General features: G+C 34.9%; 55 protein-coding genes, 1 tRNA gene and 1 pseudogene (2 of these 57 cut by a window edge). 22 read left to right on the forward strand and 35 right to left on the reverse strand.

Going from position 1 to position 57,671, the window contains the following annotated elements:
• Positions 1–1,128 carry the 5' portion of a phosphatidylserine decarboxylase family protein gene (locus tag IR010_RS01080; RefSeq protein WP_194566197.1) on the reverse strand. It extends 153 nt beyond the left edge of the window, so 1,128 of the gene's 1,281 nt are visible here — the first part of the coding sequence; its start codon is at positions 1,126–1,128; its stop codon lies off the left edge, out of view.
• Between the two features lie 367 nt (positions 1,129–1,495).
• Between IR010_RS01080 and recG the strand changes: the two genes are divergently transcribed.
• Positions 1,496–3,604 carry an ATP-dependent DNA helicase RecG gene (recG, locus tag IR010_RS01085; RefSeq protein ID WP_194600822.1) on the forward strand — a complete coding sequence of 703 codons (2,109 nt, stop codon included), beginning with the start codon at positions 1,496–1,498 and terminating at the stop codon, positions 3,602–3,604.
• 244 nt (positions 3,605–3,848) lie between these two features.
• On the opposite strand, the gene IR010_RS01090 is transcribed toward recG, so the two are convergent.
• The 3 genes from IR010_RS01090 to IR010_RS01100 all read right to left on the reverse strand — a co-directional run bounded on the left by IR010_RS01090 (position 3,849) and on the right by IR010_RS01100 (position 6,023).
• Positions 3,849–4,451: a PAS domain-containing protein gene (locus IR010_RS01090; RefSeq protein WP_029270120.1), complete on the reverse strand. Its 603-nt coding sequence runs from the start codon at positions 4,449–4,451 to the stop codon at positions 3,849–3,851.
• An 85-nt stretch (positions 4,452–4,536) separates the two neighbouring features.
• Complete coding sequence (locus IR010_RS01095; RefSeq protein WP_029270118.1) at positions 4,537–5,397, reverse strand: hypothetical protein; 861 nt, start codon at positions 5,395–5,397, stop codon at positions 4,537–4,539.
• 29 nt (positions 5,398–5,426) lie between these two features.
• Complete coding sequence (locus IR010_RS01100) at positions 5,427–6,023, reverse strand: TlpA family protein disulfide reductase (RefSeq protein ID WP_194566201.1); 597 nt, start codon at positions 6,021–6,023, stop codon at positions 5,427–5,429.
• A gap of 543 nt (positions 6,024–6,566) precedes the next feature.
• Between IR010_RS01100 and IR010_RS01105 the strand changes: the two genes are divergently transcribed.
• The 5 genes from IR010_RS01105 (at position 6,567) to pheT (ending at position 15,673) form a co-directional block, all read left to right on the forward strand.
• Positions 6,567–7,628, forward strand: a complete 1,062-nt coding sequence (locus tag IR010_RS01105) for an efflux RND transporter periplasmic adaptor subunit (protein ID WP_029270114.1) — start codon at positions 6,567–6,569, stop codon at positions 7,626–7,628.
• Positions 7,629–7,707: 79 nt separating this feature from the next.
• The gene (locus tag IR010_RS01110; RefSeq protein WP_029270112.1) at positions 7,708–10,803 is read left to right on the forward strand and encodes an efflux RND transporter permease subunit; all 3,096 of its coding nucleotides are present in this window, start codon (positions 7,708–7,710) and stop codon (positions 10,801–10,803) included.
• Between the two features lie 65 nt (positions 10,804–10,868).
• On the forward strand, positions 10,869–12,179 hold the full coding sequence (locus IR010_RS01115; RefSeq protein WP_194566203.1) for a TolC family protein: 1,311 nt from the start codon (positions 10,869–10,871) through the stop codon (positions 12,177–12,179).
• A gap of 28 nt (positions 12,180–12,207) precedes the next feature.
• Positions 12,208–13,071 carry a bestrophin family protein gene (locus IR010_RS01120; RefSeq protein ID WP_029270109.1) on the forward strand — a complete coding sequence of 288 codons (864 nt, stop codon included), beginning with the start codon at positions 12,208–12,210 and terminating at the stop codon, positions 13,069–13,071.
• Positions 13,072–13,252: 181 nt separating this feature from the next.
• Positions 13,253–15,673 carry a phenylalanine--tRNA ligase subunit beta gene (gene pheT / locus IR010_RS01125; protein ID WP_029270108.1) on the forward strand — a complete coding sequence of 807 codons (2,421 nt, stop codon included), beginning with the start codon at positions 13,253–13,255 and terminating at the stop codon, positions 15,671–15,673.
• 66 nt (positions 15,674–15,739) lie between these two features.
• Here the strand turns inward: pheT and IR010_RS01130 are convergent, their stop codons facing one another.
• From IR010_RS01130 to IR010_RS01165, 8 genes are all read right to left on the reverse strand, one after another.
• Positions 15,740–16,408, reverse strand: coding sequence for a hypothetical protein (locus IR010_RS01130; RefSeq protein ID WP_194600824.1), 669 nt, complete (start codon positions 16,406–16,408; stop codon positions 15,740–15,742).
• Between the two features lie 76 nt (positions 16,409–16,484).
• Positions 16,485–17,714, reverse strand: a complete 1,230-nt coding sequence (locus IR010_RS01135; RefSeq protein WP_194600827.1) for a peptidoglycan-binding domain-containing protein — start codon at positions 17,712–17,714, stop codon at positions 16,485–16,487.
• 5 nt (positions 17,715–17,719) lie between these two features.
• Positions 17,720–19,393, reverse strand: coding sequence for a S8 family serine peptidase (locus IR010_RS01140; protein ID WP_194600829.1), 1,674 nt, complete (start codon positions 19,391–19,393; stop codon positions 17,720–17,722).
• Between the two features lie 10 nt (positions 19,394–19,403).
• Positions 19,404–19,862 carry a hypothetical protein gene (locus IR010_RS01145; RefSeq protein ID WP_029270100.1) on the reverse strand — a complete coding sequence of 153 codons (459 nt, stop codon included), beginning with the start codon at positions 19,860–19,862 and terminating at the stop codon, positions 19,404–19,406.
• Positions 19,859–20,464: a hypothetical protein gene (locus IR010_RS01150; protein WP_194600833.1), complete on the reverse strand. Its 606-nt coding sequence runs from the start codon at positions 20,462–20,464 to the stop codon at positions 19,859–19,861. The genes IR010_RS01145 and IR010_RS01150 overlap by 4 nt, the downstream gene beginning before the upstream one ends.
• A gap of 65 nt (positions 20,465–20,529) precedes the next feature.
• On the reverse strand, positions 20,530–21,231 hold the full coding sequence (locus IR010_RS01155; RefSeq protein ID WP_029270096.1) for a hypothetical protein: 702 nt from the start codon (positions 21,229–21,231) through the stop codon (positions 20,530–20,532).
• Positions 21,232–21,249: 18 nt separating this feature from the next.
• The gene (locus IR010_RS01160; RefSeq protein ID WP_029270094.1) at positions 21,250–21,654 is read right to left on the reverse strand and encodes a hypothetical protein; all 405 of its coding nucleotides are present in this window, start codon (positions 21,652–21,654) and stop codon (positions 21,250–21,252) included.
• 18 nt (positions 21,655–21,672) lie between these two features.
• Complete coding sequence (locus IR010_RS01165; RefSeq protein WP_194600835.1) at positions 21,673–22,545, reverse strand: hypothetical protein; 873 nt, start codon at positions 22,543–22,545, stop codon at positions 21,673–21,675.
• Between the two features lie 270 nt (positions 22,546–22,815).
• Between IR010_RS01165 and IR010_RS01170 the strand changes: the two genes are divergently transcribed.
• The 4 genes from IR010_RS01170 (at position 22,816) to IR010_RS01185 (ending at position 25,301) form a co-directional block, all read left to right on the forward strand.
• A complete protein-coding gene (locus tag IR010_RS01170) occupies positions 22,816–23,250 on the forward strand; it encodes a hypothetical protein (protein ID WP_194566217.1) in 435 nt (144 codons plus the stop codon).
• Positions 23,251–23,255: 5 nt separating this feature from the next.
• A complete protein-coding gene (locus IR010_RS01175) occupies positions 23,256–23,903 on the forward strand; it encodes a hypothetical protein (RefSeq protein WP_194566219.1) in 648 nt (215 codons plus the stop codon).
• 98 nt (positions 23,904–24,001) lie between these two features.
• Positions 24,002–24,661, forward strand: coding sequence for a sensor histidine kinase (locus IR010_RS01180; protein ID WP_228515045.1), 660 nt, complete (start codon positions 24,002–24,004; stop codon positions 24,659–24,661).
• The gene (locus IR010_RS01185; protein WP_194600841.1) at positions 24,651–25,301 is read left to right on the forward strand and encodes a response regulator transcription factor; all 651 of its coding nucleotides are present in this window, start codon (positions 24,651–24,653) and stop codon (positions 25,299–25,301) included. Before IR010_RS01180 ends, IR010_RS01185 begins: the two co-directional genes overlap by 11 nt.
• Positions 25,302–25,339: 38 nt before the next feature.
• On the opposite strand, the gene IR010_RS01190 is transcribed toward IR010_RS01185, so the two are convergent.
• Together IR010_RS01190 and IR010_RS01195 are read right to left on the reverse strand one after the other, a co-directional pair.
• The gene (locus tag IR010_RS01190) at positions 25,340–26,113 is read right to left on the reverse strand and encodes a hypothetical protein (protein ID WP_194600844.1); all 774 of its coding nucleotides are present in this window, start codon (positions 26,111–26,113) and stop codon (positions 25,340–25,342) included.
• Positions 26,114–26,144: 31 nt separating this feature from the next.
• Positions 26,145–26,657 (reverse strand): adenine phosphoribosyltransferase, encoded by a 513-nt coding sequence (locus IR010_RS01195; protein ID WP_194600847.1) that lies wholly within the window; start codon positions 26,655–26,657, stop codon positions 26,145–26,147.
• A gap of 112 nt (positions 26,658–26,769) precedes the next feature.
• Here IR010_RS01195 and IR010_RS01200 point away from each other — a divergent pair.
• Positions 26,770–26,843: transfer RNA gene (locus tag IR010_RS01200), tRNA-Arg, on the forward strand.
• A gap of 128 nt (positions 26,844–26,971) precedes the next feature.
• Here IR010_RS01200 and IR010_RS01205 read toward each other — a convergent pair.
• Complete coding sequence (locus IR010_RS01205; protein WP_029270080.1) at positions 26,972–27,355, reverse strand: winged helix-turn-helix transcriptional regulator; 384 nt, start codon at positions 27,353–27,355, stop codon at positions 26,972–26,974.
• A gap of 76 nt (positions 27,356–27,431) precedes the next feature.
• Here IR010_RS01205 and IR010_RS01210 point away from each other — a divergent pair, with 76 nt between their 5' ends.
• Positions 27,432–28,058 carry an NAD(P)H-dependent oxidoreductase gene (locus tag IR010_RS01210; protein WP_194600850.1) on the forward strand — a complete coding sequence of 209 codons (627 nt, stop codon included), beginning with the start codon at positions 27,432–27,434 and terminating at the stop codon, positions 28,056–28,058.
• A 78-nt stretch (positions 28,059–28,136) separates the two neighbouring features.
• Here IR010_RS01210 and IR010_RS01215 read toward each other — a convergent pair whose 3' ends face one another.
• From IR010_RS01215 to IR010_RS01245, 7 genes are all read right to left on the reverse strand, one after another.
• Positions 28,137–28,616 carry a DUF1203 domain-containing protein gene (locus tag IR010_RS01215; protein WP_194600853.1) on the reverse strand — a complete coding sequence of 160 codons (480 nt, stop codon included), beginning with the start codon at positions 28,614–28,616 and terminating at the stop codon, positions 28,137–28,139.
• 260 nt (positions 28,617–28,876) lie between these two features.
• Positions 28,877–29,320, reverse strand: coding sequence for a nuclear transport factor 2 family protein (locus IR010_RS01220; protein WP_194566255.1), 444 nt, complete (start codon positions 29,318–29,320; stop codon positions 28,877–28,879).
• Between the two features lie 105 nt (positions 29,321–29,425).
• A complete protein-coding gene (locus IR010_RS01225) occupies positions 29,426–30,442 on the reverse strand; it encodes a VOC family protein (protein WP_194600856.1) in 1,017 nt (338 codons plus the stop codon).
• Between the two features lie 39 nt (positions 30,443–30,481).
• Complete coding sequence (locus IR010_RS01230; protein ID WP_194600859.1) at positions 30,482–31,339, reverse strand: SDR family oxidoreductase; 858 nt, start codon at positions 31,337–31,339, stop codon at positions 30,482–30,484.
• A 164-nt stretch (positions 31,340–31,503) separates the two neighbouring features.
• Positions 31,504–32,082, reverse strand: a complete 579-nt coding sequence (locus IR010_RS01235; protein WP_194566261.1) for a Crp/Fnr family transcriptional regulator — start codon at positions 32,080–32,082, stop codon at positions 31,504–31,506.
• Between the two features lie 305 nt (positions 32,083–32,387).
• The gene (locus IR010_RS01240; protein WP_228515046.1) at positions 32,388–32,810 is read right to left on the reverse strand and encodes a DUF2141 domain-containing protein; all 423 of its coding nucleotides are present in this window, start codon (positions 32,808–32,810) and stop codon (positions 32,388–32,390) included.
• A 19-nt stretch (positions 32,811–32,829) separates the two neighbouring features.
• Complete coding sequence (locus tag IR010_RS01245) at positions 32,830–33,861, reverse strand: NAD-dependent epimerase/dehydratase family protein (protein WP_194602419.1); 1,032 nt, start codon at positions 33,859–33,861, stop codon at positions 32,830–32,832.
• A 246-nt stretch (positions 33,862–34,107) separates the two neighbouring features.
• Between IR010_RS01245 and IR010_RS01250 the strand changes: the two genes are divergently transcribed.
• The 6 genes from IR010_RS01250 (at position 34,108) to IR010_RS20185 (ending at position 41,996) form a co-directional block, all read left to right on the forward strand.
• Positions 34,108–34,656 (forward strand): TetR/AcrR family transcriptional regulator, encoded by a 549-nt coding sequence (locus tag IR010_RS01250; protein WP_194600862.1) that lies wholly within the window; start codon positions 34,108–34,110, stop codon positions 34,654–34,656.
• 803 nt (positions 34,657–35,459) lie between these two features.
• Complete coding sequence (locus IR010_RS01255; RefSeq protein ID WP_194600865.1) at positions 35,460–37,208, forward strand: amidohydrolase; 1,749 nt, start codon at positions 35,460–35,462, stop codon at positions 37,206–37,208.
• Between the two features lie 73 nt (positions 37,209–37,281).
• Positions 37,282–38,403 (forward strand): DUF1214 domain-containing protein, encoded by a 1,122-nt coding sequence (locus IR010_RS01260; RefSeq protein WP_194600868.1) that lies wholly within the window; start codon positions 37,282–37,284, stop codon positions 38,401–38,403.
• Positions 38,404–38,441: 38 nt separating this feature from the next.
• Positions 38,442–40,181, forward strand: a complete 1,740-nt coding sequence (locus IR010_RS01265; RefSeq protein WP_228515047.1) for an amidohydrolase — start codon at positions 38,442–38,444, stop codon at positions 40,179–40,181.
• 13 nt (positions 40,182–40,194) lie between these two features.
• The gene (locus tag IR010_RS01270; RefSeq protein ID WP_194600871.1) at positions 40,195–41,103 is read left to right on the forward strand and encodes an alpha/beta fold hydrolase; all 909 of its coding nucleotides are present in this window, start codon (positions 40,195–40,197) and stop codon (positions 41,101–41,103) included.
• Between the two features lie 758 nt (positions 41,104–41,861).
• Complete coding sequence (locus IR010_RS20185; protein ID WP_255526276.1) at positions 41,862–41,996, forward strand: hypothetical protein; 135 nt, start codon at positions 41,862–41,864, stop codon at positions 41,994–41,996.
• A gap of 27 nt (positions 41,997–42,023) precedes the next feature.
• On the opposite strand, the gene IR010_RS01275 is transcribed toward IR010_RS20185, so the two are convergent.
• The 9 genes from IR010_RS01275 to IR010_RS01315 form a co-directional block, all read right to left on the reverse strand.
• Entirely contained in the window at positions 42,024–42,509 is a 486-nt protein-coding gene (locus tag IR010_RS01275; RefSeq protein ID WP_194600874.1) for a cupin domain-containing protein, read from the reverse strand.
• A 23-nt stretch (positions 42,510–42,532) separates the two neighbouring features.
• Positions 42,533–43,594: an alpha/beta hydrolase gene (locus IR010_RS01280; protein ID WP_194600877.1), complete on the reverse strand. Its 1,062-nt coding sequence runs from the start codon at positions 43,592–43,594 to the stop codon at positions 42,533–42,535.
• Between the two features lie 11 nt (positions 43,595–43,605).
• Complete coding sequence (locus IR010_RS01285) at positions 43,606–44,139, reverse strand: carboxymuconolactone decarboxylase family protein (RefSeq protein ID WP_228515048.1); 534 nt, start codon at positions 44,137–44,139, stop codon at positions 43,606–43,608.
• A 196-nt stretch (positions 44,140–44,335) separates the two neighbouring features.
• Positions 44,336–44,965, reverse strand: a complete 630-nt coding sequence (locus IR010_RS01290) for a flavodoxin family protein (RefSeq protein WP_194600880.1) — start codon at positions 44,963–44,965, stop codon at positions 44,336–44,338.
• Positions 44,966–44,984: 19 nt separating this feature from the next.
• Positions 44,985–46,070, reverse strand: a complete 1,086-nt coding sequence (locus tag IR010_RS01295) for an alpha/beta hydrolase (protein WP_194600883.1) — start codon at positions 46,068–46,070, stop codon at positions 44,985–44,987.
• Between the two features lie 21 nt (positions 46,071–46,091).
• The gene (locus tag IR010_RS01300) at positions 46,092–47,687 is read right to left on the reverse strand and encodes a carboxylesterase/lipase family protein (RefSeq protein WP_194600886.1); all 1,596 of its coding nucleotides are present in this window, start codon (positions 47,685–47,687) and stop codon (positions 46,092–46,094) included.
• 36 nt (positions 47,688–47,723) lie between these two features.
• The gene (locus tag IR010_RS01305; protein WP_194600890.1) at positions 47,724–48,707 is read right to left on the reverse strand and encodes an aldo/keto reductase; all 984 of its coding nucleotides are present in this window, start codon (positions 48,705–48,707) and stop codon (positions 47,724–47,726) included.
• A 21-nt stretch (positions 48,708–48,728) separates the two neighbouring features.
• Entirely contained in the window at positions 48,729–49,877 is a 1,149-nt protein-coding gene (locus IR010_RS01310) for an aldo/keto reductase (protein ID WP_194600893.1), read from the reverse strand.
• A gap of 22 nt (positions 49,878–49,899) precedes the next feature.
• Positions 49,900–50,751, reverse strand: coding sequence for an aldo/keto reductase (locus tag IR010_RS01315; RefSeq protein WP_194566273.1), 852 nt, complete (start codon positions 50,749–50,751; stop codon positions 49,900–49,902).
• A 164-nt stretch (positions 50,752–50,915) separates the two neighbouring features.
• Between IR010_RS01315 and IR010_RS01320 the strand changes: the two genes are divergently transcribed.
• Positions 50,916–51,812 (forward strand): helix-turn-helix domain-containing protein, encoded by an 897-nt coding sequence (locus tag IR010_RS01320; protein ID WP_194600896.1) that lies wholly within the window; start codon positions 50,916–50,918, stop codon positions 51,810–51,812.
• Positions 51,813–51,903: 91 nt separating this feature from the next.
• Here IR010_RS01320 and IR010_RS01325 read toward each other — a convergent pair whose 3' ends face one another.
• The 3 genes and pseudogenes from IR010_RS01325 to IR010_RS01335 form a co-directional block, all read right to left on the reverse strand.
• The gene (locus IR010_RS01325; RefSeq protein ID WP_194600899.1) at positions 51,904–53,406 is read right to left on the reverse strand and encodes a family 43 glycosylhydrolase; all 1,503 of its coding nucleotides are present in this window, start codon (positions 53,404–53,406) and stop codon (positions 51,904–51,906) included.
• A 95-nt stretch (positions 53,407–53,501) separates the two neighbouring features.
• Positions 53,502–53,664 (reverse strand): annotated as a pseudogene (locus tag IR010_RS01330) (thioredoxin-disulfide reductase); the annotation flags it as partial.
• Positions 53,665–53,995: 331 nt separating this feature from the next.
• The gene (locus IR010_RS01335; RefSeq protein WP_194566277.1) at positions 53,996–54,475 is read right to left on the reverse strand and encodes a YybH family protein; all 480 of its coding nucleotides are present in this window, start codon (positions 54,473–54,475) and stop codon (positions 53,996–53,998) included.
• 413 nt (positions 54,476–54,888) lie between these two features.
• Here IR010_RS01335 and IR010_RS01340 point away from each other — a divergent pair, with 413 nt between their 5' ends.
• Positions 54,889–55,176: a hypothetical protein gene (locus IR010_RS01340; protein ID WP_194566278.1), complete on the forward strand. Its 288-nt coding sequence runs from the start codon at positions 54,889–54,891 to the stop codon at positions 55,174–55,176.
• A 30-nt stretch (positions 55,177–55,206) separates the two neighbouring features.
• Here IR010_RS01340 and IR010_RS01345 read toward each other — a convergent pair whose 3' ends face one another.
• Positions 55,207–55,905 carry a DUF1826 domain-containing protein gene (locus tag IR010_RS01345; RefSeq protein ID WP_194600901.1) on the reverse strand — a complete coding sequence of 233 codons (699 nt, stop codon included), beginning with the start codon at positions 55,903–55,905 and terminating at the stop codon, positions 55,207–55,209.
• Between the two features lie 364 nt (positions 55,906–56,269).
• Between IR010_RS01345 and IR010_RS01350 the strand changes: the two genes are divergently transcribed.
• Complete coding sequence (locus IR010_RS01350) at positions 56,270–57,397, forward strand: NAD(P)/FAD-dependent oxidoreductase (RefSeq protein WP_194600904.1); 1,128 nt, start codon at positions 56,270–56,272, stop codon at positions 57,395–57,397.
• Positions 57,398–57,671, forward strand: partial view of a methyltransferase domain-containing protein gene (locus tag IR010_RS01355; RefSeq protein ID WP_194600907.1) — the 5' portion only. The gene runs 440 nt beyond the window's last position; 274 of the gene's 714 nt are visible here — the first part of the coding sequence; the start codon lies at positions 57,398–57,400; its stop codon lies off the right edge, out of view.

The following is a 57,671-nucleotide window of genomic DNA, read 5'->3' on the forward strand; positions in this document are numbered from 1 at the left end:
TTTTTTTACATGCTGTCCCTCATAAACCGTAATATCGCAAGAAGAAACTTCGGCCATACCAACTGGCATAAAACACATTAGACCTATTTTCGGATTATCAGCTTCTATAAAAATCAAAGCTCTTGTGGCAAGCTCTGTAATATATCCTTGTGAATCATTTGGTCCTGCATCGTCATAACCTTCAGAAATGGCTTCAGCATAATAAGTCCCATCAATGGTATAGGCTTTCACAATAGTCCCACTTACCGGACTATGCCAGCGATGATAACTCAGTGCGCTTAAAAAAGCTTGATAAATAGTTCCTCCAATAAATTTTGATGTGAAAGAATCACCAGCCAGCATATGCTCAACAGAATATGGCTGTGCTTTTATCCAAAATTTGTCTCTTGCATTTACCTTTTCTGCAATTCTGTACGGAGCAGATTCGCAGGCATTTGTAATAATACTATCATCGTTTGGACTTGCCAAAGGTCGTTGTCCTGGTCTGAATTCGCGCGTAAAAAAATTATCCCAAGATGTAAATCCATGATATTCCAGCTCTGGCTGGCAGATAAATTCTTTATCAAAATTTGGCATAGCATCCATCGCATCTTTCCCGAACCATCCTTTTCTTGGGTCTTTGCTTAATACTACACAAGAATCAGCAGATTTCAAGAAAATTCCCCATTCGTTTAATATCTTTTTAAATTGTTCATTTACTTTTTTATTTAAAAATGCTGCATATCCCGCTTCCGTTCCCATTGACCAGTCTAGAATTGCATTTATAGGAAAACCAACAACACCGGTTTTATTAAACTCTGGTGCATTTGTCATAATAGTATTAAACAACTGCAGCATATGATGATAATCTCTAACTTGCTTATGGCCGCTTGGATCTTTCTTATATTTTTTCGGAACCTGACTGAACATCAAATTAAAAAACATAAAAGCTTCTGGATCATTTTCGATAAATGCTTTAAAATCTGCAATTACAGGTAATAAATCTTTCGGATTTTTGTCTGTTTCGTCAATTAAATCATTCATCCAGTTTTGAAGAATTTTTTTGTCTGACGGAAGCCAGCTTCCAACTCTAAAAGGGGTTTCAATTGAATTTTGCGGTTTTGTTTCCGTAAATTGGGTTGTTTCCATAATAATTAAGTGTTTAATTAGATTTAAGTGTTTTTGGTGGTAATATTGAAAAGAGGAACTTATTTTTAAGGTAAAAATCTTATAAATCAAAGATACTAATATGTAGGATAAGTACGATTTAAAAACATCAATATCTTTTAAAATCAGGTATTTATACGTATACAAACAAATTCCATTTTAAGCACTAAAAAATATTTTTAATACTTGCCTAACATTCAAAAAGAATATGACGCTTTTAAATTTCCTAATTAAAATCTATCTTCGCTTTTTAAAGAGAATACAGCTAAGAATATAGAATAAAATATGCTCTATTTTCATTACTCTGGTCTGAGAAGTCTAAAATCTAAAGATCTAACAATCTAAATTAATGTCTAATAATCTTCTAGAAACTCCAATCGAATACTTAAAAGGCGTTGGTCCAAGTCGTGGCCAGCTGCTTCGCAAGGAATTGGGAATTCATAAATACGGAGATTTAGTAAATTTTTTTCCGAACAGATATATTGACAGAACGCGTTATTATAAAATAAACGAACTCCAGAATACAGGAACAGAAGTTCAGATTATTGGAAAAATAATCAATATTAAAACCGTTGAATTTGCCAAAAACAAAAAGCGTTTAGTTGCGGCTTTCGTGGATGAGACAGGGCAAATTGATCTGAATTGGTTTCAAGGCCATAAATGGATTCGAGAAAGTTTGAAATTAAATGAACCGATGGTTATTTTCGGGAAATGTTCTTTGTATGGAAGCCAGTTTAGTATGGCGCATCCTGAAATTGAGTTGCTGAGCGAGCACGAAAAAAGTCTTCGTTCTGCTATGCAGCCAGTTTATCCTTCTACAGAAACCTTAACTAATCGAGGCATTTCAAATCGGACAATCAATAAATTAATGGAACAATTGTTTATTGAAACTCAAGCTTTGTTTACTGAAACTTTTCCTCCTTATTTAATTGAGGAATTAAAACTGATTTCAAAGAAAGCGGCTTTATTCAATATACATTTCCCAAAAAGCACTGATGCTTTGGCGAAAGCCCAATTCCGATTAAAATTTGAAGAATTATTCTTTATTCAGCTGCAATTAATTACCAAAAATCTAATTCGAAAACATAAAATAAAAGGTCATCCGTTTACAAAAGTGGGTGAATTTTTTAATGAATTTTATCAAAATCATTTGCCTTTTAATTTGACCAATGCACAAAAAAGAGTAATAAAAGAAATTCGTTCAGACATGGGAAGCAATGCCCAAATGAACCGATTATTACAAGGAGATGTAGGTTCTGGAAAAACTATTGTTGCCTTTATGAGCATGCTTTTGGCAATTGATAACGGTTTTCAAGCGTGTTTGATGGCACCAACTGAAATTCTGGCCAATCAGCATTTTATTGGTTTATCTGAATTAGCTCAAACTTTAAACATCAACATTAAAATATTAACCGGTTCAACCAAAACAGCTGCACGAAAAATTCTTCACGAAGAACTGGAAAATGGCAGTCTGCATATTTTAATTGGAACTCACGCTTTATTAGAAGATAAAGTTAAATTTAAGAATCTTGGATTGGCTGTGATTGATGAACAGCATCGTTTTGGCGTAGAACAGCGCTCAAAATTGTGGAAGAAAAACGAAATTCCGCCACACGTTTTAGTCATGACCGCTACTCCTATTCCGAGAACTTTGGCGATGAGTTTGTATGGCGATTTAGATATTTCTGTAATTGATGAATTGCCTCCAGGCCGAAAGCCAATTCAGACTGTTCATAGATTTGACAGTAATCGCTTGAAAGTCTGGAAATTTTTGCGCGATGAAATTGCCAAAGGAAGACAGATTTATATCGTATATCCGTTAATTCAGGAGTCTGAAAAAATGGATTTTAAAGATTTAATGGACGGTTACGAAAGCATTTCGCGCGATTTTCCGTTACCACAATATTCTATTTCAATTTTGCATGGAAAAATGAAACCGGCTGACAAAGATGCCGAAATGAAACGCTTTTCTGAAGGAAAAACCAATATTATGGTAGCCACAACTGTAATTGAAGTAGGTGTAAATGTACCGAATGCCAGTGTAATGATTATTGAAAGTGCAGAACGTTTTGGGTTATCACAGCTCCATCAGTTGCGCGGACGCGTTGGTCGTGGCGCAGAACAAAGTTATTGTATTTTAATGACGAGCCATAAATTAAGTTCTGACAGCAAAACCAGAATGGATACAATGGTGCAAACAAATGACGGTTTTGAAATTGCAGAAGTTGATCTTAAACTTCGCGGTCCTGGAGACTTAATGGGAACACAGCAAAGCGGTGTACTAAATCTTCAAATTGCCGATATTGTTCGCGATCGAGATATTTTGGGCCTAGCCAGAAATTACGCCATGAAAATATTAAAAGAAGATGCTCCGCTTGCAAAACCTGAACATGCTGTACTTAAAGCTGTTTTTATTGAATTGACTAAGAAGAAGAATATTTGGAATTATATTTCTTAGTAAGGTTCAAAGAGGCAAAGGTTCATAGGTGCAAAGAAACCTGAAACCTGAAACCTGAAACCTGAAACCTGAAACCTGAAACTTGAAACTTGAAACCTGAAACAAAAAAATATACTTCACTGCATCACATAGTTTGTTATTAACTCTAAAATATTCATTTACTATTGTAAACTTGATTTTGATTTGTTGGGGTGCAAATTTTAAATTTTGAATATTCTACCGGATACAGTGAAGCATTATTAAGTTACTTTTTTGGAGGGTCTTTCTTTTCAAAAAGTCCGTTGAATAAACCTTTGCTTATTTTATTTTTATCATCTTTTCCAGTTGCTATTAGATGATCAATATATTCCATGTATGTTTTTTTTCGCTCTTCTAAAAAACCAACTAAATATTCTTCAGACGCTAGCATACCACTGGCTTCCTCTATGTGCAAAAGTTTTTTATACAACGGCTCAATAAATTTTACAATTATATCCTCTGGAACAGATTTTCGTGTTCCAAAATAACCAACGATTTCTCCATCAGAATCGGCAATAATCTTAAAATCGGTAATTACCCAATAATATCTGCCCGTTTTAGACATGTTCTTGATGATGGCATGAATATTTTTACTCGATTTAATACTATCCCACAAGAATTTAAAAATCACTTTTGGCATATCAGGATGACGTATTATGTTATGTGGCTGACCAATAAGCTCAAATTCATCATATCCAGAAACATCAATAAAATCTTCATTGGCGTATAAAATAGTTCCTTTTGTGTCTGTTTTGCTGAGTAATACTTTATTCTTATTCCAATCAACCTCTCTGTCTGATGGAGTCGGGCGGGTAATTCTGCTATCCATAATTTTGTATTTAAAATTGATATGTAATTACAATTCTGCTTGTACTTTTAAATTTTATAAAGTATTATTCTAATTAATTCTGCTTTTAATTTGTACCTCTGTTACTGGTTGATTTAAAGTGAATATCATTAACTAAATCATCAATTTTTTTGGCACTTTCTCTCATCATTTCTAAATAACTTAAAAGCTTATCATTGTCTGTATGCCCTTTAGAAACATCAATTAGTTTTAATACAGAGTTTACAGGCATTTTTAAATCTAAAGTTGTTCTGTGAATAAAATCATTGTACTCTTTTGTAGCTGACATCGAGCTGTATTTTGCCGAAGCCAATTTCATATTTTCCAATTCATATTCATCAGAAATTTTAGAAATATGATTCTGACTGTGTTCTTTAAAATAGTATGCCCAATACCCATTCATAAAAAATACAACTGCTGCAAGAATAACGTGAATCAGAAAAGTTTCTAAATCAAAATTAACCTGCGAAAAATAAATTTGTGGTCCGTTCGCATCATTGTAAACAAAATTTTGCAAGTAAGCCAAACCTCCGTGGTGCAAGACTACCAAAAGCGTAAGCGGAATTTGAAGCTTCCAGTTCTGATAAATAATTAAGATCGTACTGGCGATAAATACGGTAAAGTGCATTTCGAACAAACCATGCATCTGATAAATATACTGTGCCATAAAAACAGCCAAAACTACAGAAAGAACATACTGATAAAATTTGGAGTTTTTGAGAAAAAATTTAGCTGAATAATAAGCAAGCAAATTTAAAGTTCCTACTCCTGCTCCAATTTCCCAAGTGTCATATTTAAAAGACAATGCGATTCCGAGAAGAAAATAGGCAGCAAGAACATAATTAATAATAGTATCTGATTTTTGTGTCATTGTAGACATAAAATTGTGCAGGTAATCCTGTTCATTTAAACTAGCTTTTGTTTTCATAAATTTTAGGTAATTAGTTAGGGATAGATTTATTTAGTGCATTTTGGTAGCGAACATCCATAAGCTCTGAGAGCTAAAGCATCAAATGAAGGGGCATTTGTTTTACTTAATAAAGAATCGATGGCTTGTTCTGCATAATTGCTTTTAGCATCGGTACAATATCTTGTTTTATTATAGTTGCCTCGATAGTATAAATTTTGAGAAGCATCAACAAGAACAGCTTGAGGCGTTGAATAAACACCACAGTTTCGCGCTATACCTTCATCAAAATAAACAGGAATTTTGGCATCAAATTTTTCTTGGATTTCTTGAATTGTAAAGCTCTTTTCTTTGTTTAGCACTACAATTTTAAAGTTAATTCGATCACCGTATTTTTTAATCAATCCGCTTACATGAGGAATATTAAAGCGGGAACAAGGGCAATCTGGATTAAAAAAGTGAATAAAAATAGGTCTCTGATCAGTTGCACAGCATTTTAAATCAATTTTACTTCCCATGGCTATCTCACGGTAATTTTGTGGAACTGGTGTAGGCAAACTATATTTAAATTCGTTTTGCCAAAACAAAGTAGAAACAGCTACAATTAATAAGGCAAACCATAGCACTAAAAGTAACTTTTTTACCATAAACAGCAGAGATTTAATTTTAAAAATATAAACAGTTGTTAATTATTTTATTTTACAAAGTATAAAATTTAACTAAAAACAAATAAAAATACTACATTAATCAACGCTTTCATGTTTTAAACGTTAATTTTCCGACAAAAAGAAATCTGTTTTGTTTAACGTTATCAATGTTACAAATAAAATCGATAAACTGCAAAATAAATAAGACAAAATACAATAAAAAAAATAAAAATAGGTTTTTCCTTACTTTAAAAATGAGTAATTATACCTTTTTTATAAGTAAAAACTTATTTAAATTTAGTTTTTATAAATAATTTACCACATTTACTTATAACTTTAAATTACATAAGATCATTAAAAATTTATTTTTTTTACCTCTGCATTAAACCATTGTAAACAAAAACGATCTAAATGTTAAGCCAATCAAAAAACTTGTACATACAAATGTTAAATAAACGCTAACGTATTACGTTTTCGCTTCAAAAAGTTAAATTTGTAAGCTTACTAAAACATACACCAAAAAATACATTTACCTCAAATTTTATGAAAGTAAAAAATCTTATTTACGCCCTGTTAATTATTGGCATTGGAGGATTTATCGCCTACCGAGTGGTATCTAACAAAAGTAAAAATGACGAATCTAAAAAGTCTGGCGACAAAGACAAACCAACAACTGTAACTGGAATAGTTGTTAAAACAACCACTTTTGACAACAATTTATCTTTATCAGGATCAATTGAAGCCAATGAGCAAATCGAAATTAGAAGCGAAGTTTCAGGAATTGTTGAAGGGATTTATTTTAACGAAGGAACTTATGTAAATAAAGGTCAAGTACTTTTTAAGGTCAATGATATTGAATTAAGAGCACAATTAAAACAGGCACAAACCAAAGAAGGACTAGCTGGAGAAAATGAAAGAAGAGCAAAATTACTGCTGCAAAAAGAAGCCATAAGCCAAGAAGAATTTGATGTTGCAAATGCTGATTATGCTTCAATGAAATCTCAAACTCAATTAATTAAGGCACAAATTGCAAAAACTTCTGTAAAAGCACCTTTTTCAGGAAAAATTGGTTTGCGTTCTATTTCGCCGGGAACCTATATTACGCCAACTCTTTTAGTAGCAAAATTAGTAAATACCGGAAAATTAAAAATTACATTTTCTATTCCTGAAAAATATGCTGCACAAGTAAAATCAGGATCAAACATCGATTTTTCTGTTTCAGGATCTGACAAAGTATATTCAGGCAGAATTTATGCGATTGAACCTGAAATTGAAGTAGCAACACGTACGCTAAAAATTCGTGCTATTGCAGATAATATCGATGGAAAACTTTTTCCTGGAACATTTGCTGATGTTAAATTGCCTTTAAACATTATTAAAGACGCAATTGTTGTTCCTACAGAAGCTATCGTACCTGTACAAGACGGTAAAAAGGTTTATATCGCAAATAATGGTCAAGCCAAAGAAGTTATGGTAGACGCTACAACAAGAACAGACTCTTCTATTTTGATTTTATCAGGATTAAAAGCTGGAGATACTCTGATCACAAGCGGTGTTATGTCCTTAAAAAATGAAGCTCCTATAAAAGTTCAAGTAAAAAAATAATTTAGTCTTAAAGTCTAAAGCCAAAATTGAAAATAGAGATTAGAAACCTAAAAATCTGTTATCTAAAATAAAACCTCACATGAGTTTATCAACTACAAGTATAAGAAGACCCGTTTTAACCATTGTACTGAATCTTTTGATTATTTTATTCGGTTTCATTGGTTATACTTTTTTGGGTGTTCGAGAATTCCCTTCTATTGATCCGGCACAGGTTTCTATCAGAACTAATTACACTGGAGCCAATTCTGACATTATAGAATCACAAATTACTGAACCTCTCGAAAAAGCTGTAAATGCTATTGATGGAATTAGAAATATAACTTCATCAAGTAATCAAGGCAGCAGCAATATTACCATAGAATTTAACTTAGACAAAGATCTTGAAGAAGCTGCGAATGACGTTCGTGATAAGGTTTCACAAGCTGTCCGTAGTTTACCGCAAGATATTGATGCACCTCCTGTAGTTTCTAAAGCAGATGCGGATAGTGAAGCCATTATTTCGATGACCGTTCAGAGTGACTCTAGAAGTTCTTTAGAATTAAGTGATTACGCAGAAAATGTAATTTCACAGCGTTTAGAGACTATTCCAGGAGTGAGCGGGGTACAAATTTGGGGACAAAAACGTTACGCAATGCGTTTGTGGATTGATCCTGTAAAACTAACTGCTTATGGCTGTACCGTTGCAGAAGTACGCGACGCCTTAAACGCACAAAATGTTGAATTGCCTTCTGGAAAACTAACTGGAAACAATACAGAATTAACTGTAAAAACAATTGGAAATTTATCTAAACCGGAAGAATTTAACAATATTATTATTCGTACTGACGGAGATAAAATTGTTCGTTTAAGCGATATTGGCGGTGCCGAATTAGGACCAGAAAATTTAGAGACAAAATTAAGCCAATCAGGACTTCCTTTAATTGGTTTGGCAATTGTACCGATGCCAGGTGCAAATTACTTAGATATTTCAAAAGAATTTTATAAAAAATATGATGCCTTAAAGAAAGATCTCCCTAAAGATATCAAATTAAATATCGCTCTTGATAATACTATTTTCGTAAAAAAATCGGTTCTTGAAGTTGCAGAAACTTTAGGAATTTCGATCATTCTGGTAATTATCATTATTTATTTATTTTTTAGAGATTGGGCCATTGCATTCAGGCCTTTAATTGATATTCCAGTTTCATTAATTGCTACTTTTTTTATTATGTGGCTTTTCGGATTCTCTATCAACGTTTTAACTCTTTTGGCTATTGTTTTGGCAACTGGATTAGTTGTGGATGATGGAATTGTAGTTACGGAAAACATTTTCAAAAAGGTAGAAGAAGGGATGTCGCCAATTGAAGCAGCAATAAAAGGTTCTAACGAAATTTTCTACGCTGTAATTTCGATTTCGGTAACACTTGCTGCAGTATTTTTGCCTGTAATATTCTTAGAAGGTTTCGTAGGCCGACTCTTTCGAGAATTTGGTGTAGTAATTGGCGCAGCGGTATTAATTTCTGCTTTTGTATCCTTAACTTTAACGCCAATGCTAAACGCGTATTTAATGAAAGGCGGCGAACAGAAAAAGTCAAAATTCTACGTTAAAACTGAACCATTTTTCGAAAAATTAAATAGCGGCTATGCCGATTCATTGCAGCGTTTCATAGCTAAAAAATGGCTGAGTTTTCCTATCCTAATTGTTTGTTTTGGATTGATTTATTTGTTTTTTACAATTCTGCCAAAAGAGACAGCTCCTTACGATGACCGTAGTTCTGTAACCATGCGTATGACAACTCCAGAAGGATCTTCATATGAATACACAGATCGTTTTATGCAGGAAATCTCGAAACTTATTGATGACTCCATTCCGGAGAAAAAAGTGAGTTTGGTTATTACTTCACCTGGATTTAGTTCGAATTCAGTGAATTCAGGATTGGTAAGGTTAACATTAAAAGATGTTGATGAACGAAAAAAATCGCAAAAAGATATTGCAGATAAATTAACAAAATGGACTAAAAAATATCCTAGTGCCAAAACATCTGTAACACAACAGCCTACAATTGCTGTAAACAGACGTGGAGGACTTCCTATACAATATATTATTCAGGCTCCGACTTTTGAAAAACTACGAGAAAAAATTCCTGTTTTTATGGATGAAGTAGGTAAAAGTGACGTTTTCTCAACAACAGATGTAAACCTGAAATTTAACAAACCAGAAATCAACGTAAGTATCGATCGTGAAAAAGCAGAGAGTTTAGGTATTTCTATAATGGATATTGCCCAGACTTTACAGCTTTCGTTAAGCGGTCAGCGTTTTGGATATTTCATTAAAAACGGAAAACAATATCAGGTAATTGGCCAGTTTGATCAAAAAGATCGTTCTAAACCTCTGGACTTGACATCGATATTTGTTAAAAATAAAAGCGGACAGCTTATTCAAATGGATAATGTTGTTAAGGTTGAAGAACAAAGCAATCCGCCACAATTGTACCATAATAACCGATACATGTCGGCAACAGTATCAGCAGGTTTGGCGCCAGGGAAAAGTATCAGCGACGGTATTGAAGAAATGGACCGAATTAAATCAAAAGTTTTAGACCAAAGTTTTACAACTGATTTAAGTGGAGAATCTCGAGATTTCGTAGAGAGCAGCTCGAATACTTCATTCGCTTTTGGATTAGCTTTATTATTAATCTTTTTAATTCTGGCAGCACAGTTTGAAAGTTTTATTGACCCGTTTATTATCATTTTAACAGTACCAATGGCGGTTGCGGGAGCTTTATTTTCATTATGGCTGTTCAACCAGACTTGGAATATTTTCAGTCAGATTGGTACCGTAATGCTTATTGGTCTAGTAACGAAAAATGGTATTTTGATTGTTGAATTTGCGAATCAATTGCGAGAACAAGGCAAACCTAAACTAGAAGCTATTTTAGAAGCTTCAGAAGCACGTTTGCGTCCTATTTTAATGACAAGTTTAGCGATTGCTTTAGGAGCGCTTCCAATTGCAATGTCGCTTGGAGCAGCTTCGACAAGCAGAATCGGAATGGGAGTTGTAATTGTAGGGGGAACAATTTTCTCTTTGGCTTTGACACTTTTTGTAATTCCGGCGATTTATTTAATGTGGTCTAAAGCTAGAAAACATTATCCTGAATTCGACCATATTGAAGAATACGAAAAAGAAAGTAAATAATTTATTGGTCACAAATTCACGAGTTAATCATAACATTCGTGAATCTGTGGCAAAAGAAAATCCATATGAATACTAAAATTGTATACCGCATTTTAATATTATTCTTCCTTTGCATTACAAAAATAAATGCTCAGGAAGTTTTGACTATTGAAGATGCTATGAAAATAGCTTTAGAGAATAATTTTGAGATTAAGATCGCCAAAAACAATTCTAAAATAAGCGAAACAAATGTTACCATTGGAAATGCTGGAATGCTGCCAAGTGCAGCAGCTTCAATTACAGATAATAACAGCGTTACAAACTCATCTCAAACACGTCAGGACGGCACTTCTACTTCTTTGGACAATGCCAAAAACAATAGTTTAAATTATGGGGTCAGTTTAGGCTGGACCGTTTTTGACGGAATGAAAATGTTTGCTAGATTAGACCAATTAAAAGAACTTCAAAGATTGGGCGATGCTGAATTAAAAAGAACGATTTTAGTTAAAATCGGGCAAGTAAATTCAGCTTACTACGACTTAGTACAGCAACAGCATCAACTGTCAGCTTTAGATACTACGATCGTAATTTCGAAGCAAAGATTAACATTGGCACAAAACCGTTTCAGTATTGGAAAAGCTTCAAAATTAGAAGTCTTAAATGCGCAAGTTGACTTAAACTCTGATCAAGTTGCCTTATTGAGACAAAAAGAATCCTATGCAAATGCTAAAATTTTATTGAATCAATATTTAGCGCGTGATCCGAAAATAGATTTCAAAGTAACTGATTTGGTGACTGTCGACAATACTCTTGTTTTAGCAGACTTAATCAATTTGGCACAAAAACAAAATCCAGCATTAGAATCTCAAATAATAAACAAACGAATTGCAGAATTGCAGCTTAAACAAATAAAAGCAGACCGCTACCCGATCGTTAATTTGACTTCAGGCTATAATTTTGCTGAAAATCAATCAAGTTTAGGTTTTACAAGCCAATCTTCATCAAAAGGTTTCAATTATGGCTTTAATGCCACATTAAATATATTCGACGGTTTTAATCAGCATCGAAATGAAAAAGTAGCAAAAATTCAAATCGAAAATTCTCAGATTGCTATAGAACAGCAAAATATGATTTTGAATACCCAATTAAGCACCGCTTTTCAAACGTACTTAACAAATTTAGAGTTAATTGATTTAGAAGAAGATAACGAAGCGATTGCAAAACAAAACTTAGACATTACATTAGATAAATTCAGAATCGGAACAATTACGACTCTTGATTTCAGAACAGCTCAATTAAATTATGTAAATGCAAAAGTGCGTTACAGCAATGCTCAATATGAGGCTAAATTATCTGAAATTGCTTTGAAAGAATTAGCTGGAAATATTAATTTTTAAATTAAATTTGTTATTAAAAACAAATTAAATGATCGCATACAACACCAAAGAATGGTTTAGTTTTATATTCCATTTTCATAAATCTGATACCGTTCGACAATTATTTCCTATAATGATTGCGATTGGGATTTACTCTGGACTTGTGGGCTATTTTGAAGTAATATATTTGGGTATAGATGAAAATCATTACATCAAAAATATTCCTTTAATGCACGGAATATTAGGTTTTGTAATTTCTCTTTTACTGGTTTTTAGAACTAATACTGCTTATGACCGTTGGTGGGAAGCTCGAAAATTATGGGGTGCTTTAGTCAACAACAGCCGTAATTTTGCTATAAAACTTTCGGCTATGCTAAAAGATGAAAATGATCGAAAGTTTTTTAGAAAGTTTATTCCTGCGTATGCTTCAATTTTATATAAACATCTAAACAATTCTGAAACGGCAAAACAACTTTTTGAAGATGTCGATTTAGAACTTGACCATCATAAGCACAAACCGAATCAGGTAAAAAAAATGATGTCGCATAAAATCAATGATTTGTACGAATCAAAAAAAATAACGGGCGACCAGCTTATCATCTTAAATGCTGAATTGGTCGCTTTTACAGATATCTGCGGTGCGTGTGAGCGAATCAAGAATACGCCTATTCCCTACTCTTATAGTGCTTTTATCAAAAAATTCATTTTCTTTTACATCATGACTTTGCCTTTTGGATATTCTTTAAGCTTAGGTTATTATGTTGTTCCGGTTGTTGTTTTTATCTTCTATGTTCTAGCTAGTTTAGAATTGATTGCTGAAGAAATTGAAGATCCTTTTGGCGATGATGAAAACGATCTTCCGATCAAAAAAATCTCAGAAAACATTAAAAAACATGTTGAAGAATTGATTTAATATTCTTTTATCGTGAGCTTTATAAATTATTACAAGCCGTTTTAGAAACTTTTAGTTTTTAAATATTGTTTTTAAATTCTGATAATCGGCATATTTTTAAGGCAAAAAACAAAAAAATTGTTTCCAACTCCGGCGATCAATCCTTATATTTACACCCTCGTACAAGAATAAAAAAGTTAAAATGAAAATATCTTACAACTGGTTAAAACAATTTATTAAAACAGACTGGACTTCAGAACAAACTTCAGAATTACTTACAGATTTAGGTTTGGAAGTTGAAGTTGTTGAGAAATACGAATCGGTAAAAGGAGGTTTGCAGGGAGTTGTTGTAGGACACGTACTGACTTGCGAAAAACATCCTGATGCTGATCGATTGAAAGTTACAACGGTAAATATTGGTTTAGAAGCTCCAATTCAGATTGTATGCGGTGCTTCAAATGTCGCTGCAGGACAAAAAGTTCCTGTTGCAACTATTGGGACAGTTTTATATGATAAAGATGGTGGAGAATTTACTATAAAAAAAGGCAAAATTCGCGGACAGGAAAGTCATGGAATGATTTGTGCCGAAGATGAATTAGGTCTTGGAACAAGCCACGACGGAATTATGATTCTTGATGAAGCCTTAGTTCCTGGAACTCCAGCAGCAGAAGTTTTTAAAATTGCAAATGACGAAGTATTCGAGATTGGGTTAACTCCTAATCGTGCTGATGCTATGAGTCATTTTGGAACTGCACGTGATTTGAGAGCAGGAATGCTGCAGCGCGGTGTTAACGTAGAATTGATTACCCCTTCGGTAAGTAATTTTAGAGTTGACATGCGCACCTTGAAAATTGATGTGAATGTTGAAGAACCTCATTTAGCACCAAGATATTGCGGTGTAACCATTTCTGGAATTACTGTTCAAGAATCTCCAGCTTGGCTTCAAGATCGTTTAAAAGCTATTGGATTGACTCCGAAAAATAATATTGTTGACGTTACTAATTATGTTTTACATGAATTAGGACAGCCTCTGCACGCTTTTGATGCTGCAAAAATCAGCGGAAAGGTAATTGTAAAAACACTTCCTGAAGGAACAAAATTTACTACTTTGGATGATGTTGAAAGAACATTACATGCAGAAGATTTGATGATCTGCGACGAAAAAGGACCACTTTGTATTGCTGGTGTTTTTGGAGGAAAAAAATCTGGAGTTACAGATGGTACAACTTCTATCTTTTTAGAAAGTGCTTATTTTGATGCTGTGAGCATTCGTAAAACAGCAAAAAGACACGGATTAAATACAGACGCTTCTTTTAGATTTGAAAGAGGTATCGACCCAACAATTACAGAATATGCACTAAAACGTGCTGCTCTTTTAATCCAAGAAGTGGCTGGCGGAAAATTGACTTCTGACGTTGTTGAAGTTTATCCTAAAAAAGTTGAAGATTTCTCTGTGCTATTAAATTTTAGCCATGTTTCTAAAATCATCGGACAGGAAATTCCAAAAGATACTATTAAGAAAATATTGGTTTCTTTAGATATTAAAGTAAACAGTGTTTCAGATTCAGGTTTAGGATTGACAATTCCGGCGTATCGAGTTGATGTACAGCGTGAAATTGATGTAATCGAAGAAATATTAAGAGTTTACGGTTACAACAACATCGAATTTTCTAAAAAATTCAATGCAACGGTAGCAAACTCTCCAAGAACTGAAGATTATAAAGTGCAAAATGTTATTGCATCGCAACTAAATTCTCAGGGTTTTCATGAAATGATGGCAAATTCTTTGACGACTGCTGCTTATGCTAAACTTTCAGCTTCACTAAAAGAAGAGCACAATGTTACCATGCTTAATCCGTTGAGCAGTGATTTATCGACTATGCGTCAATCATTGCTGTTTTCGGGTTTAGAAGCAATTTCATATAATATTAATAGAAAAAATTCGGATTTAAAATTATTTGAATTTGGCAAATCATACCATAAATATCTTAACGGATATGAGGAACATAAACATTTGACTTTATTGATTTCTGGAAACAGAAATAAAGAAAGCTGGACAAATCCTCAAAAAACAACTGATTTCTTTTTATTAAAAGGATATGTAAAAGGAATTATATCTCGTTTAGGAATTGACAAAATTTCGAATGCTCCAGTACAATCTGATATTTTTTCAGAAGGAACATCAATCTGCTATAACAATGATACATTAGTAGAAATGGGTGTGGTTAAAAAATCAATATTAAAACATTTCGGAATAAAACAAGATGTTTATTATGCTGATTTTAACTGGGATTTGATTCTGAAAATTATTACTGGAAAAATTAAATATTCTGAAATTCCAAAATATCCAGAAGTTCGAAGAGATTTAGCTTTATTGATTGATCAGAATACAACGTATGAAAGTATTTTTAATTTGGCGAAACAAACTGAAAAATCACTTTTAAAAGATGTTAATTTATTTGATGTTTATGAAGGAAAGAATCTTCCGGAAGGAAAAAAATCATATGCATTGAGTTTTACCATTCAGGATAATACAAAAACATTAACTGATTCTCAAATTGACAAAATCATGTCAAAACTGCAACAGACTTTTGAGACTGAACTTGGAGCAAGTTTGAGATAAAACATTTATAAATATAAAATCCCGATTCGTTATGAATCGGGATTTTTTTTAAAAGCCATTTTGCCTTTATCGAATTCTTTCGTAGACTCTTTTGTTATTGCCATTAGAAAACATAACTCTATTACTTTCTGCATAAAAGGTTGCCTGAGATTCTTCTTTTGTTGTCAAATCCACAAAATGTATTGTTTTATCGGTTGTATACCAGCCCAATTTATTGGCTTGACCTTCTCCGCTCTGCAACGAAACATCTCTCGTTCCTCCTCCACTTTTTCCTGTCCAAGTCAAAACAGTGCCATCTGCATTAAATTCGAAAAAATAATCTGTAGCAATTGATGCATAAAATTCTCCGCTTCCACTGCTTATAACATCTGTATAGCGCCAAGTTCCTACTAACATTGAATTCTTTTCCCCTTCTTCTTTAAAAGATAATGGTGATTCAGAATTTTCTTTTTCAAAATTAAAAACTATAGCTTGATCTGATAATGGCAGTATAATTGATAATTTTAAAACTTTTCCTTCCTGAATGGCTTTCACAGCACATCCCTGATTTGTAAATTCATCAAATAAAATTCCGCTAAAAGACAAATCTGTTCTTGTCGCTTTTATTTTGGCAAGTTTGCCATCTAAGACAATAGTACCCGAGATGATATCATCTTGAGATTTCAATGTCAACTTGGCATTACTTCCTGAATTTACAGCAGTGTACTTTCCTGAAAAAATTTCATCACTTTCCATTTTGTTGCATGAATTTAAAAATAATACCAGTATAAAGAAAAGGATTCTCGTAATTAAAATCTTTACTTTCATACTACTAAAAATTAACTCGAGTTGACAATCTCCTTGCTCCTGCTGAATTTGGATGGATTTCATCTCTCCAATATTCAGACGAATTTAAAAGTCCGCGGTAATCTATAATTCGGCTTTGAAAGCGATAACCATAATACCCAAAATGATTTTTGATCTGGCACAAGAGAGCGTAAAATCTATCCAATAATCGAATAATGATATACGATCTCAAAATTTCATCTGCAATACCTAAACGATCGAAAACAGGTTTTATCCAAGGCCCTAAAGGCAAATCAACACCAACAATTGAAGGTCTTACGCCCAGCTTAAACAAAGGATAGTCGTAAGTGTGCATATAAAATATAGTGTTTGGTGTACAATGCGCGTTTACAATACTTCCAAAACCAAGATAGTTTCGCATAATGGTACTGAAAATAGCATTGAGGTTAGTTGAATTAAAAAGCGCAGTATCAAACGTATTTGTATTTAAATATCTTTTGTACAGAATACATTTTTGATATAAAGCATCGCCAGACAAACTTCTAAGCTCAGTCAGTTTTGCCTGATCTGTAAAAAAACTAGAGCTAAAAGTCGTTACTCCGGCATTTAATATTCTCCCAAGCTGAGGAAAAACATCATTTCCGCCTCCGCTAAAATAAATTCTATCAATTCGATAACCGCTTACATATTGTACAAAATGAGTTCTATCAGCATACATCTGAGAAGTCGTTTCTCCAAATTTTGCCAAGTGAAGACAATTCAAATTTAGACTCTGATTTCGATCGGTAATTGTATCATATAAATCTAAGATTCTCGGAACAGGATAATCCAGCCAAGAATCTCCTTCAAAAATGACATTTAATGTATTGGCATTTCCGGCGCTTCTTCTAAATAGAAAAGAGTTAGTCAAAAATGGCTGATGCAGTGATTCATCTTCTCCTTCGGCCAGCGAAGGACTTACACTATTTAATTGTTTTAAAGCATTATAAGTACTGTCATCTGGGTGAATGTTTCCAGTAACTTGAATCCTATTGTTTGCTTGGAAATTTAAAATAGAAATAATTGTAGTATCGGTTTGACTGTTTACAATTGTACCGTTAGTCTGTACGGGATATCCCAATCCTTTTAAAAAATTTTGAATTTGCAACACATCTAATGCATTGTTTACAGCATTGAGTCCAACGCTATTGCTTAATGTATTGGCAATGCGAGAATTTCGATTTATAATCGGGGTATTTGAAACTAAATTTTCCATGGTATTTATTTTATTTTATTTGGATTGACATAACCGTGTCCAGCTCTAAAGACCTCTAAATTGCTATCTTTAAAAAAAGCAGTATCACAAGCATCAAAAAGTTTTTTTCGTATTGAAATAATATCAAGATGCGGTTCTTTTTCTAGAATTTTCATAACTAAAGATGCCACATAAGGCGATGCCATGCTGCTCCCGCTTTTAGACGTTAATTTATTAGACGCTCTATTTTCTCTGCTCGAAGACGAACAAGATGATTTTATCTTAAAACCAGGCGCAACGACTTCGGGTTTCATTCGCCCATCTGCCGTTGGACCGGAACTGCTGAAAGACAAAATAGGTTTTGCATCATCATTCTGATTATAAGCACCAACAACAATACTGTATTTAGAATTGCAGATCGAGTTTGTTGTATGCGTTTTATTTGCCACTGCAGGCAAAAAAATAGATTGTCCTCCGTCATCTCGCTCGATATAACAATGATAGCGGCCATTTTTTACAGTTTTGCCAATCAGTTCAATCGTCCAAAATTTTGACTTTAGTTTGCCATTCACTAAAATATTAATCTGATTTTTACCGGTATTGGGTTCGTTGCTTCTGTGAAGGCAAATTCCAACTTCATCATTTTCTTTAACAATTAATTCATCCTTAAAAGGCGTTGATGACAATAGCAGCTTCATATCGTCATCATAAATATCTACACTTAAAACATCATCTCCATGATACCAAATCTCCATTTCGTTTGGAGTACGATCATGCTTTTTAAACATCCAAGGAATTTTGACTTTCTGATTCAATTTAATATCACCATAAGTATGCGCATTTGCCTGATGATAATTTCCTGTACTTTGCACGATTGCCGTTCCTTTTCTTGTCGTTACAATATGATCAATGATTTGTTCGAATAAAGTTTTCCCCATATGTGCATCGCCATGTCCGCCTAAACTCATATTTATTACAAGCGGTCTTTTACCAGCTTCAGTCGTAATAAAACATAAACCTTCTGCTCCTTTTACAGAATCACCCAATGAAAGATTTGATCCGTTTACGAGATTAGTTCCCATATCAACCGCTATTATTGGCACATTCGGCGCGAAGCTTTTGGGTGCAACGGCACCGTTTCCGCAAGCAATTCCGAGTACGTGAGTACCATGAGTTCCGTTTCCAAACAAATCCGATTTTCCGGGATGATATCCCAGTTTTTTAAACGGAAAATCATCCAACAATGCCTCATTAATTTGTGCTTTTGTTACAATTCGTCCATAGCCAAATTCATTGCCGTCATATCTGTCAGACTGGATCCAAATTTTTTCAAAACGTGTTTTCCCATTCGTTATAAAATCTGGATGCGTAAAATCGAAACCGAAATCAATAATTCCAAACACAACATTCGAGACAGTGTCGTCTATGACATCATTTTTTTTATCTAAAATCTTAGTTTCAGGCTGCAGTTCAATTCCGTCATTTGCGGGAACAACACTCGGAGCTTTTAGGCTTTTTACTTTTTTGCTGTTGTAAATCGAACATAAAAAACGTCGCTGTGTTCTGATGCTCACAACGGTTCCAAATTCTGAAATAATCTTGCAATGATCTGGATATTCTTTTTCTTTTTCTACACGCATCAACAAGGATAATTCTTCATCAGGATTGCCATATAATATTATTTTAAGTCTTGGATCCATTTGCTTGAATTTAAGGTTGAACAGGAATAAGATTTAGCTTATAAGTAATATCAAAAAGCTGAGAATTTAAATAATTGAAAAAAACATTGTCTTCTGCTAAAAAGAAAATCACATCTATTCCATGTCCCTGCGTAAAAAAATTGATAATTTCGCTTAGATAATGACTGTTTTTAAGATCCATATTTTTCAATCTTACTATAAAATCCTGATCTTTTTGATCCAGTTTCGAAAAGTTGGCATGATCTGATATCTGACTCAATAATTCCAATGTTTTATCGATTGAAAAAATCTTTTCTGGAATTAATTCCTTAAACAACAATTCCTTTTCTTCCTCTGCTTTTTTAGAGAATTTCAAGCTGCTGGAAAAAAAATTAGGGCGAATAGAATTAATTTTTTTCAGGATTTGCATAGTTGTTTTTTCAATCTTATCTAAACGAATGGTTTCTTGGTTAGAGACAGCGGTTTTCATTTTGGTTCGTTTTTAGTCGATGCCTTCTGATTTGCTAAACCTTTAACAGGCAAAGTATTATCTGGTCCTAGTGGATTAGTTGAAATTTCATTCAATCGTTGTTTGATTTCCAAAATAGAAATACTTAAAGCATCATTACTCTTTGTTAGTAGCTCAATTTTGGAATTTAAACTGTCTGTGAAATTTTTAGTTATTTCCGCTTTATTCTTTTCTGAAATTTTAAAAAGCTCATCTTTCAAATTTTGAGTACTTATTGAAATCTCATTTTTTACTGCTTCTAAGGTTACAAAATCAGCTGTTGATGTTCCTTTTACTGGTGATCCTGTTGGTGTTTCAGCAGGATTTGGTGTATTTATTATAGGACCACTACTAGGTGCTGGCAAACCAGGTCGGGTTTGCGGTGAGGCAGCTGCAGAAGCATTAAACTTATCTCCTTCATCTTTTGCTTTGTTCTCTATAAGTAAATAACTCAACAATGGATTTTCAGAAACTACGCCCGCTAAAAGTGCAGTATTAGTTATTTCTTGATTTCCAGGAACGTTGTAAAAAGTCGCTCTGCTGTTTGCAATAAAATAATTGATTAATAAATTAAATGGATTCATCGTTTCATAATTTTAAGGTTAATAGAAATAAAAGGGCAATTGGGAAGCAATCGCCCTTTCTACATTTACTTATTCATCATCATCACCATTGCAAGAGGCAATATGTTGTTGTTGTTTGTATTGTCTTTATTTTGAGACATAATTAATACTAATGGCAGCATCATGTTTGAGTTGTCAGATTTTCCAGAACCTGAATCTCCCATAGTGGTCAGCATTGGTAATAGTAGAGACAATGTTTGATCCACATAAATAGGATTTTTACCGTCTTTCGCTATAATTTTAGAATCACTTCCTGTACCAGTAACTTCAAGATTTTCTGTTACTAATTTTGGCTGATTCAGCAATGATCCCATCATACTCATCATTTGCATGTTTTTTAAAACCTTAGTCTGGTTATCGCCTTTACGTGCGTCTATTTTTGCAAATTCTGTATGTTTTTGATCTAATGCAACCAAAGCTTTATTTGTTGCCAATGAAGTCTTTTTAAGTTCATTAACTTGGTTTGAAATGGCATCTAATGATTTTTTAAGCTCGCTTTTTGTAGCATAATCATTGGCTCTTCCGCTCAGTGCTTTTCCAAAGTTTGATCTTTGTTTCACCGCTGAACTTACGTTAGGTCTAATTCCTCTTGTCGAAGGTCGTCTGCGTTTTGCAGCTTCATCAAAGCTTTCGTCATAGCTTTCTAATAAATCTTCGCCTAAAAGATCTTCATTGAAATAATCTTCATTTAATAAATCTTCGTCTAAATAACTTTCGAAATAACTCATAATTTTAGTTTTTAATGATTAATTTTTATTGAAATAATGTTTGTTATATTTCTGGATGGCTGGCTGAATATATTTATTGAAAAGAATAAAATCTGGAATGCTGTTGCCTGGTTTTCCTGTTCCGAAACATTCTGGACAATCTATGTTTTCTCCAAAACATTCGGTGCAGGCGCCAATTGCTTTTGCTAAATCATCATTTTGATTTAACTCAAATTCCAATTGAAATTTTAAACCTTCGATAATGGTAAAAAGTTTGTGATTGATTTTTTTTAATTTCTTGATTCTTTCCTCAAGTACTGCATCAATTTTTGGAATTTCTTTTTCCTCTTCAGGCTCTTTTTTTTCCATCATAGGCTGCATAAGCTCAAAATATTTAGCCATTTCAGGATTGTGTTCTTTCAAATATTCTAAATAAGCATCCATTGTTATAACTTTTAGGTTTTATAAACTTGCAATAGAATTTTCAAGTCTATTGATTCGGTTAGGAGTATTTGTGCCCACAAACTGGCCATATTGGTCTACATAGTAATCCTCGGTCGGAATTAATCCTCCGTTGTAATACTCGTATAAAATATTCTCAGTCAAATAATTAACACTTTCTATCAATTCTGCAAAAGAATGACTTTCTATTGGTGCATTTGGACTCGCAGTTCCCAGGCTTTGCTGTGCTTGGCCTGCTTGAAATTGAGGATTATTAATAACACCTCCCAGCTGATTATATAGTCCTTGCACTCTGCCAATATCCTGTGCTGCCTGCGGACGCAATTGTACTGGATTATCCTGCACATATTGCTGAATGGCAGGAAGTGCTGCTCTGCCGGCATCTGCTAAATAGCGGGTTGTATTGCCCCAAGCTTGTCTGATTGGTGATGGCTGTGATGGTGGAGATGGTCTGTGTTGTGGTTGTTGCGGAGCTGGTCTGTACTGCTGTTGCGGAGCTGGTCGGCGTTGCTGCTGACGGTTGTTATCTAAAGCTGTACTTGCAGATCCTGCCAAGTTGCTCACCAAACCTCCTACTGCTCCGCCAATCTGTGGTGCTCCAAAATAAGTACCTATAGCAGTTCCCGCGATTGGAGCAACTGCAGATACACCGCGCAAAACTCCAGAACCAATACTGCTGGCTACATTTCCTAAACTTGACCAAAATCCTTCTGCTTCACTTTCAGACATTTGATCTACTCGTGATAATAGGACATCTTCTAATTCACTTTCGTTTAAATTAGAATATTCTGGTCCTAATACATATCGTACAGCTTCGAAGTAATTGTCTTCGCTGAATGATTCTCCCTGAAAAACTTCATGATATAAACTCATAATTTTTAGTATTATAATTAACTCTTACTCTTTTAACAGGCTTTTCAGATTTCGCCTATCCATTTTTGTGCACAAAAAGGAACGATGTAAAATTGATTTTTTATAAATTACTACAAAACAGTACTTTAACCCAAATTTTTAAATAAATTTACCCTAAGAAAAAGGGTACATTTCCCCTTGTCAATTTTAGGTGTTTAAAATATTTTTGCTTGCAATAATTACAATAAACTATTATTTACCAATCAATTAACCCATTAAATCAAAATCATTATGGAAAAACAACCTGGAAGACCAACCCAACTAATTACAAAAAAATTCGCTAAGGAATTACATTTGAATTTTATGAAATATCGAGCCAGCATAATTGCAAAATACATTAAGAAAGAAGACGCAAATGCGGTTTGGTTTTCTGTAGAAGAACTCGAAAATTACATTTCTTACATTAAGTCAAAAGGAGAAAAAAAAGGCTACGATGTAAAAGGAATTCATTTTTATTTTGGAGTATATCCAGAGGAAAAAAAATATGCTGAAAAAGCAGGTTTAATGACTTTGTTTTTAACGGCAACTGGAAAAAGAATCAAAACACCTAAAACAGCAGGCATACAAACTTTTGCTTTAGTTCATGAAAGCGATGATACTGATATAGAAGGCATCGAACCAATGAATTACGGAAGTATTGGAAGACCGCCTGCCTTATCATACTAAAAACTATGTTTGAATTTTTAAGATTTTACATTTTCTATTTAGCTTTATTTTCTGGAATTATCGGATTGATTTCCTGGCATAAACTACCAACCAATAAAGCTAAATCTCTCGTTATTTTAATTTGGTTTTCTGTCATAATAGAAAAAGTAGGCTATTATTTTACGGAGTGGACAGGTTTACTAAATTATTATGTATTTAATTTTTATATGCTTGTCAGTTTTTCAGCCTATATATTGCTTCTAAGAAGCCTTTTGATAAAAATTAACCATAGACTTATTGCATTTTTTTCTTTAATAGTTTTTATAGCCTCATTTTTTCTAAACATTTTATATTTTAAAGAAGATATAAATCACTCCTACACATATAGTTTTGCCATTGGCGTACTGTTGGTTATGATATTATCCTGCTTATATTTGGTAGAAATTTTTAATTCAGACAAAATATTAAATTTTAAAAAATCGGTCTTTTTTTGGTACATATTAGGAATATTAGTCTTTCATGTACCTTTTTTGCCCTTTATGCTGGCTTTAAACTGGTTCCTGATCAAACATGATGAATCTGTTTTTAGTTTGGTAGTGTTTATTTTAAATGTCTTGGCGCAAAGCTGCTATATTATCGGATTTTTATGGAGCGAAAAGAAATACAATTATTAGTCATTTCGTTAGGTATTGTTTTCTTAACTTTACTGATCACTTTGCTTGTCATATTCTTTTATTTTTTGAAGAAAAAAAATACTTATCTGGTTGAAAAAATGGAATCAGAGCTGTATTTTCAATCTGAATTAATCAAAACCAGAATCGAAATAAAAGACCAGACCCTAAGTGAGATCAGCAAGGAACTTCATGACAATATAGGCCAAATCATTTCTGTAGGAATTATGCAGCTTAACATGTATCTTAATAGTGAAAAACCTATTCAGGCAAATGAGCTGAGCGATCTTAAAGAAATTCTCGCTAAATCATTAGATGAAATCAGGATTTTGTCCAGAATCATCAATAAAGACAATTTACTGCAAAGCAATTTTATCGAAGCCATTCAACAAGATTTAGAGCGTATAAAAAAACTAAAAAACATTCAGTACAAGTACAATCTTAAAGGAGAAATTCCGAAGATTAATCAAGAACATGATTTGTTTATTTATCGCATTTTTCAAGAAGCCTTACACAACAGTCTTAAACATTCGCACAGCGATTTATTTGAAGTGAATATCAAAACAGCAAATAATATTTTTTGTTTAGAAATGAAAGATTTTGGCGTAGGATATGATGTAAGCCAAGTAAATGCTGGATTAGGTTTAAACAACATGAAATTAAGAGCCAAATTAATTGGAGCGCAGTTGACAATGAATTCATCCTCAAAAGGAACAACCGTAACTTTAGAATATCCCTTAACCATAACCAATGAAACCTAATACAAAAAAAAGAATAATTATTGTAGATGATCATCAGCTTTTTTCACAATCTCTAGAACTCCTAATCAACAGTTTTAAAGATTTTGAAGTAATAAACCGTTTTGAAAACGGAAAAATTTTTCTGTCTTATTTACAGGATAATCCTGATGACGAAATCGATTTGATTCTACTAGATGTAAATATGCCTGTCTTAGATGGCGTAAGCACCATGAAATGGATCAAAGAAAACAGACCCGACTTAAAAGTAATTGCTCTTTCTGTCAATGACGATGAAGAAATCATTATAAAAATGATAACCAATGGCGCCAAAGGTTATTTGCTGAAGGATACTTCTCCAGAAATATTCAAAGATGCTATGATTTCAGTAATCGAAAAAGGTTTTTATTTTACTGAACTAGTCTCTGGAATGCTCGTTAAAAAAGCAAATAATGACTCTAAAAAAGTGAATTTAAAAGAAAAAGAAATTGTCTTTATAAAACACGCCTGTACTGAAAAAACCTATAAAGAAATTGCTTCGGAAATGTGTTTAAGTCCCAAAACAATTGATGGTTATCGAGAATGCCTGTTCGACAAATTAGAAATTAAAACCCGAATTGGCTTAGTTTTATATGCTATAAAACATAAAATTGTCTTAGTTTAAAAATCAAACTAAGACAATTTTTATTTTTTAGGTTAGCTTTAATTGAATTCGACTAATTTATCGTTTGGTAAATCATACTCATATAATTGGTTATTATTGCTGTCAATATAAATCCACTGAATAATATTGGTATGATGCTCAAAATCATTTGAAATTCCCAAAACGTAAAAGATGTGCCCCTCTTTATCTTTTTCTTCGATAGAATAACTTAAGTCAGCATCAGGATTTTTTATGGCCGTTTTTACTAGCTCTTGTTTAGAATTTGCCAGATAATATTCGACCTGGGTGTACAAATAATCTTTAAAACCATCTGTATAATCTTCTTTTGCAGAAGAATATTTTATAGGTTTCTTGTATTTTTTAAGAAACAAGCTTACATTTCCATCTTTTACTTTTTTGGCACTGATCATCCATTCCGAAAAATTAAGCTCCTCACTTTCTCCAGCAACATACAGCGTGTCCATTTTCCATTTTAATTCAAGTACATCGCCTCGTTTAAATTTAGGCGCATCCTCAGAGTTTGAAACTAATCCAACTAATTTTTTATTTTTTTGAACTGAAAATAACGGAAAATCTCCATTGTTATCAAATTCAACAAATTCAACGGTATCAGAATAAGGCTGTCCAAGTTTTAGTTTTTCACTCGGTCTAAGATCACTTTCAAAATTCTCTTTTGAGGCTGTAGTGTTTATTTCTTTTACGCTTAAAGTATCTTTTTGTGCACTTTTATTTAAATTTTCAGAATTGGTTTCCTTATTTTCTTTACAAGAAAAAAGTAGCGCGAATAATGCTAAACAATAGATTTGTTTCATGTAGGCGGTATTTAAAATGATTGGGGTTACATTAATACGTTATTGCAGCAAATATAGGATTATCCTTTATTTTATCTCTGCCGTTTAAAAAAGAAAGTTCCATCAAAAAATTACATTGCACAATTACACCGCCTAATTTTTCTACCAATTCACAAACCGCTTTTGCAGTTCCGCCAGTAGCCAAAACATCATCGTGAATTAAAACACGATCTCCTTTTTTTATGGCATCAGTATGCATTTCTAAACTATCAGAACCATATTCTAACTCATATGAAGCTGAAATAGTATCAAACGGCAATTTTTTAGGTTTCCTTACGGGAATAAAACCAGCATTTAATTCCTGCGCCAATAAAATTCCGAAGAAAAAACCACGGCTCTCTGCTCCTACTACCTTATCAATTTGCTGTCCTTTTAGAGATTCAACTAAAATTCTTAGGCATTCTTTTCTCGCATCTGGGTCATTTAGCAGTGGCGTGATATCTTTAAACAAAATTCCCTCTTTCGGAAATCCCTGAATATCACGTATATAATTTTCAATCTTCATTTTTTTTTATTTTTATGTTATTTTATGTTTGTATATCTCACATTTATCCCTATATTTGCACCCGCAAACAGCGTTCACAAAGGTACGAAAATTAGCTGAGTGAAAATATAAAGGCCTCGTGGCGCAACTGAATAGCGCATCTGATTACGGCTCAGAAGGTTACTGGTTTGAATCCAGTCGAGGTCACAATAAAATCCCATTTCTTACGAAGTGGGATTTTTTTTATGTCTTTTCTTTACTGTTCAAATTATTTTAAATATTTAAGCTTTTAGTATTATCACTTTTCCGTAAGTGTCCACGACTTAAAATCCAGCTCATTCCTTTTTCATTGTAGAAATGATACGTTCTCTGTGAATGAATCCCCATTCTGCAATAGTATTGGTAAGGTCTTTGAGCGAATTACCATAATCTGTAATCCGGTATTCTACGGCGACAGGTGCAGTGTTTAACACTATACGCTCAATTAATTCATTCATTTCCAAATCCTTCAATTCGCGGCTAAGAACTTTACCGGAAATACCCTTTACTTCCCTCAGCAATTCAGAGTAGCGCATGGGCTTATAACACAGACACGCAATTATCGACATTTTCCATTTTCCATTTAAAATGTCCATTGTATCACTAATCGCCAATATTTTATGGCTGCAACTTTTTATTGGATCGAAATTTTCCTTCATATCATAAACGTGGTTACTCATTTGTCACTATAACTTTTTGTCACTTGGTTACAAATGTACACATCATTACTATAGCTTTGCAGTAAAAATTATAAAAATGGAATTAATTAATAATTTAAAATGGCGCTATGCTGTTAAAAAGTATTCAGAAGAGTTGATCAGTGAAAATAAGATTGACCAAATTATCGAAGCCATCAACCTGACTGCATCTTCTTGCGGGATACAGCCTTATCGCCTGATTGTGATAACTAATCCGGAAATAAGAGAAAAACTGGCTGAAGGTTCTTTCAATTTACAAATCCAGGCTTCTTCTCACTTACTCGTCTTTGCCGCATTTAACAGCATAACAAACGAATACATTGCAGATTATGTAGCAATGATGGAAGAACAACGCAATTTGGAAATTGGAGCGCTTAACGATTTCAGAGATGTTCTGATCTCTCATTTTTCAACCCAAACTCCTGAACAAAATGCGGTATGGTCGAGCAAACAGACTTATATTGGCTTAGGAACTGCCTTAATTGCAGCTGCTGAACTTAAAGTAGATGCAACTCCTATGGAAGGTTTTAATCCGGAAATATTTAATGAAATTTTAGGTTTGACAGAAAAAAATCTTCACGCTTCAGTGATTATTTCTCTTGGATATCGAGATGCTGCAAACGACTATCTGGCATCGATGTCAAAAGTTCGTCTTCCAATTGACGAATTCTCAACTAAACTATGATAATTTAAATTATTATTTCATGAACAAGCTTATCACAGAAAAATCCCATTTCGTAGAAATGGGATTTTTTTTATGGTTTTACACCCTTTCGATTTTACAAATAAAACAACAAGCTTCTGAATTTCTTGCGTGAAGATATTCAACATCGCTTTTTGTTTCAAAGATTTCGGCAATTAGTAAATCGATATCATTATCGCCAACTAATTTTGTAAAAATCATTTTTTGTTCTTTGCTATAGCCAATTAGCGATAGAGGGAAATTTTCTTTATCAGCTTTTAATTCTGTGGGGAAATTGTAAATATCCGAATATTGCTCCACTTCGTTTTTATGAATAAATATTGGGCCAGATTGATTAAAGGCATTGTTCTCTGAAAACGGACTATAAGCAAAAACCAAACGAACATCCTGACCAACAATAAATGGCTTCAACGAAATTCGGCATGGTCCTTTTCCTGCTGCTAATTGCTCATAAACTTGATTACCAAAATTATCAATATTTGTTTTCCGAATTTGGCTTACAAACTCTTTAGACAGCGGAACAATTTTAAATTTTTTCATTTTTTTAATTTTTAAATCAAAACAAATTTATATTCTGTTCTTCTTATTAAAAATCCGTTTCTTGCTCAATTTCCCTCGATATCCATCAGGACATGCAGACCAAATTCATAAAACAATGGAAGATCTAAACTACATTTAGTAAGTCAATCTCTTCAAATCATCCATAAAATTTATAGAAATTTGTGCAGTCGAGGTCATAAACAGCAAAAAGGCGCCAATTGAAGACAATTGGCGCCTTTTTCGTTAAACTTCATTGTAAATCAGAAAATTCCTAACTGCCCTAAAAGAATAGTCCCTGCACTATAACAATGGAAAGATTTTATTCTGCCGTTTTCGATTTTGAAAACATCACAACACGGTACTTCTATTTTTTTTCCAGTGGGATCGATTATTCCTGACGAAAACTGTAGTGGTCCTCTATGGGTTCCATTTAAAGATAATTCTACCACTACAGTATTTTGATTGTCCAAAACATATAGTTCATATAATTCTCTGTGCATATCAGGAAAAGCTGCTGCATAAACATCTACTGTTTTTCCAATATCTTCACCATAATATTTAGTTCCCGCAGAGACATCCCAAAAATAACCGTCATCTGTAAAAAGTTCGACAAATGCTTTCGCATCCTGGCTTTCTGCCACACTGTAAAGTTTTCGAATTAATTTTTCGTTTTCTGAATTTGAATTTACTATTGAAGCTTTCATAATTGTTGTTTTTTATGTTTAGTATTTAAATATAAATTGACGTTTTTTCTTAAACAGTTCTGAATACAAAACCGTAAAGCTCACCGATAATTCTTATGGTTTGTTTTATTTTTTGATGTCAACAAAAACATATAGTTTGACCGCTTTTCCATTTTCGAAAACAAAAAGATCCATTCCGGTAACGGCATTAGGTTTTTCAGCAGGTCCATTCTGCCAATAAAGTCTTGCGGTATTCTGATTTACATCGATTGCTTTGACAGGCGAAAATTTAGAATTCAAACTTTTTTTCTGAAGATCTTCTACAAATTTGTTGATTTCCTGGTATCCAATAGCAGTAAAATGAGTATCAACCATCTGGATGTTCTCAGCATACACTTTTTTCATTAAATTGCTGCGCTTTTTAAGATCTTTTTCATTCCATATTGCAAGGTGTAATTCTACCAATGATTTGATTTCAGATTCAGAGATCATATTTGAATTCGGCTTATCAGTCCCCTTTTTTTCTATGTCTTTAGGTGACCAAAGAATTGCTGAAGGATTATTCTTTTCGTAACCTTTTCCATTCGGATAAGAAACCAGCTCCATTTTAGAACCCCAAGGTGTTTCAAAATAAACCCATGATTCTCCTGCCGTATCTCCAGATGGAGTTAAAAATGGTTCTCCTAATATTTTTACGCCTTTGGATTTCAAATATTTTACGGATTCACTTATATCAGCTGTATAAAAAGCAATATGAGAGGCTCCGATATCATCAGAATTAGGATGTACTTTACTGCCTTTATTGTCAGCGTAACTAAATACTTCAATACTTGCACCTGTTCCGGCATTTATCATCTTTATAGTAACAGCCCCAGTAGCAGGATTTATATGATTCGCTTCTTTCCAGCCAGCGTCCAACGGTATAGGTCCAAGTTGTGTTATGGGTTTAAAACCAAGTACCTCACTGAAAAATGTTATTCCCTGATTTAAATCCGGTACATTAATTCCAATATGATCGATTCCGATAATTCCTGCATTATTTTGAGCCTCCACTTTTTCTGCCGTTGAAAACAAAAAAACGAGATTTAATAAAGCAACTGCAGAAGTTTGTATTTTTTGATTTGATTTATTACGTGTTTTCATGATTACTGTTTTATATATAATTTGATTTTTTGATCTTAATTAATTACTGTAAGCTGCTAACCATTTTGCTTTGATAGCTGCACGAGCTTCTATAAATTCCTTGTCAGTCCCTTTAGCGATCGCATCCAGCGGAAAACGAAGCGGTCTGTCTCCTTTTTTCATACTTACCAATTCTAGAATTCCGTCAGCAATGGTCTGGGGATTCATATCAAACTCAGCCATTTTACCAAACAACGCAGTCCCTAATGCATTAAATTTTTCCGACGCTGCTTCTCCATACTCCTCTATAATTTCAGCTTTATCTGCATGAATACCAGCTTTAGAACCGTTATTCATTTCTGTTGGATAAACTCCCGGCTGAATGCTCACATTCTCAATTCCGTAATCTCTTAGTTCATCCTGAAGACCTTCGGTAAAACTTTCAACTACCAATTTTGATGCGATATAAGGAATCATAAAAGGAAGTGTATGACCGCTTGCTCCAGTAGTAATATTGATAATAAGACCATTTTTTTCTTTTCTCATTGTAGGAAGCACTGCTTGATACATACGAAGCACGCTGTAAACATTTACATCGAACATCCTGCGGACCTGATCAATTGAATATCCTTCCAGCAGACCAAAACCGCTTACTGCAGCATTATTGATAAGCACATCAATTTTTCCGTATTTAGTAAGCATTTTTTCTACAGCATTACTAACCGATCCATCATCTGTAATATCTATATCTACTACTTCAATGTTATCAATTGCACTTAATTCTTTTGCTGCTGCTGCATTTTTATCTTTTGTATTTCGCATTCCTGCAATTACTGAATGGCCGGCATTTGCTAATGTTATAGCTGTAAGTTTACCAAATCCTGAACTTGTACCAGTAATTAAAATTGTTTTTGACATGATTTCTAATTTTATATGTTTATAAAGTTTGTCCCTTTTGAACATTACAAAGTTGCGACAACTGCAAAACCTTTACATTGATTAGAAATAAGTAAAAACTTGATATAGATCAAGTGTTCTGCATGGGGCATAAAAAAAAGGAGCTTTAAGCTCCTTTCTTTTAATTATTTCTTTGCCGTCTGTTTCCGTATACGGCTTAATGTTTCTGGTGTCATGCCGAGATAAGATGCAATCATGGTCTGTGGTATGCGTGAAGCAAAACCAGGATATTTATTGATAAAGTTTAAATACTTTTCTTCTGCCGTAAAACTAAGTGATCCTTGAATTCTGTTTTGTGCTGCAATAAAACTTCTTTGCAAAATTACATTGATCATATTATTAAAAGCAGGTATTTCCCTGCAAAGCATTTCAAAATTTTCATGGGTAAACAATATAAGTTCACTATCTTCAATCGCGTCTATATTAAAACGTGACGGCTGCTGGAACATCAGGCTTTCTCTATCTCCTGTCCACCAATTTTCAATACTAAAGCTATTTACATGCTCACTTCCTTTTTCATCCACAGAATAAGTCCGAAGGCATCCCTGAGTAATAAATGCATCATATTTCCAAATATCCCCTTCCTGAAGAAGATACTGTCTTTTACGCAGTTTTTTTTCAATGGCAAAGGATTTAATATAAGCAGACTCTGATTCTGTCAGGGTTGTTTTATCGTCAAGATATTTTTGGAATATTTCATACATACAAATGTAAAATTATATAAAAGCTCTCTTATCGGCAAATTTATCTCAGCAGATATAATTCCAATTTTTGTCGATATTACGCTTTATAAAGATTTTTTTTAAAGTTCATTATGTATTATCATATGACCAAAAAAGACATTAATCCCCTACACAACACTACATATGGTAAACTATTTCTTCAAATCATCCATAAAATTTATAGAAATTTTTCCAGTCGAGTTCACTAAAGCCAAAAGGAGCCAATTAAAGGCAATTGGGGCTTTTTTTTAACGAATCACACAATTAAAACTTACGTTTATGCTCTTCTATTTAATCAATACAATACTGGTTTTAGCATACTGGTTAACTGCAATTTTCACCTCGTCAAAATCAGGTGCTGAGAGTTTTGGTTTATAATTTTTAGAAAATCCAAATCCTTCTGTTGGATAACCAATCATATTTCTATCACATTTTCCGTTATTATTTAGGTCTTGATAAACAGCAATAGCATAATCGCCATCCGGCAGGTTTTTGAAGGTGTAAACCACTTTATTTTCTGTAGCTTTTACTTTTGCGGTGGCAATCTGTGACGCATTATCAAGAAAGCCTTTCTCTTTATCGTACAATCCAAAAAAAACAGATCCTTTGCCGGGTTCTACGCCCGATACTTCAACGCTGAAATTATGTTGTGCAAACAGTGCTAAATTAACTGTTAGAAGTATTATTAAGCTTATCATTTTAATTTTCATAAGTAATATTTTTTAGGATTTACAATAGAACCTTTTCTAGCTTCTCTTTCTCTAATGGGTTAAAAAAGTGATTCATTTTTTTTACATTCCCTTTTTTAAACGCCTGATAGGGTTCTGATTGTGAGAGCAGCCATTTTTTTATAATACTTTTAAAAATGAAGGTGATTGCTTTTTGGAGAGGATGAATTTTCTGTCGGACCATCTCGAAATAATCGTTCAAATTTTGCTGTCTAAAACCTAGAATATTATCTAAATCTTCGCCATCTTTTAAAATCCCGCAGTGAAAATTTTTCTCTGCAAACGCCTTTTGTGGAAAATCAGCCTCGCCTAAGCCAAATTCAGCAAACATTTTGTCTAGAAAAGATCTATAAGTAATAACACAATCCTCTCCCCCTCCTAGGTTGAATATTTGGTTCTCTAGTTTTTTTTGGTTTCCAATTGCTTTAGCAAAAGCTCTGCCCGTATCTTTTGGCGTGCAGATTTCCATTGGTGTATCCAGCGGCATGTGAAACATCAATTTGGATATCTTATGGTTCCCCATAATTGCAGCGAGACGAAAAATACTCCACGATAATTTGGATTTCGCAATCAACGATTCACACAACACCTTTGTTTCTCCATACTGATCACCGTGACTGGGCTGCAAGATATCAGTGATACTTATCTCGGGATTCTTCATCCTGTCACCATAAACTGAAATACTGGAACTAAAAATCAAATAACAATCTGGTGAATTCTTCTCTAAAGCGTAAATAAGGTTTTCGGTTCCTCTCACATTGACACTGTAAGCCATCTCTGGATCTATATCGGCAAGAGGTGGAATGACCGCTGCCAAATGGATAGCTGCATCCTTATTTAGGGCAACTTTTAGCACTTCTTCTCTATTGCTGATGTCGCCGTATATAATCTCTACATGAGATCGAAAGGGAGCCAGTTTTTTTACCGAATTTTGGGTTTTTAAATCAAAAACCGTTATCTCATAATCCGTATGCTGAACCAGATGCTGCAAGGTTTCAAATCCTACAGTTCCAGATGCACCCGTCAGAAGTATTTTTTTTTTCGTGAGATCTTATTTTCCATTTTTTTTAATTTAACATTTGTCCTTTTCAATCCGATTAAATCTTGATGAAAAAGTTAGATTTGTTATACAATATGTTCATTATTTAACGTTGTGTTCTTTTTTGATTACTATGTAAATCTATTAAAGAAGAATGTATTTGCTGTTTCAAAAAAGGATGATACTGTACATTAACGAACAAAGACTAATGCTTTTGTAGCGTATGTAAAATAATTTATGATGGATTTAAGAAAAGATAGAAGGGTTCAGTATACTAAAAAAATATTGCGTGAGGCATTATTTAGTTTACTGAACAAGAGTGAATTAAGTGAAATTACCATAACCGAACTGTGTAAAACAGCCGATGTCAACCGCAATACATTTTATCGGCATTATAATATTCCGCTGGATATACTGCTTGAAATAGAAGATGATGTTTTTGAAAAACTCTCAGTGGTTTTGCGTAAAAGCACCAATATGGATGATGTGATATTGCTCAGCTGCCAGTTACTGGAAAGCGATAAGCAGATGAGTAAAATTGTCTTTACCAAAGCAGATGGAAGCGGAATTCTGTCGCGAATCTTGAGAAGTGTTCGCAATAATTTTCAAGTTGAAAATCAAATAGAACTTACTGACGAAATGAAGCCTTTTGCTGAAATGGCCTACCAATTTGGCGAAAAAGGAAGTATTGCTGTCATTAAAGATTGGATAGAAAACGATTTCTCTATTCCTGCTGAAAGTATTGCACAAATGATTAGTTATCTAGTAAATAAACTCAATAAATTATAGCAATTTTTATTAGCTACCAATTCCTAATAGAATGTGTCAAAGCAAACGAATGCAGACCTTTTTTGCAAAAAGGTAAGGCGGTATCTTTTACATTAATTAAATATAGTAAAAAATATAAAAGTACATTTTGTGAAAATCAAAAATAAAACGATATCAATTTTCTCTCAATGTCCCGTAGGGTTCACAAACAGCCAAAAGGCGCCAATTGAAGACAGTTGGCGCCTTTTTCGTTTATACTATTAAATAAGGTAACTTTGAATCATTTTTTTCTTTTTTTTAGAATCATTCTGAGAACAAGATACAACAACAGATATTATGTATTTAGACGAAAATAAGATGAATTTTAAGCTTATCATTCGATAAATTAACAGGATTCGAACACCAAGAAGATATCCGAAATTAAGTTTTTAATTCTCCTAAATTGTTTTTCAATTGCTGTTCAAAAGATGATAATGCTATCCTATTTACTATTGTTTTATTATCTCATCATCCGTTTCCATTTGTTGATTATTACCTGTTACCCCAACTTATGCAAAAACTGGTTTATTCCTCCTGTTAATTTCTTGATTATTACCGTAAACTAGTAAAGCAAATAATCCTGATCAATTTAAAAAGTGATACTAATCATATTTACACATAGTATAAATTCTTACTTTTAAACATAATTAGAATCGATTTTGGTGTAGCCAATAAAAACATTAATATATATTTCTGATTTTCAATTCATTTACTTTAATCGAACAGATATAAAATACCAAAATTTTCAACTATAAAAATTAAGCATAACATAATTTAGAAAACACATGAAAAACTTGATTTTATTGCTTGCTTTTTCCATAGTTATGGTCTCTTGCAGACAAGAAACAGCAAGAACTGATAATGCAGATAAACCTTCATCTATAAGCACAGTATATTACAACGGAGATATTCTAACCATGGAAGGCGAAAACGCTACTTACGCCGAAGCCGTAGTCGTAAAAGATGGGAAAATATTGTTTGTAGGCAAGAAAGACGAAGCCATGCGACAAGCCGCGGAAGGCCATAAGATGGTGAATTTGGAAGGCAAAACAATGATGCCCGGTCTTATAGACCCGCACTTGCATCCCAATCTTGGTGCTATGATTTTGAGCACTAAATTTGCTACACCTTTTGACTGGGTTTTTCCTTGGGGAAATGTCAAGGCTGTGAGAGGACATGAAGCATTCATAGCCAAGGTAAAAGAATATGAAGCTGAGTTAAAAGAGCCTAAAGAACCTCTTGTGGTTTGGGGTTTTATGGAGCCTTTTCACGGAGAAATTTCACGTAAGGAATTGGATGGAATTTCTACTAAACGACCGATTATGATTTGGCAATATTCTGCTCATGTAATGTGGTTGAACACCGCTGGTTTGAAGTATTTGAATATTACCGAGAAGGAAACTGAAGGAAACAGCCAAATTGATTATGCTGCCGGAAAATTTGTAGAAGCTGGATTTTTCAATGTCGTTGTTCCGAAATGGGCACCGACCATTAGAAATGATGAAGTTATGAAGACCAATATGTTAAAACTTCGTGACCTTGTACATATGGGAGGACTAACTACCATTGGCGATATGGGTACAGGTTCATCGGGAGAACTTTGGGGCGATTTTAATTACATGAAGAATAATCTGGAAAACGATAAGACACCTTTCCGTATGCAATTTACTCCCGATGTAAATACATTGAACCTGGTAAATGGCGGTGATTTTGAAAAAACGTTTACCGATGTAAAGGAGTTTGGCAAAAAGACTTCGCCACATATTATAATAGAACATGCCGTAAAACTTTATGCTGATGGTGCATTTTTTGGTCAGAATTTTCAAGTTTTACCTCCAGGATATTTGGACGGGCATAGCGGCGAATGGATTATGACCCCTGAAAATTTAAATGAAGCCATGAAATTTTGGTGGAACAAAGGTTATCCTATCCATATTCATTGCAATGGCAGCATGGGATTAGAAACCATCTTAGACGAACTAGAAAAATTACAAAAAGAATTGCCACAATTAAAACAAAGACTCACCATAGAGCATTTTGGAGAATCTAAACCTGAACAGTCTGCCCGTATTGCAAAATTAGGAGCGGTGGTGTCTGCTAATCCCTACTATCTCTATTCTATGGGTGATAAATATGCATCCAATACTGTTCTTGGCCAGCAAAGAGGTTCAGAAATGGTTCGTTTGGGCTCATTGGTTAAAAACAAAGTGAAGTTTGCCCTGCATTCCGATTTCACTATGGCTCCTATTCAGCCATTGCTCTTGGCTTGGATAGCAACTAATCGTGTAACGGCCGATGGAACTTTGATGGCGCCTCAAGAAAGAGTATCTGCTTATGATGCATTGAAAGGCATTACGATTGATGCGGCTAATTTAATGCAATTGGAGAAAATTACGGGATCCATAAAAGTGGGTAAAAAAGCGGATTTCGTCATACTTGCCGAAAATCCTTTAAAGATAGACCCTATGAAAATGAAAGACATTAAAGTGTTAGAAACTGTCTTTGAAGGCAAATCATTTCCTTTAAAAGATTAGTTAACAGATTATTTAAATAATAATTTTTAATCATTTACATACAGATTTTTAATAAATTAAACAGTTAAATAGTATGAAAATCTTGACATCTATCCTTTTATCATCGTGCATAGTATTATTCACTAGTGCTTACAGCCAGAATACTAATAAAAGCAAAACAATTGAAAAATTGAGTCCCACAATAAACACCTTTAGCAAACCACCCAAAAAGAACACCGAAAAGCTGTTTGATCCAATTACCCTGCCCAATGGAAAACAAAAAATAACAATCGATAATTTTGTCCGCGCCGAAACTGATAACTATTTTAAAATCAGAACAAATGACGGATGCTTTGGTAAATTATGCCACAACAGCGGTCCGGCAGATGTTAATCATCAACCCATAATTCGCACCAATCGCGATACTAGATATTCTTATGGGATTTTTGATCTCAGCTCACCGCTTACCATTACCATACCCAATACCAAAGGACGTTTTATATCGATGATGGTGATCAATGAAGATTCCTATATCCGGGTATTTTATGAACCGGGCAATTATACCTTGACCAGAGAAAATGTTGGTACCCGATTTATTCATATAACCGTCAGAACTTTGGCAGATCCGAATAGTTCTGAAGACAATAAAATAGTAACAGCAATACAAGAGTCAATTGTTTTCAAACAAGCAAGTACGGGCAAGTTGGAAATTCCCGATTGGGATGAAGAGAGCCTTACAAAAACGCGTAATTTACTTTTGGCATTGGCCAAAGATTTACCTAACAGTAAAGCCGCTTTTGGCACAGAATGGGAAGTAACCCAAGTACGACAACTGTTAGGAACAGCGGGAGGTTACGGTGGAAATCCAGAAAAAGATGCTATTTATCTTAATTTAAATCCACCTAAAGATGATGGTGTAACTGCTTATACCCTGACTCTGAAAGATGTTCCTGTAGATGCTTTTTGGTCTGTTTCTTTATACAATGAAAAAGGATACTATGAAGTAAATAAATACAGTAGCTATAATTTCAATTCGATAACATCCAAGAAGAATCCTGATGGCAGCGTAACCATACATTTTGGAGGAGATCCCAACCAGCCAAATTTTTTATATATCATGAAGGGATGGAATTATATGATTAGACTGTACAGGCCTCGCAAAGAAATTTTGAATGGAACCTGGAAATGCCCGGAATTAGTAGAAGTAAAACAATAAAAACAAATGATTTATTCTTTTAATTAACTAATAAGCTTATGAAAAATTTAATCTTATCAATATTAGCATTTGCAATGTTGATGATCTCCTGTAAAAAAGACGAAAAACTGTTGACAGATCAAAGTCCTGCCAGCAAAGCTATCGTTTATTACAATGGGGACATCATTACCATGGAAGGAAAAAAGCCCACTTATGCCCAAGCGATTGTCGTTAAAGACGGAAAAATACTATTTGTAGGCAAGGAACAAGAAGCCATGAAGCAAGCAGGATCAGAACACATCATGATTGATTTGGAAGGAAAAACCATGCTTCCCGCATTTTTAGATGCCCATAGTCATTTTCTAAATGTCGGTTTTACCGCATCGGTTGCCAATCTACTTCCGCCTCCGGATGGTCCCGGTGCCGATTTTGCTTCAATTATCAATGCAATGAACCAATATAAAAATTCAGCAGACGGTAAAACGATGATTAAAAAATTCGGTTGGATTTTAGGTAATGGCTACGATGATTCCCAACTCAAAGAAGCGGACCACCCAAAAGCTGCTGATTTAGATAAAATAAGTACCACTGAACCCGTAGTTATCGTACATCAATCAGGACATTTAGGCGTACTTAACTCCTATGCAATGAAAATATTGGGCATCAATAAGGATACCAAAGACCCCGCGGGTGGAAAATATCGTAGAAATGCTGATGGGACGCCAAACGGCGTATTGGAAGAAGGTGCTTTTTTTGCCGTGCTATTCCCTATTTTAGGCAAAGGAGATGCAGAAGCTAATACTATGTTTATTGATAAAGCGCTCGTTGAGTATGCTAAAAATGGCTATTTAACAGTACAAGAAGGCAGGGCTACTTTACAGCAAATGTCACAGTTAGAAGATGGAGCAAACAGCAAAAAGTTCTATTTAGACATTGTTTCTTATCCTGATGTTGCGCTGGGTGTAGAAAAAATTATGAAAAGCCCTTATTACAGCCCCACACATCAATATAAAAATAAATACCGAATTGGCGGCGTAAAATTGACCTTGGATGGTTCGCCACAAGGTAAAACCGCATGGTTATCCCACCCTTACCATATTCCGCCTGCAGGTGAAAAAGCAGATTATAAAGGACAAGGCGTAATGACCGATCGACAGGCGGATGATTATGTAGCACTTGCCTTTAAAAATAAATGGCAGCTATTGTGCCACACCAATGGTGATGCTGCAATTGATCAATATTTAGAAGCGATTGATCTCGCGGAAAAAAAATACAATTATCCCGATCACAGAACGGTACTTATTCATGGACAAACATTGCGTAAAGATCAAATTCCGGAATTGGTCCGCCTAAAAGTGATTCCATCATTATTCCCAATGCACACTTTTTATTGGGGCGATTGGCATTTGACTTCGGTTTTGGGACATCCAAGAGCTGATTATATTTCGCCGATGAGAGATGCAATAGATGCAGGACTTATCACCACTTCTCACCATGATGCACCGGTTACTTTCCCGAATTCGATGCGAGTACTGGATGCAACGGTAAACAGAGTCACCAGAAGCGGAAAAATATTGGGACCAAACCAACGAATTACTCCTTACGAAGGATTAAAAACGCTGACAGAATGGGCTGCAATCCAATATTTCGAAGAAAACTCGAAGGGCACATTAACGAAAGGAAAGCTGGCCGATTTGGTGATTTTGGATAAAAATCCATTAAAAATAAATCCAATGGATATTAATACTATTCAAATTTTAGAATCCATCAAAGAAGGGAAAACTGTATTTAAAAATTAAAAAAAAAGTCGAAATGAAAAAGTTATATCATACTCACTCAAAGCCATTGCTGAGCATATTTATTTTGTTGACTATAACATTCGGATACTCCCAAAAAAACGAATCAAACGGGACAAGAAAGCTGATACAGGCAAACGGCATTCAAATCGAAACCTTTGTTTATGGCAATGGCCCAGTCGCTTTAATTATGGCTGCCGGTAACGGCAGGCCCGCAATCCAGCTAGATGAACTGGCTCAGGCAATTGCATCAAAAGGAATCAAAGTTATTACCTACAATTACCGAACCTTAGGAGCCAGCACCGGAAAAATTGAGGGATTAACACTCCACGATTATGCAGATGATCTTTGGAAAGCGGCAGACGAACTCGGTCTAAAAGAAGTTTACCTAGCTGGAAAAACGTATGGAAATCGTGTGGTGAGAACCGCTTCACAAGATCACCCCGAACGTGTTTTGGGTATTGTTTTAATTGGTGCCGGTGGTGAAGTACAACCATCTGTAGAGACTATGGCGCTGTATCAACGCTATATGGATCCGTCAATTAGCAAAGAAGAATGGCTTAAATTACAAGGACAGCTTATGTATGCTCCAGGTAACGAGCATTTGGCATTGCTGGATCAAGCACAAGGCGAATTTCCAACCTTGGCCGGACAACAGGCTAAGTCTAGTGATGCCACACCAAAAGAACAGTGGTCTACGGGTGGTACTGCGCCAATGTTAGTTATAACTTGTTTATTAGATCGGGTTGCAGTGCCTGAAAGTGCCTTAAATATAGCCAAAGAGAGACCTAAAACCTGGTTAGTAGGATTGCCGTTATGCGGTCATAATATGCTGAACGAAAAAGGGAATGACATCAAACGTCTCATGGTAGAATTTATACTTAACACTCCCTCTGACGAGGTCAAATCAGCAAAGCAAGATTAATTATCAATATTCAAAGATGAAAAAACAGAATTAAATTACTGTCTTTACTGTTTACAGTAATAATTCCCTTGCTTTTTTTTTCCAATCAGGCAATGATGCAAATTGGATAAAATAGCCGAAAACAATAACGCTCAAATCAGATAAAGATATGGTTACTTCTTCTGGCAATGGAAAAAAGCAGATAGAATAAAGTGTGCTTAAAATATTAAAGCATTTAAATTCAAAACATAAAACTATATTTTGATTAGAAATATCTAAGTAATTTATTTTAAGTTTACTTTGAATATAACTTTAATTAAGTAAAAATTTTAATCGATCGGAAAACGATGGAATTTGCTCTTGGAAATTTAAAAAAAATACAACTTTTTTATCATTTAACCCCTACGATACATACAAACCGCTTACAAACAAAAAATAAAAATAATTATCTTACAAATCAATAGAAAAATAAGCCAATTTCTTTAAATCATTCATAAAATGATTTGTAAATTGTAAACTAGATGTCACTCTTAAAAAAAAGTTAAAACCTTCGTTTTAACTTTTTTTTTGCACTTTTTCTAAAGAATTAACCCACTTTAACTTATAAATATTAAAAGTTTGTAATCCAGTAAGGTCAACTTAACTGGATTCAAACCAAACATAACAATCTTAAAACCATATTATTAATAAAGCACACTGCCTTTATGTTAACAAAATTTTTGCTAATGTAATTTGAAGAAGAATCTAAAGATAGAATTACACCTCAAACAGCACAAAAAATGCTTAAAGATGAAGGAATGAATGTTAGCGTTGATGAAGCAAGTGAAATCTTAAAATTTCTAACCGATATGGCAACTGTAGTTATTCGGAAATTTTTAAGTGGGAAAAAAGAGAGTCAATCAAATAAATATTAAAAAACACTATAAATACCTTTAAATTTTTTATTTACTATACTCGGTGTCACTAACTTGTTCCAGCCAAATCGTTTCTCCTTTTTCTCGTCCTGTAATTGCAACCTGAATAAACTTCTTATCTGCGCTCGCACCATGCCAATGCGGAATATCAGTCGGACATTTAATGACATCTCCCTTATTGACAATAATTTTTGGCTTTCCTCTTTCCTGGTAATATCCAACTCCGTCAAGAGCGAGTATAATCTGCCCTGCGGGATGACTGTGCCATTTGGTTCTTGCTCCAGGCTCAAAAGTTACACTTCCAATTGCATTCTGATTAATGCTGTCAGCCTGCGCCAGATTATTCAACCATACTTCTCCTGTAAAATTCTTATTTGTGATTTTATCGCCTTTCGGAAAAATTAAAACAGAATCTGCCTTCTGTTCTTTTCCATCTTTACAAGAAACTACAGCTATTGCAATACAGAATAGAAAAGCTATCGCCGTGCTTTTTGTTAAATTTATTAGCTTCATAATGTTTTATTTTATTTAAAATATCAAATATTGGCCTGAAAAAACCCCAATAACTTAGTTACAGCCTGCGAAACATATTCTGGTTTATAATAGGTTTGGATGTGAGTAGCGCCCTCAATAACAAAAAGTTCCTTCGTTTTTGCATTAACTGCTTTGGGAAAAGCTTCATCGGTCATATACTTGGTATCGGCCTTACTGCCGGCCATCATCAGCAATGGCTGGTTGATTAAATCCATGTTCGTTGCAGCATCCCAAGTCATTAAGTCCAGCAGACTGCTCATAGTATAAAGGAAAGTTGAATTTGGATGCGCATAAGTTCTATAGTAGTACTCATACCCTTCGCGATATAAATCAGTTGATGTTTTAGCGATTTCTTCATCGGTAATACTCGCCACACCTGCGTAAATCATTTTGCCGCCTGCAGCTTCCTGGGTGCGGGCTTCTGTTGCTTTCTTCAATCTTTCCTGAATTGTAGCCAATTGGGAATTTTGAAAACCATTTCGTCTTACCTCACCAGAATTGAACATACTCAATGTTGCTACTGCCTTAAAACGTTTGTCCGATTGTGCTGCTTTCAATGTATAACCGCCGCCTCCGCAAATTCCAAGAACACCCAGACGATTGGCATCGACTCCAGCATATTGTGTGATAAAATCAGCCATACCGTGAATATCTTCAACACGGCTTGCTGGTTTATCAGTATGACGCGGTTCTCCACCACTTGCTCCCTGATAGGCAGCGTCAGCGCTAATGGTTATGTACCCATGCTCAGCCAGACGCTGCGCATAAAGTCCTGCTGTCTGCTCTTTGATACCGCCATTAGGATGTGCTATTACAACTGCAGGATATTTCTTTGAAGCATCATAATTTCCAGGTGTATAAACATTTGCAGCAATATCAATTCCGTTGAGTTTATATTTTACGGGATGAATATTTACTTTGCCTTTTTCATTTTTAGTTATCGCGCCATCATACACTAAGGTAAATGGATTCTGCTCATACCTTTTTTGAATAGTTTGTGCATGTGCCATATTTATAGTAATTACGGTTATTATTAGTGCTTTTATAATCGATACATTTTTCATGCTTTAATTTTTTATTTTTTGGCTTTTAATACCTCGTTTAACACTTTTTGTGCAGCCGAAGCTTCCTTTCCGCCAATCGTTGTTTTGATAATTTCAACAAATTCCTGGAGCTGTTTTGGCGTTAAACCCACATTCAGGCAGATATTCAAATGTGATTGCAGCATAGGTTCTGCCTCTCCTATGCTGGCTATTACAGAAACCGTTACCAATTCTCTTTCAGAATAAGTTAAAACATCACGATCAAAAATATCTGCAAAAAGATGTTCTTTCAAAAAAACATCAATTTCCGGTGCAAAGGCAGAATAGCCTGTTTTTGGTACATCCTGCGATGTCTTGGTGAGTTCTGCCAGTACTGCCTTACCACGATCATATTTTGAACCTTCGTCCTTTATGGGTGATGCCTCTGCTCCAATTGTATCGGTTATTCCTTTTGCTTTACGCTCTTCCAATACAGCCATAAAAGTCTGCAGTCCGCGAATGCTTCTTGGAAATCCGCAGTAGGCGTATAAATGCACCAGTGTTTCCTTAATCTGATTAACGGTCAAACCTGCGTCAAGTCCCTGATTTAATTCCTTCTTTAGTTTTACTAAATCACCTTTGTTAGGGCCGATATACTGATAATCGCACGCTGTTTAGAGTTTAAATCCTGACCTGAAGTTGTTTGTGCTTTCATAGACGCTGCAATTAATACCGTTAACAATAATGTCAATCTTAAAAGTGCTTTCATTTTTTATTTTTATTTTAGTTGACCATTTTTATTTTTCTGAGCCAGTTTTGAACTTCAGTCTGAACTTCTTTTTCCTTGCTGCCTTCCATCACAAATAAAACTCCGTCTCTTTCTATTCCGCCTTTTGTAGAAAAACCTTCTAAAATGGCACTTTTAGGGCATAACTCTTTTACAGTTTGAAAGGTGCTCCCTATTCCATAACCTGCATTGGTATTGAACGGGATAACTGTTTTCCCTTCTAGATTGTACTGCTTCAAAAAACTTTTCATAGGCGGCGGCAGCTGCATTCCCCATGTTGGAAAGCCTACAAATACAATATTAAATTTTTCAATATTGTCTATCTTGGTCTTAAGCGGAGGAAGAAATCCTGTTTCGTTTTCTTTGGCAACCTGGCTCACTATTGCTTTATAATCTTCTGGATAAGGATTCTGCAATTCCAGTGCTGTCAATGTGCCTCCCACATTCTTATGAATCATCTCGGCAACTGCTTTGGTATTTTTTGTTCGTGTCAAATACACGATCAGTATTTTTTTATCGGTTTGTACCGCTTTCTTATCCTGAGATGCTTCCTGCGCTTTGCTGCAGCCTGAAAACATGCAGGCAGCTGTTGTAAGCATAAAGCAGATTGCTGTTAGTTTTTTCATTTCTTGTTTTTCTTTCTAATTACTTATCCAATCCCTTTTCTTTTAACCAGTCAGACATAAGATCTGCAATTTGGATATTATTTAAATCTGAAAATGGAAAGTGCGTATTGCCCTTAATTCCAATTTCAGGAAGATGCACCACCGTTACATCGCCGCCTTTTTTGTTTACGGCATCTCGCCATAGCCGCGCCATTTCCAAACGTGCACGCCATCCATCGGCACCTGAATTTTTAGATGGTTTATCGGGAATATTATCTCCATAATAAATTATGATCGGAATTTTTGTCAGCTTCATAAAATCACTAAGGGGAATGCCCGAGGCTTCAAGTGCTCCCGCAGAACTAGCTATGGGTGGTGGAAACTCTCCTTCAGGAAATAAAAATCCGCTTCCTGGTTCATAAGATACAATGGCTTTTACATTCTGATTTTTAATTGCTGTCATCCAGCCCATTCCGCCTGAATGAGAATGCGTCACAAGAATTGCAGGACCTGTTTTTGTAAACAGCGCAGCAGCCGCATCTGTAGTAACATTCAAATCAATTGTACCTAAATTTGGAGTCATCGATCGAAAGTACTGGTTAAGTGTTTCTTTATCTCTGGCAAACTGTACTCCCTCAAAATAGTCTGGCCAGATTCCCACGCGGAAAACGCCAAACCATTGCTGCTCATCCGGAACTGGTTTTATAGCAGCTTCCGAAGTACTCCTGCCCGCATTTCCTCTTCTGGGCTGATCGATCAGATAAACAGGATATTTTCTGCGAAGAAAAATATTCTGAAACCCTTCACGCCCATCTGGTGTGGTTTCCCAAGTCTTGGAAAACTGGCCTATGCCGTGCCACATGACCAATGGGTATTTGCGCGCATTGGCTGGAATTTGATAAAAAACATAAGCATGATCTCCGTGAAAAGTCTGTCCTGCCGGCGTAATATTATATGGATCAAAAGTTCCTGGGTTTTCTATTATGGTTCCCCCAACAGCAAAGCTTCCCTGCTCTTCTATCATTAATGGCTTTTGTTTTACTTTTTTCTGCGCTGTAAGTGAGATACTGCTTATTATCAATAACAAACAGAAAATACTCCATTGTCTTATTATTTTGTTTTTCATCCTGTTCTCTTTAGTTTAGTGCTATTTATTTTCAACAGACTTTTCTATCGCATCAAGTCGTATTTTCCTTTCATCGCTCCTATTTCCTGCCGATCCATCTTGTTTGAATTCAAAAACTTCATTTTTATTGGTATCATAAACCGGCCATTGAGGTAATCCCTTACCGTTTGGATTGTCTGTTTTAGCGAAATTTATCCAATAGGCATTCATAGTTTTGGCAACTTCATGATCTTTTGCATCTGCTTTAAAACCATACCCGTCAACAAGATTATCAAATACAAAAGGAATTTCTGAGGCGTGGGAAGCACCAAACTTCATTCTTTCTTTCATTGATTCAGGTACATAGGAGAACAGATACAGATAAGCAGCTGTCTTTTTAGACGTAAATTCCCTTGCTGTAAAACGGGCTGGTTCTGCCCAGACTTTATCTGTATTGACAAGTGTTAAGATTCTGGAGAAATCTCCTTTTCCATCAGGATCATAGGCTTTTGACACTTCATTTTTAAAACTGCCAAACAAGGAAAGCAATTCCTCTTTTGAAGGTGCGTTGACAAATCCTGCTGTAACTTCAGCATTATTAGATCCTATAATTATGGAAACGTTATGCTGTCTTCCTGCTTTATAAGAACTCTCGGCTGTCTCTGTAACAAAGCGCCCGTCAAGAATAGGTCCAGAATAAGTAAGTGGTCCGCTTTGTCCCGCTGTTTCCTGACCATCATCCACAATTTCCAAAGCGCTGAGTGCTCTTAATTTAGTAAGCGCGTCAGCATCCGTTCCTTGAATATTATATCTTTTGGCAAAATTAATACCTATGGTTTCGGCAGAAACGGGATAATTTTTATCCGCATTCTCTTTATCAATCGGTCTTCCTGTAAGCACTCCGTCGCGTCCTCCACCTGATTCAATAATCGCCTTTTGGAATAATCCTTTTGCTGAAGGAATAGTCAGCAGAGAATGCACTGAAACCCCTCCTGCCGATTCTCCAAATATGGTTACGTTCTTTGGGTCTCCTCCAAATGAAGCAATATTTTTCTGTACCCACTGCAATGCCGCAATCTGATCCATATAGGCATAACTGCCTTTATATTCACTTGGATTTTCCTGGCTTAATGCCGGAAATGCAAAATGTCCTAAACGTCCCAGACGGTAATTGATTGTTATAAGAATGACACCCTGTTTCGCAAACGCAGTTCCCGAATAACCCGAACCGCTGCCTGCTACAAAAGCACCTCCATGAATCCAGACCATTACTGGTAATTTCGATGTAGATGCACCATAAGAAGGTTTCCACACATTTAAAAACAAACAGTCTTCACTTGAGGTTTTCGACATGCCCGAACCTCTGGGCCAGCCGGCCTGCGGGCAGTCTGCACAGTCTTTAGCGGCATCTCTGATGCCTTCCCATGGCTTTACGGGCTGTGGAGGGCGCCAGCGATTAGCACCAACTGGCGGTGCCGCATAAGGAATACCTTTGAAAACCAAAACATCTCCCTCTGCAATACCTCGAACAGTTCCTGAAGCCGTGGTAACTTCTAAACTATTTTTTCCTATCTGCTGTTGCGCCTGTAAGACTGTGACACTTATTAAAAAGAAAACCCCGATAACTATTTTTTTCATTTCTAAATGTATTTGAAAGTAAGAACAGCTGGAAAATTATTTCCCAACCCTATCCTGCAATTGCTGTGGATAACGTGCACCAACTATTTCTATGTTTTTAAGAGCAAGATTTATATTGTTTAATTCTTCTTTGCTTAAATGAATTGCTGCTCCTCCAATATTTTCTTCCAATCGATGCAGTTTTGTTGTTCCCGGAATTGGCACAATCCAAGGCTTTTGAGCTAGCAGCCAAGCCAAAGCAATCTGTGATGGTGCAGCATTTTTTTGTGCAGCAATTGATTTTACTAACTCTACTAAGGTTTGATTGGCTTTTCTGTTTTCTTCTGAAAATCTGGGAACAATGTTTCTAAAATCAGACGATTCAAATTTTGTATCTTCATTTATCGCTCCTGTCAAAAAGCCTTTTCCAAGCGGACTGAAAGGCACAAAACCAATTCCTAATTCTTCTAAAACCGGAATAATTTCTTTTTCAGGTTCACGATAAAATAAGGAATATTCGCTCTGCAGCGCTGCAACCGGCTGTACAATGTGGGCTCTTCGAATGGTTTCTTCCCCTGCTTCTGAAAGTCCAAAGTGTTTTACCTTTCCTTCTTTAATCAATTGCTTTACAGTCTCGGCAACCTCTTCAATAGGCACATTTGGATCAACCCTGTGCTGGTAAAATAAATCAATATAATCTGTCTTCAACCTTTTAAGTGAAGCTTCGACAACTGCTTTTATTCTTGCGGGACTGCTGTCCAGACCTTTTGTTGAGTCGCCATCCTGAAAACCAAATTTGGTTGCAATGACCACTTTTTTACGAAATGGTTCTAAAGCTTCTCCCACAATTTCTTCGTTTATAAAAGGACCGTAGCATTCTGCTGTATCAAAAAAAGTAACACCATTTTCAAAAGCAGCCCTGATTAAAGCTATCGCTTGATTTTTTTCTGTTGCTTTTCCGTAACCAAAACTCAGTCCCATACAGCCGAGCCCAAGAGCTGATACTTCAAGTCCGTTATTTCCTAATATTCTCTTTTCCATTATCTTTATCTTAAAATTAGATTATTTCTTTTTTTCGGGAGCTTCCACATCAGAGAAAGCCAATACCCCGGCAGGCAATCTTTCGCCCGTAATTTTAATGGCATTTAAGGCCGTATTAAACTCCTGCAATTCGTTTGCAGTAAATTTTATTTGAGATGCTCCTGTGTTCTCCAGCATATGCGCCATCTGGGTTGTTCCCGGAATTGGTACTATCCAAGGCTTTTGTGCCAGCAGCCATGACAGTGAAATTTGAGCTGGTGCGGCTTTTTTCGCTGCGCTCCATTTTTGAATTAATTCAACCAAAGCCATATTTGCAGGCAGGTTTTCAGGCGAAAATCTGGATTCAATACCGCGGATATCACCCGGTGCGAATCGTGTGTTACTGTCAATGGCTCCTGTGAGAAAACCAACACCAAGCGGACTCCAGGGCACAAATCCAATTCCCAGTTCTTCGCATAACGGCAGAATCACTTTTTCAGGACCTCTCCATAAAAGTGAATATTCATTTTGAATTGCTGTAACCGGATGAACAGCGTGTGCACGTCTTACGGTTTGATGACCCGGCTCGCAAAGTCCATAATGCAGTACTTTACCTTCCTTAATCAGATCTTGTATTACCCCGACCACATCCTCGATTGGAACCTGAGGGTCAACACGATGCTGATACAATAAATCAATTCTGTCTGTTCGCAGGCGTTTCAGCATTCCTTCCACCACTATTTTAATATGTTCAGGCTGGCTGTTTAAACCCGGTAAACGTTTTCCTGTCTCCTGATCAATGTTCCAGCCGAATTTTGTAGCAATTGTAATCTTATCACGAAAAGACTGAACCCCTTCGCCTAAAATTCTCTCCACTTCCAAAGGTCCGTAAGCTTCGGCAGCATCAAAAAAAGTGACGCCGTTATCATAAGCTGATCGGATAATGCGGTGCATTTCAGGTCTGGAAGGAATTGTGGTCTGGTAATTACGGCTCATATTCTGTACACCGATACCAATGCTGGAAACTTCGAGTTTCCCCAGTTTTCGCTTTCCAGGAGCTGTTAGCGGAATCTGATTATCTTCTTCTAAAATGATATCCTTTCTTCCAGAATTTGCAAAAGAAGCAAAAGGAAGCAGTGCACTCCCTGCCAATGCCAAACCCGCCGTTTTTAATATTGATCTTCTATCCATTTTAAAATTTTTCTTTAGTTAGTTATCTTTTTAATGTTCGCTCACTCAGCCATTTTACCATGTTAGGATCTCTGTGATCAAAAAACAGGCTTGCGTTGGTATCTAAAGTTTTGATCGAAGCCATATCCTCAGCTGTTAATTCAAAATCAAAAATGTTGAAGTTTTCTGCCATTCTTTCTTTACGAACTGATTTCGGAATTGCCACTACTCCTCTTTGAGTCAGCCATTTCAGGATAACCTGCGCCGTAGATTTATTATACTTGGATGCAATTGCTGTGAGAAGTTCGTTTGTGAAGATGTCATTCTTCCCTTCTGCAAACGGCCCCCAGGATTCGATCTGAATATTATTGTCCTGAAGAAATTGCTGCGCTTCATTCTGCTGATGAAAAGGATGTGTTTCAATCTGGTTTACTGCCGGTGTAAAGCCGGTATTCGATACTAAGTCCATAACTCTGTCCGGATGAAAATTGGAAACACCAATAGCTTTTACCTTTCCTGCTTGGTATAATTCCTGCATGGCGCGCCACGATCCGTAGATATCGCCATATGGCTGATGGATAAGATATAGATCCAGATAATCCAATTGCAAAAGGTCTAATGATTTCTGAAAAGCTTTTAAGGTATTTTCATAACCTGCATCACTTACCCAGAGTTTTGTTGTAATAAAAAGTTCTTCCCTTGCAATGCCGCTTCGTTTAATTCCGTTTCCAACAGCTTGTTCATTCATATAAGACGCTGCAGTATCAATTAGTCTGTAACCTGTTTCGATAGCATCAACCACAGCCTGTTCACATTCTGCCTGATCCTGCATTTGAAAAACACCAAACCCTAATATGGGCATTTCAACTCCGTTGTTTAATTTTATAGTTTGCATTGTAACGCGATTTTATAATTCTATTATTACAAATTTCCGAACTAAAAACATGGGTTTTGGTATACGGATTACGGAATCTCCTACCAAGATTACTGATTCAGAGTGTGCTGCTGTTAAAACTGTACTTAAATAGTTAAATTTGTGTAACAAACAACGATGAAAACATGGGACAGGTATTTAACTTCGAGACTATTAATGAGTACAATGATTTTAATAATCATGAAACATTACATCCTTTAGTTAGTATAATTGATTTTAATAAAGCAAAACCAAGAACAGGTTCAAGGATGAACTTTGAATTGTACTGCATATTTTTGAAGGATGTAAAATGCGGGGATTTGAAATACGGCCGTAATTATTATGACTATCAGGAAGGAACTTTAGTTTTCGTATCGCCCGGCCAGACCATTGATGTAGAAAACAAGGTAGATTATTACCAGCCCACAGGACATGGATTGGTTTTCCATCCGGATTTAATTCGCGGTACATCACTTGCTAAAAGTATTAGTGACTATAACTTTTTCAGCTACAATACAAGTGAAGCCTTGCACTTATCAGAAAAAGAAAAACAGCTTGTTTTTGACTGTTTTGCTAAAATAGAAACGGAATTAAAGCAGTCTGTTGACAAGCACAGCAAAAAGCTTATTGCCTCAAATATTGAGCTTTTTTTGAATTACTGCGAAAGATTCTATGACCGTCAGTTCATTACAAGAGATAATGAAAATAAAGGTATAGTTGAAAAATTTGAAGAACTCTTAAACAGTTATTTTTCATCAGATAAACCTAATATTATAGGACTGCCTTCTGTAGCGTATTATGCTGGCGAACTAAACTTATCTCCTAATTATTTTGGCGACCTTATTAAAAAAGAAACAGGGAAATCTGCCCAGGAATACATTCAGAATAAAATAATAGATACTGCTAAAAATAAGATATTCGATTCGACAAAAACCATTAATGAAGTCGCTTATGAATTAGGATTTAAATACCCGCAGCACTTTACTCGTTTTTTCAAACAGCATGTTGGAAGCACTCCTAATGAATATCGAATTATGAATTAAGTAAATAAAGAATTTATATAATTACAGTTTTTTAATTAAAAAAGGCAGTTCCCGATTAGGAACTGCCTTTTGTGTTTTATGACGTTACCAATTATAACGGCGTATAATTAAAATTTTTAAAAGTTACACTTCCTTCTCCAATTGAACAAAGCGCTATCCTTAAACCTAAAAAGCCGCTCAGTGCGTTATGGTTATAGGAAGAAACCTCAGCTGAATTCTCAATTTTAAGCCATTTCTTGCCATCAAGGCTGTAAAACATATCTACATTATTATTTATATTTTTTAATCGCAGGTATACATGTCTTTTATGTGCATTTTTCTCGGTTACAAACTGCCATCCTCGCAGGTTTGCCAATATATTTTCTTTATCAGCCAATATGCCTGAAAAATAACTATTGTTGTAAAAAAGAACTAAACCTCCTGTGGCATCACCTTCAATTTCCATTTCAACATCGGCAGTATAAGAATGACCCGATGGCACGGTGACCAAAGGAGAACTGTTTCCTACTCCGGTTCCTTTGCCTTTAATGACCAGACTTTTATTTATAACTTTAAAACGGGAATTATCAACCCCTTGAAAAAATTTCCACTGCGGTTTCAGTGCTGTTCCTGAAAAATCATCACTTTGCGAGAATCGTGCAACGGCTATTCCATTTGGTTTAGCAATAGGTTTATCTGTCTCAATTGTATCAGGGATTTTGTACCATCCGTCTTTAGTCCATTCAACCGGCTGCAGCAGCGTCTGGCGTCCTAAGTTGTAAAAGCTTTTTTCGTAGGCGTGCATAATCATCCACCACTTGCCGTTATGATCTTCAAAAATGGTGCTGTGCCCTTTTGACCACCAGCGCTCATCACTGCTTTTAGTTCTAACTACCGGATTGTATGGAGAATTTTCCCAAGGTCCAAAAGGGGTTTTAGAACGTGCTGAAATTACCATATGACTGGTAGCAGGACCTGCAGTACCGCCTTCTGCAACAGTTAAATAATAGTATTCTCCTCTTTTAAATAGTTTCGGTCCTTCCATACAAAAACACTCAATGGACCATTCTCTCGGTATTGCCCAGCCGTCATAAGTATGTTTTACTTCTCGGATAGTCTTTAGTCCATCTTTGGATAAACCAATATAATCACCATTACTGAAATATAAGTATCTGTTCCCATTATCATCTGTAACGTGGCCTGGGTCAATATTGCCAATTTTCAGGTCTACAGGATCACTCCAAGGGCCGGCTATATTGTCTGCGCTGACAACAAAATTTGTTTTGTTGGCTGGAAAATAGATATAGTATTTATTATTGTATTTTATTAAATCTGGCGCCCAGACATCACCTACATATTTCTGTAGTGCATTAGCGAGAGGCTCCCAATTAATTAAATCCTGCGAATGCCAGATGGTAAGTCCGGGATAATAATCAAAAGAAGAATGTACAATGTAATAATCCTTGCCTTCGCGCAGTAAACTCGGGTCAGGATAGTCACCTCCAAAGATTGGATTCTGATAGGTTGATTTGCCTGCTATTGGTTCCGGTTGGTTTTGCGCAGCTGTTTTACCTGCATAAAATAGCACCAGCAATACTAATATTGATTTTTTCATTTGGATTAATAATATTTGAAAAAACAAATATACATAACTTATAGTCTTTTTTACCATTAGATAAAAAGCGTTAGATAATATTGATTTTCATCTTACTAATCTTTAGAAGCCAAATAACATTCTGCATCAAGCGGCCATAGAGCATGTTCCAGCAGCAGTAATTGCCTGGCGGTATAGGTGATCTGCAGCATCTCCGGCTACAAAAACATCTTCAACATTAGTTCTTGACATTCTTGGAATATTGATGATATAACTGGTTCCGAGAAGCCTATTAGAGAGGAGTAGCGATTTCGCTTCCCAGACCGGAAACAGAATATACAGAATAAAAAAATAATCATTATTATCATTCGTTTTTCTGTTTATTAAATTCATATGCTCAAAATGAGATTAATCAATTATTATTCAATCTCCCATTGTATTAAGCAGAAATACGATCTACTCCTCAAAAGCCGAAAAATAGCTATCACAAAAAAAATTCAGTGATCATAGAAAAACAGGGGCAAATGATAAAGTTATCGATGCCCAGAACGAAAAAGTTTCACTTTACTACCTGTAAAAACAGTATTGACAATTTATCTTGCTCTATCTATTAATCAATTCCGTCATTAAGCTTTGCATTTTGTCCGGCTAAAATAAGCCATTTGCCATCTTTTTTTGTCAGAATGATTGTTCTGCGAAATTCAAACGTTTTTCCAGGAAAACGTGTATCGCCTGAAAGACCAGTACGAATGTGAGAAATGGCTACATCAGGTTTTACAAAAATTATGTCTTCTACAGCACGAGTATAATAATGTGACGATTTGAAATAGCTTGTATGAACAATTTCATAATGATTCTGAATATCCTCTTTGCCAATATAATATGCGCCAAACCAATTGACCCAAGTTGCATTATTATCGTAATTATCTGCAAGTCCTTTAGGATCATGTCTATTCCAAGCGTTTTCATAATTTGTTACAAGTTGTTTTATAGCATCTTTGTCATTTGCTGTGTCAACTTGAGCAACAACACTTTGTAGCGTTAATATAAAAAATAAAGTCATTGAAGGAATTGTGAAAATCTTGTTCATAATTAAGCTAATTAAAGGTTATTTAAAATCTCGCAATGTTAGTCTATGAGAAACCTAATTTGAGATGTCTCAAATTTAACAAAAAAAGCTGTGAAGCCGATACCTTTTCGCTATAAAAAGCTAAGCCACAGCTGGAAACGCTGAAAAACCTGATCGCGCAGATTTATAATCCGTGCCCGCAAAGTTCATCTTAATGGTTTAAAAAAAGAGAAAATCTAGTTACGCATATCCGAGTAGCTGTTGTCAAGACTGTTGTTGCGAAGTCAGAAGAAATTAAGAGCTTTCCAAAAGAAATCGGCGGTAGCAGGAGATCAATTAGCAATATTAAAGAAATCAAATTCTTATAATAATTTAAAGCTTCCACAAAATCTAATTGGAGTCTGTTTTCGTATATATAAGCAAAAGCTGTTGTCATGGAAACATTCCCAACCTTTCTTATAAAAATCCTGCAAATGCTTGCCGACAGATACGGCATGAGTTGTACTTTAGAAGAACTGACAAGTCTTTTAACTCCTGTTTTTAATATGTATACACCGGTAAAAGACAGTATATCTAATGAAAAGAAAAAACAAGCAAGAGTATTAGATGCTTTAATGCTTTTGAATAATGAAGGATATATCTTTTTAAATTCAAATTCTGATGAAAGTACAATAAGTATAAAAGGTTTGATTTTAGTAAACAATAGGGCCATTTGCAATTAAAATTAACTTCATTTACAAAGCAAATTTTCCTCAACAAATAAGCAACAACCGATATTCCCCGTCATTTTCTCTTGGTGCTCTATGAATACAGGGCTGCACTTCTTGTTTTGGATGATCTACAGCCAGTCGCCAAAGATGTCCTAATCCTAAATTAACAGGTACCGCATCTTGATGTGCCTTATAGTGCAAATCAAAATAATTTTCCTTTAAAAAGTTTTCGAATTCTTCCTCTGGTCCGTCATGCAGTTCTTTTAGCTTTGTTCGAATTTCTGGAATCCGAATTTTTTGCTCTGCCTGCGAATTAGAAATAATATCACTTGCGGCTCCGTGATAGGTACATAAAAAAGTATCTGTTGCAATTGGCGAACGATCAACATGAAAAGAATATACATCAGTCGATATAAAATCAAATTCTTCGTCACGTTCATAACACTTCAGTAAATTAAGAGAAGGTGAAGCTCCAAAATCAGTTAGTAATTTTAAATCCTTTAAGATTATTTCCCTTGCTGTATTCCCCTTTTCTGAGAGTTGGAGTGCGGTTAGATCTTCAGGATAAACTTCTGTTATGTTTTCTTTTAAACGCAATTGGGCAACAATCTCACTAAAATCGCCATCTAAATTTCTGTACCAGCATAGCGCATTCATTTCTCCTTTAAAATCGGTATGTAAAAGTTCAGAGAAAGCAGATACTATTCCAATTTGGCTGTTTTCAGAAAATGTGTTGTTCATAGTATAAAATTAGAAGCTAGTAACTTCATAGTACAAAATTATGTAATACCATCCAGCTGCAGCATTTTTATAGCCATAAACTTTTAAAGCTGTTATTTTTTTTACTTGAAAACACAACACTATACTTCAACAATAATTGATTTTGAATAATTAAAGACATTAGTACAGCAACTTTAAAAATTAAATAATCTACAAAACATTTTTTTGAACAAAAAAAGAAAATCGTAAAAGGTAAACCTTGAGACTTTTTTAGTAACCCTGTTTCTAATCTGAATAATAAATCTTTCAATATTATTTTAATACCCGATAAATTTAGTTTGCTTATTATAATCTATATGTAAGATTTAATACTTAAATTGGTAATATGGAAACAAAGATAGATGTACTGATTATTGGTGGCGGGCTTGCTGGATTAACAGCTGCAATTCATCTGTCTCAAAAAAATCTAAAAGTAACATTGATCGAAAAATCCACTTACCCTCGACATAAAGTTTGTGGTGAATATATTTCGAATGAAATTCTACCCTATCTCAAATGGCTTGGCGCCGATGTTGTAGCACTAAATCCTACCAATATCTCTAAATTTGAATTTACTACAAACAGTGGAAAAACTGCAAAAGCAAAATTACCGCTGGGAGGATTTGGCATCAGCAGATATGCGCTTGATGATTTTTTATATCAAAAGGCATTGGCTAACAACTGCACCGTAATTAAAGAAAATGTTATTGATGTTTCTTTTGCCGATAATTTATTCACAGTTACAACATCAGATCAAATTTTAACCGCTAAAATAGTTTTGGGTGCCTATGGAAAACGTTCGAATGTCGATCAGGTCATAAAGCGAAATTTCTTCAATAAAAAATCTCCTTGGCTAGCGGTAAAAGCACATTATTCTGGTAATTTAGATAATGATCTAGTGGCGCTTCACAACTTTAAAGGCGGTTACTGTGGCGTTTCTAACGTAGAGAACAACATCATAAACATTTGCTATCTGGCAGATTATGCGACTTTTAAGCGATATAAAAATATTGAGGAATATCAGCAAAATGTACTTTACAAAAACAAACATCTTAAATCTGTTTTTGAAAACAGCACGCTTCTTTTTGATAAACCGCTAACAATTAGCCAGATCTCTTTTGATAAAAAACAAGCGGTAGAAAACCATATTATCATGATTGGCGATACTGCGGGTCTTATCCATCCGCTTTGCGGCAACGGAATGGCGATGGCAATTCACAGCGCAAAAATAGCATCAGAATTAATTTTAGAATATTATTCAGATGAAAAAATGTCTAGAGAAACATTAGAAAAAAAGTACTCCAAAGAATGGAAAAAACATTTTGGAAAAAGAATCTTTATGGGAAGGATTCTAGCACGGATCTTAACCAATAAAACCATTACCAATATATTCGTTGCGACAACAGCATCTATTCCAGGAATACTGTCTCGAATAATTAAACTAACGCATGGTAAACCTATAGCAATCAATTAAATGGCAATAAATACTCAATATCGAACAGAGGAAAGTGAAATAATGGATGATTTCTCTCTTCAGGGAGAAGAACTAAGAGATGCACTCGATCAGATTGCCCGCATCAATCAGTTGCTTGGAGGCAATAAAATTACGCTGCATGGAATAAAAAAATTATTAAAAAAATCTCATAAAGCTAAGACAATTACAATAGCAGACATAGGATGCGGCAACGGAGATATGTTGCGAATGCTGTCTGAGTTCGGCCAAAAAAACAATCTCAATTTTAAACTTA

Origin of the sequence: Flavobacterium sp. MR2016-29 (assembly GCF_015350695.1) — a bacterium.
Lineage (GTDB): Bacteria > Bacteroidota > Bacteroidia > Flavobacteriales > Flavobacteriaceae > Flavobacterium.

What these genes read in the sequence shown, in the direction of transcription:
- IR010_RS01195 (WP_194600847.1), bottom strand. Translation starts at nt 26,657, where the DNA reads ATGAAGATTGAAAATTATATACGTGATATTCAGGGATTTCCGAAAGAG.
- IR010_RS01190 (WP_194600844.1), bottom strand. Translation starts at nt 26,113, where the DNA reads ATGAAACAAATCTATTGTTTAGCATTATTCGCGCTACTTTTTTCTTGT.
- IR010_RS01105 (WP_029270114.1), top strand. Translation starts at nt 6,567, where the DNA reads ATGAAAGTAAAAAATCTTATTTACGCCCTGTTAATTATTGGCATTGGA.
- IR010_RS01130 (WP_194600824.1), bottom strand. Translation starts at nt 16,408, where the DNA reads ATGGAAAGTGATGAAATTTTTTCAGGAAAGTACACTGCTGTAAATTCA.
- IR010_RS01340 (WP_194566278.1), top strand. Translation starts at nt 54,889, where the DNA reads ATGGAAACATTCCCAACCTTTCTTATAAAAATCCTGCAAATGCTTGCC.
- IR010_RS01230 (WP_194600859.1), bottom strand. Translation starts at nt 31,339, where the DNA reads ATGTCAAAAACAATTTTAATTACTGGTACAAGTTCAGGATTTGGTAAA.
- IR010_RS01240 (WP_228515046.1), bottom strand. Translation starts at nt 32,810, where the DNA reads ATGAAAATTAAAATGATAAGCTTAATAATACTTCTAACAGTTAATTTA.
- IR010_RS01220 (WP_194566255.1), bottom strand. Translation starts at nt 29,320, where the DNA reads ATGAAAGCTTCAATAGTAAATTCAAATTCAGAAAACGAAAAATTAATT.
- recG (WP_194600822.1), top strand. Translation starts at nt 1,496, where the DNA reads ATGTCTAATAATCTTCTAGAAACTCCAATCGAATACTTAAAAGGCGTT.
- IR010_RS01270 (WP_194600871.1), top strand. Translation starts at nt 40,195, where the DNA reads ATGAAAAAGTTATATCATACTCACTCAAAGCCATTGCTGAGCATATTT.
- IR010_RS01305 (WP_194600890.1), bottom strand. Translation starts at nt 48,707, where the DNA reads ATGGAAAAGAGAATATTAGGAAATAACGGACTTGAAGTATCAGCTCTT.
- IR010_RS01155 (WP_029270096.1), bottom strand. Translation starts at nt 21,231, where the DNA reads ATGAGTTATTTCGAAAGTTATTTAGACGAAGATTTATTAAATGAAGAT.
- IR010_RS01310 (WP_194600893.1), bottom strand. Translation starts at nt 49,877, where the DNA reads ATGGATAGAAGATCAATATTAAAAACGGCGGGTTTGGCATTGGCAGGG.
- IR010_RS01140 (WP_194600829.1), bottom strand. Translation starts at nt 19,393, where the DNA reads ATGGATCCAAGACTTAAAATAATATTATATGGCAATCCTGATGAAGAA.
- IR010_RS01100 (WP_194566201.1), bottom strand. Translation starts at nt 6,023, where the DNA reads ATGGTAAAAAAGTTACTTTTAGTGCTATGGTTTGCCTTATTAATTGTA.
- IR010_RS01315 (WP_194566273.1), bottom strand. Translation starts at nt 50,751, where the DNA reads ATGCAAACTATAAAATTAAACAACGGAGTTGAAATGCCCATATTAGGG.
- IR010_RS01160 (WP_029270094.1), bottom strand. Translation starts at nt 21,654, where the DNA reads ATGGATGCTTATTTAGAATATTTGAAAGAACACAATCCTGAAATGGCT.
- IR010_RS01290 (WP_194600880.1), bottom strand. Translation starts at nt 44,965, where the DNA reads ATGAAAAAACTAACAGCAATCTGCTTTATGCTTACAACAGCTGCCTGC.
- IR010_RS01250 (WP_194600862.1), top strand. Translation starts at nt 34,108, where the DNA reads ATGGATTTAAGAAAAGATAGAAGGGTTCAGTATACTAAAAAAATATTG.
- IR010_RS01095 (WP_029270118.1), bottom strand. Translation starts at nt 5,397, where the DNA reads ATGAAAACAAAAGCTAGTTTAAATGAACAGGATTACCTGCACAATTTT.
- IR010_RS20185 (WP_255526276.1), top strand. Translation starts at nt 41,862, where the DNA reads ATGCTTAAAGATGAAGGAATGAATGTTAGCGTTGATGAAGCAAGTGAA.
- IR010_RS01325 (WP_194600899.1), bottom strand. Translation starts at nt 53,406, where the DNA reads ATGAAAAAATCAATATTAGTATTGCTGGTGCTATTTTATGCAGGTAAA.
- IR010_RS01185 (WP_194600841.1), top strand. Translation starts at nt 24,651, where the DNA reads ATGAAACCTAATACAAAAAAAAGAATAATTATTGTAGATGATCATCAG.
- IR010_RS01280 (WP_194600877.1), bottom strand. Translation starts at nt 43,594, where the DNA reads ATGAAAAATGTATCGATTATAAAAGCACTAATAATAACCGTAATTACT.
- IR010_RS01300 (WP_194600886.1), bottom strand. Translation starts at nt 47,687, where the DNA reads ATGAAAAAAATAGTTATCGGGGTTTTCTTTTTAATAAGTGTCACAGTC.
- IR010_RS01145 (WP_029270100.1), bottom strand. Translation starts at nt 19,862, where the DNA reads ATGAAAACCGCTGTCTCTAACCAAGAAACCATTCGTTTAGATAAGATT.
- IR010_RS01235 (WP_194566261.1), bottom strand. Translation starts at nt 32,082, where the DNA reads ATGTATGAAATATTCCAAAAATATCTTGACGATAAAACAACCCTGACA.
- IR010_RS01205 (WP_029270080.1), bottom strand. Translation starts at nt 27,355, where the DNA reads ATGAGTAACCACGTTTATGATATGAAGGAAAATTTCGATCCAATAAAA.
- pheT (WP_029270108.1), top strand. Translation starts at nt 13,253, where the DNA reads ATGAAAATATCTTACAACTGGTTAAAACAATTTATTAAAACAGACTGG.
- IR010_RS01275 (WP_194600874.1), bottom strand. Translation starts at nt 42,509, where the DNA reads ATGAAGCTAATAAATTTAACAAAAAGCACGGCGATAGCTTTTCTATTC.
- IR010_RS01120 (WP_029270109.1), top strand. Translation starts at nt 12,208, where the DNA reads ATGATCGCATACAACACCAAAGAATGGTTTAGTTTTATATTCCATTTT.
- IR010_RS01175 (WP_194566219.1), top strand. Translation starts at nt 23,256, where the DNA reads ATGTTTGAATTTTTAAGATTTTACATTTTCTATTTAGCTTTATTTTCT.
- IR010_RS01210 (WP_194600850.1), top strand. Translation starts at nt 27,432, where the DNA reads ATGGAATTAATTAATAATTTAAAATGGCGCTATGCTGTTAAAAAGTAT.
- IR010_RS01350 (WP_194600904.1), top strand. Translation starts at nt 56,270, where the DNA reads ATGGAAACAAAGATAGATGTACTGATTATTGGTGGCGGGCTTGCTGGA.
- IR010_RS01335 (WP_194566277.1), bottom strand. Translation starts at nt 54,475, where the DNA reads ATGAACAAGATTTTCACAATTCCTTCAATGACTTTATTTTTTATATTA.
- IR010_RS01320 (WP_194600896.1), top strand. Translation starts at nt 50,916, where the DNA reads ATGGGACAGGTATTTAACTTCGAGACTATTAATGAGTACAATGATTTT.
- IR010_RS01255 (WP_194600865.1), top strand. Translation starts at nt 35,460, where the DNA reads ATGAAAAACTTGATTTTATTGCTTGCTTTTTCCATAGTTATGGTCTCT.
- IR010_RS01150 (WP_194600833.1), bottom strand. Translation starts at nt 20,464, where the DNA reads ATGAATCCATTTAATTTATTAATCAATTATTTTATTGCAAACAGCAGA.
- IR010_RS01180 (WP_228515045.1), top strand. Translation starts at nt 24,002, where the DNA reads ATGGAATCAGAGCTGTATTTTCAATCTGAATTAATCAAAACCAGAATC.
- IR010_RS01225 (WP_194600856.1), bottom strand. Translation starts at nt 30,442, where the DNA reads ATGAAAACACGTAATAAATCAAATCAAAAAATACAAACTTCTGCAGTT.
- IR010_RS01115 (WP_194566203.1), top strand. Translation starts at nt 10,869, where the DNA reads ATGAATACTAAAATTGTATACCGCATTTTAATATTATTCTTCCTTTGC.
- IR010_RS01215 (WP_194600853.1), bottom strand. Translation starts at nt 28,616, where the DNA reads ATGAAAAAATTTAAAATTGTTCCGCTGTCTAAAGAGTTTGTAAGCCAA.
- IR010_RS01265 (WP_228515047.1), top strand. Translation starts at nt 38,442, where the DNA reads ATGAAAAATTTAATCTTATCAATATTAGCATTTGCAATGTTGATGATC.
- IR010_RS01110 (WP_029270112.1), top strand. Translation starts at nt 7,708, where the DNA reads ATGAGTTTATCAACTACAAGTATAAGAAGACCCGTTTTAACCATTGTA.
- IR010_RS01295 (WP_194600883.1), bottom strand. Translation starts at nt 46,070, where the DNA reads ATGAAAAACAAAATAATAAGACAATGGAGTATTTTCTGTTTGTTATTG.
- IR010_RS01260 (WP_194600868.1), top strand. Translation starts at nt 37,282, where the DNA reads ATGAAAATCTTGACATCTATCCTTTTATCATCGTGCATAGTATTATTC.
- IR010_RS01090 (WP_029270120.1), bottom strand. Translation starts at nt 4,451, where the DNA reads ATGGATAGCAGAATTACCCGCCCGACTCCATCAGACAGAGAGGTTGAT.
- IR010_RS01170 (WP_194566217.1), top strand. Translation starts at nt 22,816, where the DNA reads ATGGAAAAACAACCTGGAAGACCAACCCAACTAATTACAAAAAAATTC.
- IR010_RS01345 (WP_194600901.1), bottom strand. Translation starts at nt 55,905, where the DNA reads ATGAACAACACATTTTCTGAAAACAGCCAAATTGGAATAGTATCTGCT.
- IR010_RS01135 (WP_194600827.1), bottom strand. Translation starts at nt 17,714, where the DNA reads ATGGAAAATTTAGTTTCAAATACCCCGATTATAAATCGAAATTCTCGC.
- IR010_RS01165 (WP_194600835.1), bottom strand. Translation starts at nt 22,545, where the DNA reads ATGAGTTTATATCATGAAGTTTTTCAGGGAGAATCATTCAGCGAAGAC.